This is a genomic window from Actinorugispora endophytica (assembly GCF_004363075.1).
GTDB classification, from domain to species: domain Bacteria; phylum Actinomycetota; class Actinomycetes; order Streptosporangiales; family Streptosporangiaceae; genus Actinorugispora; species Actinorugispora endophytica.
Map to the genome: position 1 here is coordinate 1 of NZ_SNYN01000031.1, position 52,373 is coordinate 52,373.

Annotated in this window: 47 protein-coding genes and 1 pseudogene; 26 read left to right on the plus strand and 22 right to left on the minus strand. The window is 72.9% G+C overall.

The features are described 5' to 3' along the window. The first annotated feature begins 77 nt into the window (after positions 1–77). The 4 genes from EV190_RS21760 to EV190_RS21775 all read left to right on the plus strand — a co-directional run bounded on the left by EV190_RS21760 (position 78) and on the right by EV190_RS21775 (position 3,969). Complete coding sequence (locus EV190_RS21760) at positions 78–1,028, plus strand: transcriptional regulator (protein WP_133743474.1); 951 nt, start codon at positions 78–80, stop codon at positions 1,026–1,028. Between the two features lie 273 nt (positions 1,029–1,301). Continuing rightward, on the plus strand, positions 1,302–2,138 hold the full coding sequence (locus tag EV190_RS21765) for a CPBP family intramembrane glutamic endopeptidase (RefSeq protein WP_133743475.1): 837 nt from the start codon (positions 1,302–1,304) through the stop codon (positions 2,136–2,138). Continuing rightward, a complete protein-coding gene (locus EV190_RS21770) occupies positions 2,135–3,313 on the plus strand; it encodes a sensor histidine kinase (RefSeq protein ID WP_133743476.1) in 1,179 nt (392 codons plus the stop codon). The genes EV190_RS21765 and EV190_RS21770 overlap by 4 nt, the downstream gene beginning before the upstream one ends. Further along, positions 3,310–3,969: a response regulator gene (locus EV190_RS21775; RefSeq protein ID WP_133743477.1), complete on the plus strand. Its 660-nt coding sequence runs from the start codon at positions 3,310–3,312 to the stop codon at positions 3,967–3,969. The genes EV190_RS21770 and EV190_RS21775 overlap by 4 nt, the downstream gene beginning before the upstream one ends. Positions 3,970–3,994: 25 nt before the next feature. On the opposite strand, the gene EV190_RS21780 is transcribed toward EV190_RS21775, so the two are convergent. The 4 genes and pseudogenes from EV190_RS21780 to EV190_RS21795 all read right to left on the minus strand — a co-directional run. Continuing rightward, the gene (locus EV190_RS21780; RefSeq protein WP_133743478.1) at positions 3,995–5,170 is read right to left on the minus strand and encodes a hypothetical protein; all 1,176 of its coding nucleotides are present in this window, start codon (positions 5,168–5,170) and stop codon (positions 3,995–3,997) included. Between the two features lie 279 nt (positions 5,171–5,449). Beyond that, positions 5,450–6,358 carry a hypothetical protein gene (locus EV190_RS21785; protein WP_243742720.1) on the minus strand — a complete coding sequence of 303 codons (909 nt, stop codon included), beginning with the start codon at positions 6,356–6,358 and terminating at the stop codon, positions 5,450–5,452. A gap of 286 nt (positions 6,359–6,644) precedes the next feature. Then, positions 6,645–7,700 carry a CU044_5270 family protein gene (locus EV190_RS21790; RefSeq protein WP_133743479.1) on the minus strand — a complete coding sequence of 352 codons (1,056 nt, stop codon included), beginning with the start codon at positions 7,698–7,700 and terminating at the stop codon, positions 6,645–6,647. A 127-nt stretch (positions 7,701–7,827) separates the two neighbouring features. Continuing rightward, positions 7,828–8,265 (minus strand): annotated as a pseudogene (locus tag EV190_RS21795) (RNA polymerase sigma factor); the annotation flags it as partial. Between the two features lie 441 nt (positions 8,266–8,706). Here EV190_RS21795 and EV190_RS21800 point away from each other — a divergent pair. From EV190_RS21800 to EV190_RS21825, 6 genes are all read left to right on the plus strand, one after another. Further along, positions 8,707–9,861, plus strand: a complete 1,155-nt coding sequence (locus EV190_RS21800; protein ID WP_133743480.1) for a Gfo/Idh/MocA family protein — start codon at positions 8,707–8,709, stop codon at positions 9,859–9,861. Next, on the plus strand, positions 9,858–11,024 hold the full coding sequence (locus EV190_RS21805; protein WP_133743481.1) for a dihydrodipicolinate synthase family protein: 1,167 nt from the start codon (positions 9,858–9,860) through the stop codon (positions 11,022–11,024). The genes EV190_RS21800 and EV190_RS21805 overlap by 4 nt, the downstream gene beginning before the upstream one ends. Next, positions 11,021–11,920, plus strand: coding sequence for a sugar phosphate isomerase/epimerase family protein (locus tag EV190_RS21810; protein WP_133743482.1), 900 nt, complete (start codon positions 11,021–11,023; stop codon positions 11,918–11,920). The genes EV190_RS21805 and EV190_RS21810 overlap by 4 nt, the downstream gene beginning before the upstream one ends. 85 nt (positions 11,921–12,005) lie before the next feature. Next, positions 12,006–12,911, plus strand: a complete 906-nt coding sequence (locus EV190_RS21815) for a 5-dehydro-4-deoxyglucarate dehydratase (protein ID WP_133743483.1) — start codon at positions 12,006–12,008, stop codon at positions 12,909–12,911. Positions 12,912–12,917: 6 nt separating this feature from the next. After that, complete coding sequence (locus EV190_RS21820; protein WP_133743484.1) at positions 12,918–14,009, plus strand: mandelate racemase/muconate lactonizing enzyme family protein; 1,092 nt, start codon at positions 12,918–12,920, stop codon at positions 14,007–14,009. 191 nt (positions 14,010–14,200) lie between these two features. Beyond that, positions 14,201–15,442 carry an erythromycin esterase family protein gene (locus EV190_RS21825; RefSeq protein WP_133743485.1) on the plus strand — a complete coding sequence of 414 codons (1,242 nt, stop codon included), beginning with the start codon at positions 14,201–14,203 and terminating at the stop codon, positions 15,440–15,442. Positions 15,443–15,924: 482 nt separating this feature from the next. Here EV190_RS21825 and EV190_RS21830 read toward each other — a convergent pair whose 3' ends face one another. The 5 genes from EV190_RS21830 to EV190_RS21850 form a co-directional block, all read right to left on the minus strand. Then, on the minus strand, positions 15,925–17,475 hold the full coding sequence (locus EV190_RS21830) for an FAD-dependent oxidoreductase (RefSeq protein ID WP_133743486.1): 1,551 nt from the start codon (positions 17,473–17,475) through the stop codon (positions 15,925–15,927). Between the two features lie 105 nt (positions 17,476–17,580). Next, on the minus strand, positions 17,581–18,627 hold the full coding sequence (locus EV190_RS21835) for a LacI family DNA-binding transcriptional regulator (protein ID WP_133743518.1): 1,047 nt from the start codon (positions 18,625–18,627) through the stop codon (positions 17,581–17,583). A gap of 72 nt (positions 18,628–18,699) precedes the next feature. Next, on the minus strand, positions 18,700–19,614 hold the full coding sequence (locus tag EV190_RS21840; RefSeq protein WP_133743487.1) for an NAD-dependent epimerase/dehydratase family protein: 915 nt from the start codon (positions 19,612–19,614) through the stop codon (positions 18,700–18,702). Positions 19,615–19,651: 37 nt separating this feature from the next. Continuing rightward, positions 19,652–20,515, minus strand: a complete 864-nt coding sequence (locus EV190_RS21845) for a DUF6807 domain-containing protein (protein WP_133743488.1) — start codon at positions 20,513–20,515, stop codon at positions 19,652–19,654. Beyond that, a complete protein-coding gene (locus EV190_RS21850) occupies positions 20,512–21,669 on the minus strand; it encodes a Gfo/Idh/MocA family protein (protein WP_243742721.1) in 1,158 nt (385 codons plus the stop codon). The genes EV190_RS21845 and EV190_RS21850 overlap by 4 nt, the downstream gene beginning before the upstream one ends. Before the next feature lie 98 nt (positions 21,670–21,767). On the opposite strand from EV190_RS21850, the gene EV190_RS21855 reads away from it, so the two are divergent. After that, positions 21,768–23,297, plus strand: a complete 1,530-nt coding sequence (locus EV190_RS21855) for an aldehyde dehydrogenase (NADP(+)) (RefSeq protein WP_133743490.1) — start codon at positions 21,768–21,770, stop codon at positions 23,295–23,297. Positions 23,298–23,356: 59 nt separating this feature from the next. Here EV190_RS21855 and EV190_RS21860 read toward each other — a convergent pair whose 3' ends face one another. Continuing rightward, complete coding sequence (locus EV190_RS21860) at positions 23,357–23,830, minus strand: general stress protein (protein ID WP_133743491.1); 474 nt, start codon at positions 23,828–23,830, stop codon at positions 23,357–23,359. Positions 23,831–24,021: 191 nt separating this feature from the next. After that, positions 24,022–25,365, minus strand: coding sequence for a Gfo/Idh/MocA family protein (locus EV190_RS21865; protein ID WP_279536632.1), 1,344 nt, complete (start codon positions 25,363–25,365; stop codon positions 24,022–24,024). Between the two features lie 509 nt (positions 25,366–25,874). Between EV190_RS21865 and EV190_RS21870 the strand changes: the two genes are divergently transcribed. From EV190_RS21870 to EV190_RS21880, 3 genes are read left to right on the plus strand one after another with little or no spacing between them, the layout of a single operon-like run. Then, entirely contained in the window at positions 25,875–26,846 is a 972-nt protein-coding gene (locus EV190_RS21870) for a carbohydrate ABC transporter permease (RefSeq protein ID WP_133743493.1), read from the plus strand. After that, positions 26,836–27,732, plus strand: a complete 897-nt coding sequence (locus tag EV190_RS21875) for a carbohydrate ABC transporter permease (protein ID WP_133743494.1) — start codon at positions 26,836–26,838, stop codon at positions 27,730–27,732. The genes EV190_RS21870 and EV190_RS21875 overlap by 11 nt, the downstream gene beginning before the upstream one ends. Before the next feature lie 17 nt (positions 27,733–27,749). Continuing rightward, positions 27,750–29,072 (plus strand): ABC transporter substrate-binding protein, encoded by a 1,323-nt coding sequence (locus EV190_RS21880; protein WP_133743495.1) that lies wholly within the window; start codon positions 27,750–27,752, stop codon positions 29,070–29,072. Positions 29,073–29,144: 72 nt separating this feature from the next. Here EV190_RS21880 and EV190_RS21885 read toward each other — a convergent pair whose 3' ends face one another. Then, positions 29,145–31,232, minus strand: coding sequence for an acyltransferase family protein (locus EV190_RS21885; RefSeq protein WP_279536633.1), 2,088 nt, complete (start codon positions 31,230–31,232; stop codon positions 29,145–29,147). A gap of 306 nt (positions 31,233–31,538) precedes the next feature. Between EV190_RS21885 and EV190_RS21890 the strand changes: the two genes are divergently transcribed. Both EV190_RS21890 and EV190_RS21895 read left to right on the plus strand, forming a co-directional pair. Beyond that, positions 31,539–32,018: an RrF2 family transcriptional regulator gene (locus tag EV190_RS21890; protein WP_243742722.1), complete on the plus strand. Its 480-nt coding sequence runs from the start codon at positions 31,539–31,541 to the stop codon at positions 32,016–32,018. A 135-nt stretch (positions 32,019–32,153) separates the two neighbouring features. Further along, complete coding sequence (locus EV190_RS21895) at positions 32,154–32,672, plus strand: cupin domain-containing protein (protein ID WP_133743497.1); 519 nt, start codon at positions 32,154–32,156, stop codon at positions 32,670–32,672. On the opposite strand, the gene EV190_RS21900 is transcribed toward EV190_RS21895, so the two are convergent. Then, a complete protein-coding gene (locus tag EV190_RS21900) occupies positions 32,653–34,548 on the minus strand; it encodes an ABC transporter ATP-binding protein (RefSeq protein WP_133743498.1) in 1,896 nt (631 codons plus the stop codon). The two genes, EV190_RS21895 and EV190_RS21900, sit on opposite strands and share 20 nt — an antisense overlap. Before the next feature lie 411 nt (positions 34,549–34,959). Between EV190_RS21900 and EV190_RS21905 the strand changes: the two genes are divergently transcribed. Next, entirely contained in the window at positions 34,960–35,943 is a 984-nt protein-coding gene (locus tag EV190_RS21905) for an ATP-binding cassette domain-containing protein (RefSeq protein WP_133743499.1), read from the plus strand. Further along, complete coding sequence (locus EV190_RS21910) at positions 35,940–36,779, plus strand: ABC transporter permease (RefSeq protein WP_133743500.1); 840 nt, start codon at positions 35,940–35,942, stop codon at positions 36,777–36,779. Before EV190_RS21905 ends, EV190_RS21910 begins: the two co-directional genes overlap by 4 nt. Before the next feature lie 26 nt (positions 36,780–36,805). Here the strand turns inward: EV190_RS21910 and EV190_RS21915 are convergent, their stop codons facing one another. Beyond that, entirely contained in the window at positions 36,806–38,080 is a 1,275-nt protein-coding gene (locus tag EV190_RS21915) for an aspartate aminotransferase family protein (protein ID WP_133743501.1), read from the minus strand. A gap of 128 nt (positions 38,081–38,208) precedes the next feature. Here EV190_RS21915 and EV190_RS21920 point away from each other — a divergent pair, with 128 nt between their 5' ends. Then, positions 38,209–39,678, plus strand: coding sequence for an NAD-dependent succinate-semialdehyde dehydrogenase (locus tag EV190_RS21920; RefSeq protein WP_133743502.1), 1,470 nt, complete (start codon positions 38,209–38,211; stop codon positions 39,676–39,678). Between the two features lie 99 nt (positions 39,679–39,777). Here EV190_RS21920 and EV190_RS21925 read toward each other — a convergent pair whose 3' ends face one another. The 6 genes from EV190_RS21925 to EV190_RS21950 form a co-directional block, all read right to left on the minus strand. Then, positions 39,778–39,975 carry a DUF397 domain-containing protein gene (locus EV190_RS21925; RefSeq protein WP_133743503.1) on the minus strand — a complete coding sequence of 66 codons (198 nt, stop codon included), beginning with the start codon at positions 39,973–39,975 and terminating at the stop codon, positions 39,778–39,780. A 10-nt stretch (positions 39,976–39,985) separates the two neighbouring features. Further along, the gene (locus EV190_RS21930; protein WP_243742723.1) at positions 39,986–40,249 is read right to left on the minus strand and encodes a Scr1 family TA system antitoxin-like transcriptional regulator; all 264 of its coding nucleotides are present in this window, start codon (positions 40,247–40,249) and stop codon (positions 39,986–39,988) included. A gap of 143 nt (positions 40,250–40,392) precedes the next feature. Beyond that, positions 40,393–41,064: a GntR family transcriptional regulator gene (locus tag EV190_RS21935; protein WP_133743505.1), complete on the minus strand. Its 672-nt coding sequence runs from the start codon at positions 41,062–41,064 to the stop codon at positions 40,393–40,395. Between the two features lie 100 nt (positions 41,065–41,164). Next, complete coding sequence (locus tag EV190_RS21940; RefSeq protein ID WP_133743506.1) at positions 41,165–41,899, minus strand: maleate cis-trans isomerase family protein; 735 nt, start codon at positions 41,897–41,899, stop codon at positions 41,165–41,167. An 82-nt stretch (positions 41,900–41,981) separates the two neighbouring features. After that, entirely contained in the window at positions 41,982–42,758 is a 777-nt protein-coding gene (locus EV190_RS21945) for a maleate cis-trans isomerase family protein (RefSeq protein ID WP_166655527.1), read from the minus strand. Positions 42,759–42,918: 160 nt separating this feature from the next. Then, positions 42,919–43,401, minus strand: coding sequence for a DUF3830 family protein (locus EV190_RS21950; RefSeq protein WP_208113286.1), 483 nt, complete (start codon positions 43,399–43,401; stop codon positions 42,919–42,921). 371 nt (positions 43,402–43,772) lie between these two features. Here EV190_RS21950 and EV190_RS21955 point away from each other — a divergent pair, with 371 nt between their 5' ends. After that, positions 43,773–44,768 (plus strand): D-2-hydroxyacid dehydrogenase, encoded by a 996-nt coding sequence (locus EV190_RS21955; RefSeq protein WP_243742724.1) that lies wholly within the window; start codon positions 43,773–43,775, stop codon positions 44,766–44,768. 40 nt (positions 44,769–44,808) lie between these two features. Then, positions 44,809–46,278, plus strand: a complete 1,470-nt coding sequence (locus EV190_RS21960; protein ID WP_279536634.1) for an amidase — start codon at positions 44,809–44,811, stop codon at positions 46,276–46,278. 67 nt (positions 46,279–46,345) lie between these two features. Here the strand turns inward: EV190_RS21960 and EV190_RS21965 are convergent, their stop codons facing one another. Next, the gene (locus tag EV190_RS21965) at positions 46,346–46,678 is read right to left on the minus strand and encodes a hypothetical protein (RefSeq protein WP_133743510.1); all 333 of its coding nucleotides are present in this window, start codon (positions 46,676–46,678) and stop codon (positions 46,346–46,348) included. A 226-nt stretch (positions 46,679–46,904) separates the two neighbouring features. Between EV190_RS21965 and EV190_RS21970 the strand changes: the two genes are divergently transcribed. From EV190_RS21970 to EV190_RS21985, 4 genes are all read left to right on the plus strand, one after another. Further along, positions 46,905–47,411: an ATP-binding protein gene (locus EV190_RS21970; protein ID WP_133743511.1), complete on the plus strand. Its 507-nt coding sequence runs from the start codon at positions 46,905–46,907 to the stop codon at positions 47,409–47,411. A 10-nt stretch (positions 47,412–47,421) separates the two neighbouring features. Further along, positions 47,422–47,910, plus strand: coding sequence for a ribonuclease HI (gene rnhA / locus EV190_RS21975; protein WP_133743512.1), 489 nt, complete (start codon positions 47,422–47,424; stop codon positions 47,908–47,910). 208 nt (positions 47,911–48,118) lie between these two features. Further along, positions 48,119–48,568, plus strand: a complete 450-nt coding sequence (locus tag EV190_RS21980; RefSeq protein ID WP_133743513.1) for an RrF2 family transcriptional regulator — start codon at positions 48,119–48,121, stop codon at positions 48,566–48,568. 101 nt (positions 48,569–48,669) lie between these two features. Beyond that, complete coding sequence (locus tag EV190_RS21985; protein WP_133743514.1) at positions 48,670–49,857, plus strand: globin domain-containing protein; 1,188 nt, start codon at positions 48,670–48,672, stop codon at positions 49,855–49,857. 40 nt (positions 49,858–49,897) lie between these two features. On the opposite strand, the gene EV190_RS21990 is transcribed toward EV190_RS21985, so the two are convergent. Further along, positions 49,898–50,893 carry a helix-turn-helix transcriptional regulator gene (locus EV190_RS21990; RefSeq protein WP_133743515.1) on the minus strand — a complete coding sequence of 332 codons (996 nt, stop codon included), beginning with the start codon at positions 50,891–50,893 and terminating at the stop codon, positions 49,898–49,900. 80 nt (positions 50,894–50,973) lie between these two features. Between EV190_RS21990 and EV190_RS21995 the strand changes: the two genes are divergently transcribed. Continuing rightward, the gene (locus EV190_RS21995; RefSeq protein ID WP_133743516.1) at positions 50,974–51,798 is read left to right on the plus strand and encodes an NAD(P)H-binding protein; all 825 of its coding nucleotides are present in this window, start codon (positions 50,974–50,976) and stop codon (positions 51,796–51,798) included. The last annotated feature ends 575 nt before the right edge of the window (positions 51,799–52,373 follow it).

The following is a 52,373-nucleotide window of genomic DNA, read 5'->3' on the forward strand; positions in this document are numbered from 1 at the left end:
GCCGGACGAACTCCCACTCGGCATCCGACAGTTCATGACGACGTATCACGACACCATGATCCACCAGCGGCGATCATTTGAAAACACTACCTAGGACGCTGGAAGCGGAGCCCCCGCCGTCGGAACCCTCCTCTGCTGACGGGCCGAGGCTGATCACGCGCATCGACGACCGGCTCGACCACCTGCGTCGCCTGGACGACGAGCTGGGCAGCGGCGATGTGCTGGCGCTGGCCCGCGGAGAGTTAGGGCTCATCGTCAACCTGCTCCGCTCAGGGCGCCTGCGCGGCGGTGCGCAGAACCGCCTGTACGCGCTGGCCGCCGAAGCCTCCCGGCAGGTGGCGTGGGCGGCGTTCGATCAGGGCCGCACCGGTACGGCCGCCCGATACTTCGACGGGGCGTTTCGTGCCTCTGCCGAGGCGGGCGATCCGATCAGCGGCGCCTACGCCGCGAGCTTCGCCGCGATCCAGTGCTATTCCACCGGGCATGGCGACCGTGCCCTGAACCTGCTGGAGACGGCCAGCGGCCAGGTGCGGTGGAAGGCCACGCCGCGCATGCAGGCGATGCTCGCAGCCCGCACCGCCCGGGCCTTGTCCACCACCGGCGATCGGCGCGCCTGTGCCCGCCAGTTGCATCTGGCCCGCACCGCCCTGGACAAGGGGGCGTCCGAGGACGATCCGGCGTGCCTGTACTGGGTGACCGAGGGCGAGATCGAGATGATCGCGGGCTCATCGGCCTTGCGCCTGGGAGACCCCGCCGAAGCCCTGCGCCGGTTCGGGGCGGCCATGGAGGCGTCCTACCCCGGTGATGAGGAGTACCCGCGCACCCACGCCATCTACCTGGCCCGCGCCGCCGAGGCACATCTGGCCCTGCACGATCTGGACGCCGCTGTGGAGGCCGGGCGGCACGCGAGCCGGTGTCTGGGAGGCGTGGACTCGGCCCGGTCATCCTCCGAGCTTCAGGGGCTGCGGACGAAGCTCCGTGCGCACCACTCCCACCCCGGGGTACGCGATTTCCTCCAGGCCGGCTAGCCTCGCTCCTTCGCTGAGATCAGCTTGGTGGAGCACTGTGCCAGGACGGGTCTGCGATACGGATGTGCATGCCCAGGGCAGCGCCGAGCCGTTCGGTTTGACGGGTGTCCACCGGCGTCCCGGGGAGGGGCGGCGCCGGGCCGTCAGTGGGGTTTGTCCCCCATGCGAGCTACGTGCAGGTGTCCACCGAGTGGTGACGACTCCAGGCTGCCGGATCCGTAGTGTTCAACGCTGTCGCGGTGCTTCGGCCGCGAATCCGGTAAAGGAGTTTTCGTGAGATTCGTTTGGCAGTTCGCGGCCGTCGCGGCGGTCGCCCTCATCGGCAGCCAGGCTTCCTACGCGCTGCAAGAGAACCCGTGGTTCACGCTCGTCCTGGGCCTCTTGACGGCCGTGCTTACGTTGCTCGTCTACAGGTGGGTGGTGCGGCGGACCGAGCGCCGCCCGGTTACTGAGGTGGCCCGGGAGGGCGCGGGGGCCGCGATCGGCCGGGGGACGCTGATCGGCGTCGCGCTGTTCGTGGCCGTCATCGTGAGCATCGCCTTTCTCGGAGGCTACGAGATCAGCGGCCTGGGCTCGGTGACGGGCGCGTTGGGGCTGTTCGGCTTCATGGCCGCCGCCGCCGTGACGGAGGAGGTGATATTCCGCGGCGTCCTGTTCCGGATCATCGAGGAACGCACCGGCACGTGGATCGCGCTGGTGCTGACCAGCGTGCCGTTCGGCCTGCTGCACCTGGTCAACCCGCACGCCAACCTGTGGGGCGCCATCGTCGTCGGGATCGAGGGCGGCGCTATGCTCACCGCCGCGTACATCGCCACCCGTAACCTGTGGGTGCCGATCGGCCTGCACTTCGGTTGGAACTTCGCCGCGGGCGGCATCTTCAGCACCGAGGTCTCGGGCAACGACACCCAGCAGGGGCTGCTGGACGCCGCGACGTCGGGCCCGATGCTCATCACCGGCGGAGACTTCGGCCCGGAGGGAAGCCTGTTCGCGGTGCTGTTCTGTGTGCTGGTGATGATCGCGTTCGTGTGGCTGGCCCACCGGCGCGGCCACCTGGTGCCCCGCCGTCGGCGTGCCGACCGGGCCGGCGCCGGCACTACACTTCCTCAGTGATCAATCGTCGGCGGGTTCTTGAGTCGTGGCGCCGGTTCGGCGCCACGGTCTGGTACCTCCCGTTCGGGCTGCTGCTCTTCGCCGGGTCGTTCCTGCCGGCACTCCACAGCCAGGGGACCCAGCTCGGCGGCCTGCCGCCCCGTCCCTTCGACGTGCTGGCCGTCGTGGCGATCGCCCTCGAATGCCTTCCGCTTGCCGTGCGCAAGCGGTGGCCGGTCGTCTGCCTCGCCCTGGTGTCTCTCGGCTTCGCCGTCGACCAGCTCCGCGGCTACCACTCGCTCGCGGGCGTCGCGCTGCCCATCGCGCTGGTGAGCGTGGGGTCCCTTCTGGAACGGTACCGGCGCACCACCGCACTCCTGTTCTCCATGGCGTACGTGCCGCTGGCGGTCGCGCTTTTCTGGCTCGGCTCGGAGGAGTCGCCGGGCGGGCCTCCGGGCGAGACGCCGAGCGGGTTCGTGACGTTCTACCTGGCGCTGGCCTTCGCGTGGGGGATCGGGACGTGGCTGCGCTCCACCCGGGCCGCGGAAGCCGAACGCCGTCGTCGCGTCGCCGAGGACACCCGCGCCGCCGAGCGCGCCCGCATCGCCCGCGAGCTCCACGACGTCGTGACCCACCACGTGACGGCGATGGTCGTGCAGGCCGAGGCGGCGCGGTACCTGACCGCCGTGCCCGACCGCCTCGACCAGACCCTGACCGCCGTCACCGACACCGGTCGGCGGGCCATCACCGACCTGCGGCACCTGCTCGACCTGCTCAACCCCGACCACGGCACCGGGGCCAGGACGCCGCCTGTCGGCAGGCTCGTCACACTCGTGGAACAGACGCGCCAGGCCGGGCAGCCGGTGGAGTTCACCGAGGAGGGCGCGCCGGCGGAGTCGAGCGGCAGCGCCTACCTCGTGGCCCACCGGGTCGTGCAGGAGGCCCTGACGAACGCGCTCAAGCACGCGCACGGCAGCCGCACCTCGGTCCGGGTGCGCCACAGCGAAAGGGAGATCACCGTGGAGGTCGACACGGACGGCTCCGGTTCGAAGGGCGGAGCCCCCGGCGGGAGCGGGCGGGGGCTCGCGGGTCTCCGCGAACGGGTCGACGTGCTGGGCGGCGACTTCAGCGCGGACCGGCAGCCGGGCGGCGGCTTCGCCGTGCGGGCGCGCATACCCGCGGGGGGCCTGTCGTGACCGCGCCGATCCGGGTCCTGGTCTGCGACGACCAGGTGCTGATCCGCACCGGGCTGACCACGATCATCGACGCCCAGCCCGACCTCGAGGTGGTGGGCGAGTGCGGGGACGGGCAGGCCGCCGTCGACCTCGGTGGTCGGCTGCGGCCGGACGTCGTGGTGATGGACGTGCGCATGCCGGTGCTCGACGGCATCGAGGCCACCCGCCTGCTGGCCGGCGCCGGGGTGTCGCATCCCGTCAAGGTGCTCGTGGTGACGACGTTCAACCTGGACGAGTACGTCTACGAGGCGTTGCGCGCGGGGGCGAGCGGGTTCCTGCTCAAGGACGCTCCGCCGGCCCAGCTGCTGCACGGCATCCGGACCGTGGCCGCGGGCGCGGCCCTGCTGGACCCCGAGGTGACACGCCAGCTCGTGGGCAGGTACGCGGCCCGGATCAGGCCCGCCGAGGACACGACGCATGACAGCCCGCTGACCCCCCGCGAACTGGAGGTCCTCCGCCTCATCGCGGACGGCCTCTCCAACAGGGAGATCGCCGCGACCCTCGTGTTGAGCCAGGAGACCGTCAAGACCTTCGTGTCGCGCATCCTCGCCAAACTCGCGCTCCGCGACCGCGTCCAAGCGGTCGTCTACGCCTACCGCCACGGCCTGGTGACCTGACGCGCCGCGCGGGCGCCGGAGCGGGTCACACGCCGAGGACGTTTCCCGGGTGATCGGTCCACAGGCGGTGGTCGCCGGTCGTGGTGACGGTCAGTCCGAGCCGGTCCCGGCCGGGGCTGCCCGCGGCTTCCCAGGCCGTGTGGGCCGCCTCGATCTCGGCCCACAGGTCCCGGGGGCCGTACCGGTGCGCCTCGTAGTCGTTCCGGCCGGGCACGAACTCCCCGACGGCCCAGGAGCCCGCCCGGTCGTAGACGTAGACGGTGGCCTCGCCGCTGCCCTCGGGGCCGTCGTAGCGGCCGTAGGCCAGGCCGGGGACCAGCAGGCCGACGACCAGGTCGCGTCCCGGGTCGCGGTCGGACAGCAGGGCGGGGGAGAACCCGATCCGCTCGTCGGCCACGCCGGGAGCGTCCTCGTCCACGAAGTCCCACAGGCCGCCGGTGACGCGCTCCTGGCGCAGCCCCATGAACCCCGCGTCGCCCAGAATCGGGCCGCTCGCGGTCCCGTCGTCGCCGACGGTGAGGCGTACCAGGACGCCCGAGGTGTAACCGGTGGTCCACGGCGTCACGATCAACCCGCCGGGGCGGGTCTGGGTGATCCAGGCCGCGGGGACGCGCCGCGCGGCGACCGTGGCCAGGACCCGGTCGAAGGGCGCGCGTTCGGGCACTCCCAGCGCGCCGTCGCCGACCACCAGGCGTGGTGCGTGCCCGGTGGCGTTCAGGTTCGCCGCGGCCTGCTCTCCCAGGACCGGGTCGATCTCGACCGAGGTGACGTTCCGAGAGCTGAACCGCTCGCACAGCAGCGCGCAGTTGTACCCGGTGGCCGTGCCGATCTCCAGGACCGTCTCGTCCCCGCGGGCCCCGAGGGCGTCCAGCATCCCCGCGACCAGGGACGGCTGGGAGGCCGCGCTGGTGGGGAGCAGGCCCCGGCCGTCGGGCCCGGCGGGTTTCCCGTCGTCGACCTGGGTGACCACCGCCGCGTCCACGTAGGCGTTGTCCCACCAGTACGGATCGGAGCGGGGCACCGGGACCCACTGGTCCTCGTCCAGGGCGTCGGGGGCCCAGATCGGGTCGGGGAGGAAGCGGTGGCGGGGGACGCGCTCGAACACCGTGTGCCAGGCCGGATCGGAGAGGTGCCCGGAGGCGGCCAGTTCTCGTGTCAGTGCGGCGGGCCGGCCGTCGGGGGCGGAGGGGGTGGAGGTCACTTCGGACCGGTCTTCTCTCCGCCACCGCCGTGCGGGGTCGGTTTCTGGCCGTCCTGCTCGGGCTTGGGGGTGGATCCGCTGTCGACCGGCTTGTCCTGGTTGCCGTGGCTGCCCATCGTGTCCTCCTCGGGGAGAGAGCGCCGGGACGACGCTGACCGTGCGGTGGCGGTGGTCCGTTCCAGGGGTGGCCGCTTCGGAGCGGAAAAGCCGGAACGGACCACCGCCACGGGTGTGTTTCCGCCGGTCCGCGGAGGACGGCGTCCTCCGCGGACCGGCGGCTCAGGCGAACAGGTCCTCGGCGGTCTCGGCGGTGGCGGACCGGCGTACCCAGGTGATGAGCTGCTCGGCGTCGGCGCAGGAGGAGACCCGCTCACGTACGGAGTCGGAGACCTCGATCCCGCGTGCCTCCAGGACCAGCAGCACGTCCTCGGCCCGCCCCTCGGCCCGCCCCTCGGCTTTTCCTTCGGCCTTTCCTTCGGCTTTTCCCTCGCGGAAGGGACGGCCGATGAACTCGGTCTTGAACTCGTAGGCGCCCAGGTTCACGGTTTCCTCCAGATATTTCCTGGCCGCGGCGGGCAGCGCCGCGAGCACGTAGTCAGAATACAAAGTGGTCCTCGACCGGTCGAGGACGTCGAATGCGGGCAGCAGCGCGTCCAGGACCGCTCGGTCGCTGGAATGGTGCATCGCGGCGGCCAGGATCGCCAGTTCCGGGTTCGCCCTGGCTTCCTCGGCATCGGTGACCGGTTTCAGGTCGGACGTTCCCAGGACGAGCGGCGTTTGCGTCATGTGGCCGAGACCCAGGTCGATCGGCGTCGCGCACCAGCGGGCCACCGTCTCGGACGGTGTCAGGACGAGCAGCGCCACCGGGCAGCCCAGCCTGGCCCGGATGTTGGCCACGTACACGGGCCAGCTGAAGCGTTTCCGGGCGTCACGTCGGGACTGGTACTCGATGACGATCGCCAGGGCCGGTTCCGCCCTGTCCCCGCCGGAGTCCGGGCTGTTCTCGAGGACGACGACGGAGTCGGCCCGAAGCTCCGGAGGGGCGGTGGTGGTGGCGTCGCCCGACTCGCACCGGGCCCGGGTGAATTTCGGGAGGGCGCTCCCGCAGACGTGGTCGAGAAGGCTGGCTGCCAGGTCCGGGGAGTGCCGGATGAGATCGAGGGGGAATTCGTGGTCGAGAGACGGCATGGGAAGACGATAAGCCGAATTGGGGGAGTGTTTCCAGTCGGAGAATGAAATGCACGAATATATTCGTTGTTTCACTTCTGAAAAGTGGAAAACTGTCGAATATTTGTATTGAGGCGTGCTTGTCCGTGCAGAATCGTTGCTTGCCGTGACTGCCCGCGCGTTCTTTCGCTCTCTCCTTTCGGAGACCCAGCGGCTCGGGCCGGCGGGCCTCCTCCGGGGGCGCGGCGCGGACGGCCGCCCCGCTCCTCGCGGGGCGGCCGTCCGCGCCGTCGTCGGGTGTCGGGGGTCAGGGGATCTGCTTGACCTCGGCGACCCAGGCGCTGGCGACCAGGACGGTGTAGTTGTTCACCTGCGGCAGCTCGCCCGGGGTGGGCGCGTCGCTCTCCATCAGGACGGTCTCGTGGTAGAGCGGCATCCCGGTGTCGGGGGCGAACATGACGCGCCGCTGCAGGAGGCCGCCCTCGACGCTCTCGGTGTCCTCGGTCAGGAAGAGCAGCCCCGAGCGGCCCTCGCGGTCGGTGGCCTCTCCGGCGAACCGGACGTCGTCGCGCCCGGCGAGCATCCGCAGGACGGCGCCCTGCTCGGCGGGGGTGACCGGCCGCTCGCCGTAGAGCTCCTGGAGCGCGGAGAACAGGGTCGCGGTGCTGGTGCTGTCGGTGTCCCAGATCTCCGGGAGCTGGGCCTCCAGCGCCCCGGGGTCGGTGGCCAGCTCGCCCGGCTCCCAGGTCATCGCCAGCCCCTCGTCCATGCCGTCGCTCTCCGACGGGCCCTGCTCGAACAGCGACAGGACGGGGTCGGCGTCCCCGGACAGGTGCTCGGCGGGCTGGGGGGCCTCGACGGAGTAGCCCGCGTCCTGCGAGGCCGAGCGCCAGACCTGGTGGTCGACCGGCGCGATGCCCCAGCCGAACTCGTCGGTGTCGGCGTCCTGCACCCAGGTCAGGGTCCACTGCGCGGTGCGCACGTAGGCGACGTCGCCGGCGGGCGCGGGCTCGGGCCGGGCCTCGGCCGTCTCCGCCAGGGCCAGCAGCTCCTCCCGGGCGCCCTCCAGGTTCGCGGGGGTCACCGACAGGGGGGCCGGCGGCGGACCGGCGTAGGCGCTGTCCGCGGGGTTCACGGCGAGTACCCCGATCATGGCCAGCGCCGCCGCGCACGCGGCGGCGCCGAGGGCGGCGAGGCGCCACCGGGCCTTGGACGCCCCGATGCGCGCCCCCGGGGTGCGGGCGCCGCCCATCGCCAGGGCGTCGACGCGGGCCCGGGCGCGCTGGTCGGCGTCGACCCGGACGGCCGCGGCGGGGTCGAGGGGGGCGAGCAGGTCGCGCACGGCGCGCTCGTCGGTGTTCATCGCTTCTCCTCCACGGGAACGAGCAGGGCGGTCTCGGGTCGGGGGCGGGGGCCGGGGGCGGGTCGGCCAGGAGCCGTTCGATGCGTTTGCGCGCCCGGTGCAGGCGCACCCGGGCGGTGGTGACCGTGCAGCCCAGGGTCCGCGCGGCGGCGGGCACGTCCAGGCCCTCCCAGGCCAGGAGCATCACCAGCTCGCGGTCGCCGGGCTTGAGCCGGTCCAGCACCGAAAGGGCGGTCTGGCGGTCCAGGACCAGGTCGGCGCTGTCGGCCTCGGTGAGCGCGGTGGACCACTGGCCCTCGAACGCGCCGAACACCTCGCCGCGCCTGCGCGTCTGGCGGAACCGGGCCAGGACGACGTTGCGGGCGACGCCGTACAGCCACGGCAGGGGCTCGTTCCGGGGGACCTTGTCGAAGCGGGCCCAGACCAGGCCGAAGGTCTCGGCCGCCACGTCGTCGGCGTGGTCGGGGCCCATCCGACGCCACGCGTAGCGGTAGACGCCGTCGTAGTACCGCTCGAAGAAGAGGGTGAACGTCCCTCTGTCGGACGCGTCGTCGTCTCGTGTCATCGCTTTCCTTCCGTGCGACTGCGCACTCTTATGTCGCGGGGAAGGGGTTCGTTACAGCGCCGCCGCGGATTCTTCGGATCGGGCGCCCGGGGACCGTCCGCGCGGCCGGGAGCCGGGACCGCCCGGAAACACGGGCGGGCGCTTTCCCGGCCGGGGAAAGCGCCCGCACCGGGCGTCGGCCGGGGCCACGCGGGCGGCCACGGTCCCTGCTGGTGGGGCGGCCGGGGCGCGGGACGGGGCCGGACGAATATAGCGCCGATCGCCGACAGGGCCGTCGACCGCGCCCGCCCCGGCCCCGGGGGACGTGTCCGGGTCCCGTCGGAGCGGGTTCGTACCGCTCACACGGTGTGGGGAAGGGGGAGGAGAGAAAACGGCACTGGCGTTCCGAGGCGGTTTGCCGTACCTTGGAAAGCGCTTTCACAAGGAAGGGTGGGACGACATATGGGTGATCACGTGCTGGGTATCGCCATGAACGGCGTCACTGGACGCATGGGATACCGCCAACACCTGACGAGGTCGGTTCTGGCGATCCGGGACGCCGGCGGAGTGGTGCTCCCGGACGGCTCCCGGGTGATCCCCGAACCGGTACTGGTCGGGCGCTCCGAGCAGAAGCTGCGCGAGATCGCCGAGCGGCACGGGATCGAGCGGTGGACCACCGACCTGGACTCGGTGCTCTCCGACGACTCGATCGAGGTCTACTTCGACGCCCAGATCACGCACGCCCGCGAGGCCGCGGTGCGCGCGGCCATCGCCGCGGGCAAGCACATCTACGTCGAGAAGCCGACCGCGAGCACACTGGGCGCGGCCCTGGAGCTGGCCAAGCTGGCCCGCGATGCGGGCGTCAAGAACGGCGTCGTGCAGGACAAGCTGTTCCTGCCCGGCCTGCTCAAGCTGCGCCGCCTCGTGGACAGCGGCTTCTTCGGCCGGATCCTGTCGATCCGCGGCGAGTTCGGCTACTGGGTGTTCGAGGGCGACTGGCAGCCCGGCCAGCGCCCCAGCTGGAACTACCGCTCCGAAGAGGGCGGCGGCATCGTGCTGGACATGTTCCCGCACTGGCACTACGTCCTGGAGCACATCTTCGGCCCGGTCCGCTCGGTCACCGCGCACACCGCCACGCACGTTCCCGAGCGGTGGGACGAGAAGGGGCAGCGCTACACGGCCACCGCGGACGACGCCGCGTACGGGTTCTTCCAGCTGGAGGGCGGGATCGTCGCGCAGATCAACTCCTCCTGGGCGGTGCGCGTGGACCGCGACGAGCTCGTGGAGTTCCAGGTGGACGGCACGCACGGCAGCGCCGTGGCGGGGCTGCTCGAGTGCCGCGTCCAGCACCGCTCGGTCACCCCCAAGGCCGTGTGGAACCCGGACGCCGCCGACCCCGGGCGCTACCGCGAGCAGTGGGAGCGGGTGCCCGACAACGAGGACTTCCCCAACGGCTTCCGCGCCCAGTGGGAACTGTTCCTCAAGCACGTGCGGACCGACGCGCCCTTCCCGCACGACCTGCTCTCGGGCGCGCGCGGGCTCCAGCTCGCCGAGGCCGGTCTGAGCTCGGCGGAGACCGGCCGCACGGTGGAACTGGAAGAGGTCGTGCTGCCATGAGCTCCCTGACCCTGCGGCTCCCCGGCGCCGAGGGCGTCCTGGAGCCGTACACGGCGGGCAGAGCGCCCATCGTGCCCACGGTGAAGGGGGCCCCGCGCTCGCGGACCGCCTACGCCGCCGCGCACGTCGTCGCCGACCCCCTGGCCGCCAACGCGCCCGGGAAGCCCGCCCGGCTCGACTGGGAGGCGACCCTGGCGTTCCGGCACCACCTGTGGGACCTGGGCCTGGGCGTGGCCGACGCGATGGACACCGCCCAGCGCGGGATGGGGCTGGACTGGCCGGCCACCGCCGAGCTGATCCGCAGGTCGGGCGCCGAGGCCGCGGGGCGGGACGCGGCCCTGGTCTGCGGGGTCGGCACGGACCAGCTCGGGCCTGGGCACGCCTCCTTGGAAAGCGTTATCACGGCGTACGCGGAGCAGTTGGAGGTCGTCGAGGGGGCCGGGGCCACGCCCGTGCTCATGGCCAGCCGCGCGCTCGCGGCCGCCGCGCAGGGGCCCGACGACTACGCCAAGGTGTACGGCCGACTGCTGTCCCAGGTCAGCGGGCCCGTCATCCTGCACTGGCTCGGCACCGCCTTCGACCCGGCGCTGGCCGGGTACTGGGGCTACGACGACCCGGCCGAGGCGATCGAACCGGTCGCCGCGCTCATCGCCGAGCACGCCGGGGCGGTGGACGGGATCAAGGTGTCGCTGCTGGACGCCTCCCTCGAGGTGCGCCTGCGCAACCTGCTCCCCGAGGGCGTCCGGATGTACACCGGCGACGACTTCAACTACCCCCAGCTGATCCTGGGTGACGCCGACGGCTACTCGCACGCGCTCCTGGGCGTGTTCGCGGCCATCGCGCCCGCGGCGGCCGAGGCGCTGGCCGCCCTCGACGCCGGCGACACCGACCGCTACACCGCCCTGCTGGAGCCGACCGTTCCGCTGGCGCGGCACCTGTTCGCCGAGCCGACGTACTACTACAAGACCGGGATCACCTTCCTGGCCTGGCTCAACGGGCACCAGAGCGGCTTCACCATGGTCGGCGGCCTGCACAGCGCCCGCGACCTGCCGCACCTGGCCGCGGCGTTCCGACTGGCCGACGCCGCCGGGGTCCTGACCGACCCCGAGACGGCGGTGGCGCGCATGCGCGCGCTGCTGGACGTGGCGGGGGTGGAGCGGTGACCGCGGTCCAGGACACCCCCGTGCTCGACGTTCCCTCGGGCGCGCCCGCGGCCGTGGCCACGCCGCTGCCGGGAGACCCGCGCCTGGCGCGGCTGTCGCTCAACCAGGCCACCGTCAAGTACTGGAGCCTGGCCGAGGCCGTGCAGGGGTGCCTGCGCGCGGGGCTGCCCGCGATCGGCCTGTGGCGCGAGCCGGTGGCCGAGGCGGGGCTGGCCGCCTCGGCCAAGCTGGTGCGCGAGTCGGGGCTGCGCGTCTCCTCCTACTGCCGGGGCGGCTTCCTCACCGGGGCCGACCGGGCGGGCGCGCTGGACGAGAACCGGCGCGCCATCGACGAGGCCGCCGAACTCGGAGCGCCGTGCCTGGTGATGGTGGCGGGCGGGCTCCCCGAGGGCGACCGCGACCTGCCGGGCGCGCGCGCCCGCGTCGTCGACGCCATCGGCGAACTCGCGCCGTACGCCGCGGAACGGGGCGTACGGCTGGGACTGGAGCCGCTGCACCCGATCTTCTGCGCGGACCGCGCGGTGCTGTCCACGCTGGGACAGGCGCTGGACATCGCCGAGCGGTTCGAGCCCGAGGCGGTCGGCGTGGTCGTGGACGCCTACCACGTGTGGTGGGACCCGCAGGTCTACGACCAGATCGCCCGCGCGGGCGCGGGCGGGCGCATCGTCTCCTACCAGGCGTGCGACTGGGTGCTCCCGCTTCCCGAGGACGCCCTGCTGGGCCGCGGGATGGTCGGCGACGGACACGCCGACGTGGGCGGGCTGCGCCGGGCCGTGGACGCGGCGGGCTACACCGGCGACATCGAGGTCGAGATCTTCAACGGCGACATCTGGGCGGCCGACGGGGACGAGGTCATCGCGACCCTGGCCCGCAGGCACGTGCAGTACGTCGTCTGACGTAAGGAAACCGCAAGGCGCGACAAGGCGCGGCAGCAGTCCGGGGGCGTGAGGACGCCCCCGGACCCGTATGTGAGGAGTTCCCATGGATTTCGACGGAATCCTGTTCTTCCCGCTCACCCCCTTCGACGAGCGGGGAGCGGTCAACGAGGCCGAGCTGGAGCGACACATCGGCTCGGGTCTGGAGCACGGGGCCGGCGGCGTGTTCGCGGCGTGCGGAACGGGTGAGATCCACGCGCTCTCGGCCGACGAGCACGCCCGCGTCGTGGCCCGCGCGGTCGGCGTCACCGGGAAGCGGGTGCCGGTGGTCGCCGGAGCGGGCGGCAGCGTCGGCACCGCCATCGAGCAGGCCGCCGCGGCCCGCGACCTGGGCGCCGACGGCATCCTGCTGCTCCCGCCGTACCTGGTGGGTGCGCCCCAGCGCGGCCTGGTGGAGTACGTCAGGACCGTCGCGGAGGCGGTGGACATCCCCGTGATCGTCTACCAGCGCGGCACCATGGTGTTCACTCCCGACAGCGCCGCGGCGCTCGCCGGGATCCCCTCCGTGGTGGGCTTCAAGGACGGCGCGGGCGACCTGGGGCTGATGCGCCAGATCGTGCTGGCCGTGCGCGAGCGGCGCGGGCCGGACTTCACGTTCTTCAACGGCCTGCCCACGGCCGAGCTCACCTTCGACGCCTACCGGGGCGTGGGGGTGCCGCTGTACTCCTCGGCGGCGTTCGCGTTCGCGCCCGAGGTCGCGAGCGCCTTCTACACCGCCGCGCACGCGGGCGACCCGCTGGCCGAGACCCTCGTGAAGGTGTTCTACGACCCGCTGGTCAAGCTGCGCGACCGCTCCGCCGGGTACGCGGTCTCGCTGGTCAAGGCGGGCGCCCGGCTGCGCGGGGCCGACATGGGCGGGGTGCGCGCGCCGTTCGTGGAGCCGACCGAGGCCGAGGTCGCCGAGCTGGGCGCGATCATCGACGCCGGTCTGGCCGCGATCAAGGAGGGCTGAGCCCCGATGCTCATCAGCGAGATCACCGCCGAGGCGTACCGGCTGCCGCTGCACCGGGCCTGGGACGGCGGGGTGGACCACAACGATGTGGTGGTCACCCGGGTGGTCACCGACACCGGGGAGACCGGCACCGGGTTCGCCTGGACGCCGCTCATCGGGGCCCGGGCGGTGCTCGCGCTGCTGCGCGACGACTGCCCGGCCGCGCTGCTGGGCCGGGCCGCCGTCCCCGGCCCCCGCTGGGACGACCTGCGCTGGCACCTGCGCGAGGCGGGCACCAGCGGGCTGACCACGATGGCCGCCGCCGCCGTGGACATCGCGCTGTGGGACCTGTCCGCGAAGGCGGCGGGCCGCGGCCTGGTGGACCACATCGGGCGGCGTCGGGACACCGTGGGGACCTACGGCAGCGGCGTGAACCTGGACTACGACCTGGACGCCCTGCTGGAGCAGGTCCGCGGCTGGCTGGCGGCGGGGCACCGGGCGGTCAAGATGAAGGTGGGCTCGCCGGAGCTGGAGCGCGACGTCGAGCGGGTGGCGGCGGTGCGGGAGCTGATCGGCCCGGACCGGCTGCTCATGCTGGACGCCAACCAGCGCTGGGACCTGCCTACGGCCGTGCGGGCGCTGGCCGCGTTCGAGCGGTTCGACCCGTACTTCATCGAGGAGCCGCTGCCCGCCGACGACCTCGACGCGCACGTCCGGCTGCGCTCGCGCACCCGGATCCCGTTCGCGATCGGGGAGAACCTGCGCACCGCCGCGGAGTTCGACGCGGCGATCGACGCCGGGGTGTGTGACTTCGCCCAGCCCAACGCGGTGCGCGTCGGCGGGATCACCCCGTTCCTGCGCATCGCGGGGTCGGCGGCGCGCCGCGGCGTGCCGGTGGCCCCCCACCTGCTGCCGGAGCTCTCCACGCAGCTGGGGCTGTGCGTGCCGAGGGTGGCGATGGTCGAGGACATCGACCGCGCGTCCTTCGCCGCGCTGGGCGCGCTGGCCGGGCCCAGCGGGGTGGAGTTCGCGGCGGGCGCCGCCCGCGCCGAGACCGCCCCGGGCCACGGCCTGTCCTTCGCCACCACCCTCACCCCGGTCCCGGGGACGGCCCCCTAGCCGAACACGTCCCCGACCGGTCGAGCCCGGCGCCCCGCCTCCGTATTGGCCACGGAGACGGGGCGCCGGGTCGTTTCCCGGTGTCCCGGGCCGACCGATCTGAGGCACCCGCCGTTTGAAGGTTTCGCCCCGAGGCTCCGCTGGAATCGCGGAAAAGCCTCAATCGAAGGTTCAAAGATACCGTTGAAGGCATGGCTACTGGAACCAAGGACAGCGCCCATGCCGTCGAGGCCGCCGCCGTCATGAGGCTGCTCCCGGCCCGGCCGCGGCTGCTCGCCCTGGGCGAGCCCACCCACGGCGAGGACACCCTGCTCGACCTGCGCAACGAGCTCTTCCGGCAGCTCGTCGAGCAGGAGGGCTACCGGACGATCGCGATCGAGAGCGACTGCGTGGCGGGCCTGGTCGTGGACGACTACGTCACCTCGGGCACGGGCACCCTCGACGAGGCCGTGGAGCGCGGGTTCAGCCACGGCTGGGGCGCCTCCGCGGCCAACCGCGAGCTCGTGCGCTGGATGCGCGCCTACAACGACGGCCGTCCCGCGTCCGAGCGGCTCCGCTTCGCCGGTTTCGACGGCCCGCTGGAGATCACCGGCGCCGCGAGCCCCCGGCAGGCCCTCACCGCGCTCCACGGCTACCTCGCGGCCCGGGTGGACGCGGACCTGCTCCCCTGCACCGCGGAGGCACTCGACCGCCTGCTCGGCGCCGACGACCGGTGGACCGAGCCCGCCGCGATGACGGACCCGTCCCGGTCCGCGGGGCGGTCGGCCGAGGCCGGGGAGCTGCGGCTGCTCGCCGACGACCTGGTGGCGCTGCTCGACGAGCAGACGCCGCACCTGATCGCGGCGACGTCGCGGGAGGAGTGGGACCGGGCGCGCCTGTACGGGCGCACCGCGACCGGCCTGCTGCGCTACCACCGCTGGATGGCCGACGCCTCACCGGCCCGCATGACCCGGCTGGTGGGAGTGCGGGACCAGATGATGGCCGACAACCTCCTCGCCGTCGCCGAACGGGGCCCGGCACTCGTCCACGCCCACAACTCCCACCTCCAGCGGGGGAAGAGCGCGATGCGGATGGGCGGGGCGCCGCTGGAGTGGTGGGGTGCCGGCGCGATCGTGAGCGCCCGGCTCGGCGAGGAGTACGCCTTCGTGGCCACGGCCCTCGGCACGATCCGGCACCAGGGAGTGGACACGCCGCCGCCGGACACCGTCGAGGGGCTCCTGTACGCGCTCCCGCAGGACCGCTGCGTCGTGGACGCCCGCCGACTGGCCGCCGTCCTCGCCGACGCGCCGCCCGCCGCCCGGGTGTCCCCCTGGTTCGGCTACGCCCCGCTCGACCCGGCCCACGTGGCCGACCTGGACGGCATCGTGTTCGTCAAGGACGTCCCGCAGGTGGAGAACGCGGAGCCGTGGTCTGATGGGGTTGGTGAGGTCTGACCCGGAGTATTTTCCCTGGTCAGCAAGAAAACCCGGTATCGATGGGCGCCGCTGAGGGACGATTGGGCCTGGTCGGTGTGCTTGCTTTGTGCCTGCCGATGACTGGTCGGGACCGAGTCCCGGGCTCGCCGCCACCACGCCCGGAGTCACCATTCTCTGCTGTCAACGATGTGTGTTTCTTGGGGCTTCTGAAACCGCTCGCGCTTGCCGGTCACGAGCCGTCTGCTTCTCGCTTCTCCTTGGGGCGATGAGGACCCCCGCCACCGGCAGCTGGGGGCCGTGGTCCACGTTGCTACCCCTCACCGGGGCGATGAGGACCTCAGCTGGGTGTTGGTGGCGCGGTAGAACCGGATCGTCCTCATCGCCCCGGTGAGGGGTAGCAACGTCATGACCAGGCCGGGGCGGCGCAGTGTGCTCACCCGACCGAAGGCAGCCGACGGGCGTCCGGGCCGCACGCGGGGCACGGACGGCCCGTCCGCGCCCTACTGCCCGCCGTCCCCGTCGGACGGGGGCAGGTCCAGGCGTTCCAGCGGGCGGGTGGCGGGGCCCTCCAGGACCGACCCGTCCACGGCGAAGCGCGAGCCGTGGCACGGGCACTCCCAGGCCCGCTCCCCGGCGTTGAACCCCACGAGGCAGCCCAGGTGGGTGCAGCGCGCGGACAGCGCGTGCGCCGTGCCGTCCTCGTCGCGGTAGACGGCGCGGCGCCGCCCGCCCAGGCGCACGACGGCGCCGGTCCCCGGCGGGATGTCGGCGACCGAGTCGACGTGGGTGGTGGTGAGCCGGTCCCCGACGAAGTGCCTGGCCACCGAGGCCTGGAGCGCGAGCAGCGCGGGCGCCTCGCGCAGCGGCTTGAGGCGGCGCGGGTCGTACAGGTCCGCCCACGGCGGCCTCTCCCCGCCGGTGATGAGCGCGGCCAGCAGCCGCCCGGACATGACGCCCCCGCTCATCCCCCAGGCGCCGTAGCCGGTGGCGACCCACGTGTGCCTCGCGCCGGGGTGGAAGGGCCCGACGTAGGGCACGTGGTCGGTGGTGTGGTTGTCCTGTGCGGCCCAGCGGTGGGTGATCTCGGGGACGCCGAAGCGCTCGCGGGTCCAGGCGGCCAGCCGCACGTAGAGGTCCTCCACGTCCCCCGTGCCGGGTTTGAACGACTCGCCCGTGACGATGAGTAGCCGCCGCCCCGGGCCGTAGGGCGCGGTGCGCACCGAGCGGGTGTTCTGCTCCGGGGTGATGTAGACGCCGAGCGGGGCGCGGTCGGCGGCGATCGGCGCGGCCACGACCAGCTCGCGGCGCGGCTCCAGCCGGGAGAACAGCAGCGCGCGGTCGAACACCGGGTAGTGCGTGGCCACGACGACGTCGCGCGCGGTGACCGTCGCCCCGTTCTCGGTGGTGAGGCGGCACGGCTCGCCCTCGTCCAGCCCCGTCACGCGGGTGCGCTCGTAGACGCGCCCGCCCCGGCCGGCCAGGTCGGCGGCCAGCGCCAGCAGGTACTTGCGCGGGTGGAACTGGGCCTGGTCCGCCACGCGGACCGCGCCCGCCACCGGGAACGGCAGGCCCGTGTCGGTCGTGAACGCCGCCGCGAGCCCGGCCTCGCCCGCGGCGTCGACCTCGGCGCGCACCTTCTCGACCTGGTCGTCGGACTCGGCGTAGCCGTAGGCCGGGACGCGTTCCAGATCACAGTCGATCCCCAGTTCGGCGGACACGCGGGCGACGTGCTCGACGGCGTCCTGCTGGGACCGCGCGTACAGCCGCGCCCCCTCCGCGCCGTGCGACCCGCGCAGCGTCGCGTAGAGCAGGCCGTGCAGCGCGGACAGCTTCGCCGTCGTGTAGCCGGTGGCGCCCGCCGCGATCCGGTCGGCCTCCAGGACCGCGACGGATCGGCCCGCGCGGGTGAGCTCCCACGCCGTGCACAGGCCCGCGACGCCGCCGCCGACCACGGCGACGTCGACCTCGGTGTCGCCGTCCAGGGCCGCGTAGGGCGCGGGGGGAACGGATTCCATCCAGTACGACTCGTATGTTCCGGGCAGGGTCGTCATGCGCCCCCCACTGCCCCGGACACCCGGGAACGAACACGCGGCGGTTCCGCTGATCTTGACCTTTTCGGGGTCACAGCCGCCTCCGAGACCCCGGAAAGGTCAAGATCAGCGGGAAGAGGAGGCGCGCGCGGGCGGGGCGGTGCTGTCCCGGGCGACGACCTCGCCGTTGACCGAGATCACGCGGGGCTCGTCGGCGGGCTCCTCGCGCAGGGCCAGGCGGGCGGCCTCCTCGCCCATCCACTCCAGGGGCAGGCGCACGGTCGTCAGCGCCGGGGTGAGGTCGCGCAGGGTGGGGATGTCGTCGAAACCGGCCACGGACAGGTCCTCGGGAACGCGCAGGCCCGCGTCGCGAAGGGCGGCCATCGCGCCGGTCGCCATGACGTCGTTGACGACGAACAGGCAGGTGGCGTCGGTTCCGGCGGCCAGCAGGCGGCGGGTGGACTCGTAGCCGCCGTCGCGGGTGAACGCGCCGTGCACCACGTTGTGGTGCGCCAGTTCGATGCCCGCGCCCGACAGCGCCGCGTGGAACCCGTCCAGGCGGTCGCGCGCGGTGCGCAGGTCGGTGGGCCCGGCCAGGATCGCGAACCTGCGGTGCCCCTGGGAGATGAGGTACCGGGCCAGCGCGGCGGCGCCGTTGTGGTTGTCGGGCACCACCGTGTCGGCGGGCAGCCCCTCCTGGGACACGCACGTGACGCGGCCGCCCTGCTTGGCGAACATGCCGATCTCCGCGGCGAGGCGCCGGTTGCTCTCCTCGTCGATGGACCGGCTGCCGACCAGGACCACGGCGCGGGCGCGGTGCGCGCGCAGCGTCGACAGCAGGTGGGTCTCGCGCTGGGGCGCGCGCCCGGTGGTGCCCAGGACCACGACCAGCCCCTCCTCCTCGGCGCGGTTGGTCACGCCCGCGGCGATGCTGGAGAAGTAGGGGTCGGAGATGTCGTGCACGATGAGCCCCACCAGGGAGCTGGTGTTGCGCGCCAGGGTCTGCGCCGAGGCGTTGGCGAGGTAGCCGAGTTCACGGGCGCTGGCGGTGACGCGTTCGCGCAGCTTCTCGCCGACCTGTCGGGTACTGCCGTTGATCACGCGCGACGCGGTCGCCAGCGAGACCCCGGCATGCCTGGCGACCTGCTCCAATGTCACGTATCCGGACTCCACGTCCTTGCCCTTCCCGCCGCGCGCCACCAGGAAAACTCTTTCCTATTCGAATCGTAGGGCAGCGGAGACCGTTCAGGCGTCCATGTCGGAGGCGGATGTGGCCGGAAGGGGGGCGAGTTCGGTGCGCCAGTGCCGTCGGGGACGCCAGCCCAGGGCCCGCTCGGCCGCGCCGGAGCTGAACGCGGCCCTGCCGTCGGCGAGCGCGTCGGCCAGGCCCTCGGTGCCCGGGTGGAAGCGGGGCAGCAGCTCGTTCAGGGGCCGCGTCGACAACGGGTCGTCGGCGACGGCGTTGAACATCTGTCCGTTGCGCACCCGGCCCGGGTTCTCCACGACCAGCGCGAACAGCTCGGCGGCGTCGCGGGCGTCGATGTAGTTGAACAGCGACCCGGCCGCCAGCTCGGGGTCGGCCAGGCGTTCGGCGAGCGTGTGCCCCAGCTGGGTGGGGGCGCCCGCCCACTCCTCGGGGGCGATCACGTACCCGGGGCGCACGGCCGAGAGCACGCAGTCGCCGCTGGTGCGGGCCAGGGTGCGCACGGTCTCCTCGATGATGGCCTTGCTCAGGCCGTAGGAGTGCCACGGCGCGACCGGGTGGGCCTCGTCGATGGGCAGGTAGCGGGGCTTCCAGCCGGGGGTGTTGTACCCGAACACGGTGGGGCTGGAGGCGGCCGTGGCCGCACGCGCGCCGCAGCCCACCGCGGCCGAGAGCACGGCCCAGGCCAGGCGGGTGTTGACGTCCAGGATCTCCAGGTCGGGGCGGCCGAAGGGGACCGCGATCCCCGCCAGGTGGATCACCCCCTCGGGGCGGGCCGCCGCGAACACCTCCTCGCGGGCGGCCTCGTCGAGCAGGTCCGCGACCACGTTCTCGACCCCGGGCAGGTCCGGGCCCGGGGCCAGGTCCACGGAGGTGACGTCGTGGCCGCGCTCGGACAGGGCCGTGACGACGCTGCGGCCGAGCCGGCCCGAACCGCCGGTGACGAGGACGCGCATGGGGTCCGCCTTCTTCCTTCGCTGGTGCTGGGGTGGGTCAGAGGAGTTCGCGGGCCGCGGCGACCAGGGACGCGACGTCGCTGGGGTGGCCGTCGGCGACCAGGGTGACGGTGCGGCGGGCGATCAGCCCGCCCGCGGGCAGGGGCAGCCGGGCGTCCCAGGCCAGGGAGGCGCCCACGCCCGGGTAGTCCCCGGCGCGCAGGAACCACGGGTCGCGCTCGGGGCCGTCCTGCAGGAACACGAGCGTCCAGGGGGCGTCGCCGGCGTACCCGGCCAGGGCCAGCCAGTCGGCGCGCGAGCCGTGCAGCGCCTCCTCGCCCTCCAGGCCGGGGCCGAAGCAGCGCGGCGGGTGGGCCGCGACGGGCGCGCGCCAGAAGAACCCGCCGTACCCCGCGCCGGGGCGGCCGTTGGTGGCGGGGCTGCCGATGCTCAGGTCGCGCCCGCTGGTGTTGCGCAGCCGCGTGGTCAGGTCCAGGGCCCAGGTACGCGCGTCCACGGAGAGCGCGGCCAGGACGCGCTCCTCGGACAGCATCTCGGCGCCCGAGGTGTCGGTCCAGGACAGCAGTTCGGTGCGCGCGGAGTCGGCCTCGGCGAGCCACTCGACGTGCTGCTGGCGGCCGTGGTTGTCCAGCAGCACCGACCCGCGGTCGGGGGTGAAGGTGCGCCCGCCCCAGAAGCTCGTCCCGGACACGTCCGGCACGGCGACGCTCACGCCCAGATGGTGCAGGTGGTCCTCGGGCAGCGTCTCGGTGACGACCGTTCCCGCCAGGGTGCGCACCGGGTGCAGGTAAGGGCGGGGCGAGAGCACCGGGTCGACGGTCGCTCCGCTGTCGTAGTCCGCGACGGCGGAGCCGTCCAGGAGCAGCCGCGCGAGCGGGGCGGGGGCGGGGGAGGAGGTCATGGGGTCACCTTCGCTGCGGGCGCCCACGGGACGCCGATCTCGGAGAACAGGGCCATGTGCTCGGCGCTGCGGTGGACGAGGTCCTCGACGCCCCGGATCACGCGGTGCACCCCGTCGTCCTGGGTGGAGACGTCCTGGGCCCACTCGGGGACGGGAGCGGGGTCGGGGGCGCGGCGTACCGCGTCGAGCACGGTCATGAAGCCGCGCGTCCGCGCCGGGGGGACCAGCAGCGGCTCGCCCCCGCGCAGGTGCGCGACGAGGTTCTCCAGCAGGTCGGTGCGCGGGTGCGTGGTGGTGACGGGCTCGCGGCCGGGCCGCTCCAGGGTGACGCGGTCCAGGGTGTACTCCAGGACGATCCGCCCGGCGCTGCCGTGCACGGTCAGGCGGGGGGCCCGGTGCTCGGCGGCGCACAGGGTCACGGCCACCGTGATCGGGGTGCCGTCCGGGGCGTGCAGCCGCACGCAGGAGGTGTCGTCGCTCTCGATGTCGTGGGCGTGGAACAGCTCCAGCTCGATGTCGCCGGACACCGACCGGTCCGCCCCGGCCACGGCCAGGGCAGTGGCCACGGCGTGCGCGAAGGGGTTGGTCAGCGCGCCGTCCACCACGTCGCGGCCGTCCATGCGGCGGCGCCCCGCCCAGGCGGCGCGCTCGTAGTAGGACGAGGTGCGGATCCAGGTGCCCGCCCCGCCGATGCCGCGCACCTCGCCGATCGCGCCGTCGGCGACGAGGCCGCGCACCGCGTCCACGGCCGTCGATCCCAGGCTCTGGAAGCCCACCTGGCAGGCCAGGCCGGAGGCGTCGACGGCCGCGGTGAGCTCGTCGAACTCGGCCATGGTGGAGGTGGTGGGCTTCTCCAGCAGCAGGTGCGAGCCGTGCGCGAGGGCGGTCCTGGCCAACGGCAGGTGCGTGTGGATGGGGGTGACCAGGATGGTGATCGAGGCGCCGGTGCGGGCGAGCAGGTCGCCCAGTTCGGTGGAGCGCTGCACCTGGCCCAGGCCCTCGAGCGCGGAGTCGGGGACGGGGAGCCGGTCGCACACGCCCACCAGGCGCACCAGGCCGTCGTCGGACAGTCGCCGCAGGTTGTCCAGGTGCGACCGGCCGTGGCCGTGCACGCCTGCCAGTACCACCGGGACGGGTTCGGCTGCGAGGTTCACGACATCGACTCCTTCGGCTGATATCGTCATGGAAAGCGCTTGCCCAATTTAGGCGGCTTCGGAACGCAATGTCAACGAGAGGACGTGCGACCCACCCCATGGCAGACACAGCAGACGTCGTCAGCATCGATCCGCGCACCGGGACACCGGCGGAGACCGTCGCCGCGAAGACCACCGCCGAGCAGGTGGACGCGCTGTGCCGGGCCGCCGCCCAGGCCGCGCCGCTCCTCGCCGCGACCCCCCGCCTGGAGCGGGCCCGGATCCTGCGCGCCGTGGCCGCGGCCCTGGAGGCCGAGCGCGCCGCCATCGTCGCGCTGGCCGACCGCGAGACCGCGCTGGGCGAGACCCGCCTCAACGGGGAGCTCACCCGGACCTGCTACCAGTTCGAGCAGTTCGCCGTGATGCTGGAGGACGGCTCCTACCTGGAGGCCGTCATCGACCACGCGGGCGACACCCCCATGGGCCCCCGCCCCGACCTGCGGCGCATGCTCGTCCCGCTGGGCCCCGTCGCGGTCTTCGGTTCCAGCAACTTCCCGCTCGCCTTCTCCGTGCCCGGCGGCGACACCGCCGCGGCCCTGGCCGCGGGGTGCCCGGTCGTGGTCAAGGCGCACTCCTCGCACCCCGCCACCTCCAAGGCCTGCCACGACGCCATGACCGGGGCCCTGAGCGCCGCGGGAGCCCCCGAGGGCACCCTCGGGATCGTGTACGGCCAGAAGGCCGGCGCCGAACTGGTGCGCCACCCCGCGATCCAGGCGGTCGGCTTCACCGGGTCGCTCGGCGGCGGGCGGGCGCTGTTCGACATCGCCTCCTCGCGCCCCGACCCCATCCCCTTCTACGGGGAGCTCGGCAGCGTCAACCCGCTCGTGGTCACCCCCGGCGCGGCCGACGCCCGCGCCGAGGAGATCGCCAACGGGATCGTGGGCTCCTTCACCATGGGCGCGGGCCAGTTCTGCACCAAGCCGGGGCTGGTCTTCCTGCCCGAGGGCGGGGCGGGACGACGCCTGGGCGACGCCATCGCCGCCGCGGTGGCCGAGCGCGGCCCCGCCGTGCTGTTGAACGCCAACATCCAGCGCGACTACCAGGACCGCTGGGCGCGCGCCGCCGAGGACCCGTCGGTGGAGCGCCGCGCCGAGGGAGCGGCGGCCGACGAGCAGGGCTGGGGCGTGCCGGTGCGGCTGCTGGCCACCAGCGCCGCGGAGTTCACCGCGGAGACCGCCGAGGAGTGCTTCGGCCCGATCGCGGTCCTGGTGACCTACCGCGACTCCGACGAGGTCGCCCAGGCCCTGGCCAAGGTGCCCAACTCCCTGGCGGCCACGCTCATCGCCGAGGACGACGAGAAGTTCGCCGACGAGGTCGCGCCGGTGCTGCGGGGCCTGGCGGGGCGCCTGGTCTACAACGGCTACCCCACGGGCGTGGCCGTGGCCTGGGGGATGACGCACGGCGGCGCCTGGCCCTCGACCACCAACGCGCTGCACACCTCGGTGGGCATGACCTCGGCGCGCCGCTTCCTGCGTCCGCTGACCTGGCAGGACACGCCTCAGCGACTGCTTCCCGACGAGCTGCGCGACACCCCCGGAACCCCGCTGCCCCGCCGCGTGGACGGCCGCCTGGAGACGGCTGCCGGCTGAGGCGCGGAGCCCCCGGAGCGGACGGTCCCGCCGCGCGCGTCGCGCGGCGGGACCGGGGCTCACCGGAAGCGGGCCGCCTGCTCCTCGTGGGAGGCGTCGACGTACACGTCGTAGCGCTGGGCCTGCAGGGTCTGGACGCTGGAGAAGTCCCGCTGCCCTCCCGACGCCCAGTGCGCGGCGAATCCGAAGACCGCCCCCCACAGCGCGCCGATGACCAGGCTGAAGAGCAGCGTCCACAGCCACGCCGGCCCGACGGTGAACAGGCCGATCAGCAGGCCGACCAGCAGGCCGAACCAGGCCCCGGTGCCGGCGCCGGCCAGCGCGGCCCTGGCCTTGGTCATCCGCCCCGTGACCTGCTCCACCGTGCGGACGCCGTCGCCGATGATGCGTACGTGCTCCACGGGGAAGCCCGCGTCGGACATCCGGTCCACCAGCCGCTGGGCCTGGAGGTAGTCGGGGAAACTCGCGAGAAGCCGCTGCCCCTGCGGGGAGTGCGCGCCGTCGGCCAGGGGACCGAAACCGGGATCGGCCATCATCGCCTCCAAGGGTCGTCGCCGGCGCGCGAGGGCGTCGGCGGTGTACGGGGACGGGTCGGTAGTACCGTCTGCCCGCGCACCGGCAGGCCCAACCGCGCGGCCGCCGTGAGGCGCTGTCCCCCGCACCGGAAGGGCCCGGCCCCGACGACTCCGCCGGGGCCGGGCCGTGTTCCCGGAGGCCGTTCGGGTCAGCCCTTGAGCAGCTCCTCCACGACCACCGGCGCGCCCGAGGCGATCGAGGCGTTGGCGGCCAGGCCCGTCAGCAGCGCGTGCGCGCCGTCGGCGTGGTCCGGGCGGATGCCGTCGTCGCCGCCGCCGAACAGGGAGTCGAGCATCCGCGTGTCGCCGCCGCCGTGCGTGCCCTCGCCCACCGCGACGGGGATGTCCTCGGGCGGCGCCCAGTGGCGGCGCAGCCGCAGCCGCGCCGTCGTGCTCTCCTTGGGCGCGGGCATGCCGCGCACCGGGGTCGTCTCGTCCTTGTCGGGCGAGGTGTACGGGAACTCGGTCACGTCGAGCTCGAGGCGGCCCTTGCTGCCGGTGATGGCGATCCGGTAGCCCTCCCACGGCGCGTAGGCCGTGAGGTGGTAGCTGAGCTTGGCGCCCGAGGCGTAGCGCACCAGCACCGACATGTCGTCCTCGATGGTGATGCCGGGGCTGAAGACGTTCAGGTCGCGGCGGTAGCCGTCCTCGTGCTCGGCGTCCAGGTACAGCCTGGTCAGGTCCGGGCTGTCGCTCAGGTGCAGCGCGAACGGGTCGGCCTCGGCCGCGTCGCTTCCGTGGCCCCGCTCGTAGTCGGCGGCGAGGCCGTGGCGGCGGCCGTTCTCGTCGCCGTAGAAGAACAGGTCGCCCCAGGCGAACACCTCCCGGGGGCGCGAGTCGATCCACCAGTTGACGAGGTCGAAGTGGTGGCTGGCCTTGTGCACCAGGAGCCCGCCGGAGTTGGCCTTGTCGCGGTGCCAGCGGCGGAAGTAGTCCGCTCCGTGGCGCAGGTCCAGCAGCCACTCGAAGTGGACCGAGCCCACCTCGCCGATGACGCCCGAGCGCACGAGGTCGCGGAGCTGGCCGTGGACGGGGTTGTAGCGGTAGTTGAAGCCGACGGTGACCCGGCCGCCGGTGCGCTCCTGCGCGGCGTAGATGCGTCGGCAGCCCTCCAGGTCCGCGGTCATCGGCTTCTCGGTGATCACGTCGCGTCCGGCGTCGAGGGCGGCCACGATGTAGTCGGCGTGTGTGCGGTCGACGGTGCACACGATGACCTCGTCGACGGACTCGGCGTCGAGCATCCGGCTGAAGTCATCGGGGGAGTAGGTCGGGACGGGGTCGTGCCCGGCGTCCGTGACGATTCCGTTGTGCACGCCCATCCGGGTGGTGTTGGAGTCGCACAAGGCGACCAGCCGCCCCCGGTCCGCATGCGTGGTGACCAGCGCCTTCGTGTACATCCGAGCCCGTGATCCGGTGCCGACGATCGCGAACCTGCGGAGGGCGGGGCGGCCGGCGGCGGTGTCCTGTGCGGTGGGTGGAGTGATGTCGTTCACAGGGATCATGGTAAACGCTTTCCGATGATCTGTGCAGGGGTGATCCGGAAAATGATCGGGTCGCCGCCGGCTCCGGGGCCCCTGCCGGTGATGTGTCGACCCAGCGATCGCCCTGGTCAGGGGTGTCGTTTACGCTCTCACGAAAGAACCGGGCCGGATGCGTCGAGCGACTTCCGGGAGAGTCCGGGGGAGCCCGGTCCGGAGGGTCCTCCGCTCCGGGGCTTCTCTGTGCTGATCAGCGTTTTCTGAGGTAACGATATGGGGTGCAGGTCACATTTTCCGGCCTGTGAGTCGTTGACACCCCTGTGACGCGGTGCTAGAAACTGAACATCCTATTCTCTGGATAGCGCTTACCAAAGCTTCTGACGCACGTTCCGAGAGTGGCCTTCTGCACTTTTTCCGCGAAGCCGCTCCAGCCAGCGAGATTGGCGGTCGCAAGTCATGAATTCAGGCCCGGTCACCGGACCGGCCACCACGCTGGTGGCAGGTCCCCGAGGCGGTGAGACGCCATGAGCGCGCTGCTGCAACGACGCAAGCCCGCCGCCCCGGACACCGCCTCCGCGGCGCCCTCGGCCGCCGCTCCGGACCGAGGACGAGCCCCCAACCGCAAACGCCGGGAGACGCTCGCCGCCTACGGCTTCCTCGCCCCCTGGTTCGTCGGTCTGGCCTTCATCACCATCGGTCCGATGGCGGCCTCGCTGTACTTCTCCTTCACCGACTACAGCCTCATCGGCGACCCCAGGTGGGTCGGCCTGGAGAACTACGAGCGGATGCTCACCGACGAGCGTCTGCACAACTCGCTCCAGGTCACGTTCACCTACGTGTTCGTCTCGGTGCCGCTCCAGCTGGGGATGGCGCTGGCCCTGGCGATGGTCCTGGACAGGGGGGTGCGCGGGCTGCCGATCTACCGCTCGGTGTACTACCTGCCCTCCCTGCTCGGCGGCAGCGTCGCCATCGCGATCCTGTGGCGCCAGATCTTCGGCGCCGACGGCCTGATCAACCAGGTTCTGGGCTTCTTCGGGATCCAGGGCGAGGGCTGGGTCTCGCACCCCGACTACGCTCTCGGCACGCTCATCGTGCTGAACGTGTGGACGTTCGGCGCGCCCATGGTGATCTTCCTGGCCGGTCTGCGCCAGATCCCGGCGATGTACTACGAGGCGGCCTCCGTGGACGGCGCCGGCCCCGCGCGCCGGTTCCTCATGATCACGGTCCCGCTGCTCACCCCGATCATCTTCTTCAACCTCGTGCTGCAGATGATCAACGCCTTCCAGACCTTCACACAGGCGTTCATCGTCAGCGGCGGAACCGGCGGGCCGACCGACTCCACCCTCTTCTACACGCTCTACCTGTACCAGCGGGGCTTCGGCGCCTTCGACATGGGGTACGCCTCTGCGATGGCCTGGCTGCTCCTGATGATCATCGGGGGATTCACCGCGGTGAACTTCCTCGCCTCGAAGTACTGGGTCTTCTATGGTGACTAAGACTTCCGCTCCCGCGGCCGCCAACGCCTCCAGGAGCAAGAGCGACAAGACACGGGCGGAGCGCGTCCGGCGCCTCGTCACCCACGTCGGGTTGATCGCCTTCGGGCTGGTCATGCTCTACCCGCTGCTGTGGATGCTCTCCAGCTCGTTCAAACCGACCGAGGAGATCTTCCGTGACCCCAGCCTGCTGCCCGGCGCCAACTTCATGCCGGGCAACTACACCGAGGGCTGGACGGCGCTGCAGCACCCGTTCCACCACTACATGCTCAACTCCGCGGTCGTGGTGGCGGGCTCCATCATCGGCAACCTCGTCGGGTGCTCGATGGCCGCCTACGCGTTCGCCCGGCTGGAGTTCCGCGGCAAGAAGCTGTTCTTCGCCATCATGATGATGACGATCATGCTGCCCATCCACGTCGTGATCGTGCCGCAGTACATCCTGTTCGCCAACATCGGCTGGATCAACACCTTCCTCCCGCTGATCGTCCCCAAGCTGCTGGCCACCGACGGGTTCTTCATCTTCCTGATGGTGCAGTTCATCCGCGGCCTGCCCAAGGACCTGGACGAGGCGGCCCGGATCGACGGCTGCGGCCACGTCCGGATCTTCCTGCGGATCATCCTGCCGCTGTCGGCGCCCGCGCTGGCCACCACGTCGATCTTCACCTTCATCTGGACCTGGAACGACTTCTTCAGCCAGCTGATCTTCCTCACCGACCCGAACATGTACACCGTCCCGGTGGCGCTGCGCACGTTCGTGGACTCAAGCAGCCAGACCTCCTGGGGTCCGCTGTTCGCGATGTCGGTCGTCGCGCTCGGCCCGGTCTTCGGGTTCTTCCTCGCCGGTCAGCGATACCTGGTCAAGGGCATCGCCACCACCGGAATCAAATAGTCGAAGGGAACGGAAACATGAGAGCAGACTCCGGCAGCGGGCGTCCCCCGACCCGCCGCCGCACCAGGGCCCTCTCGCTGACCGCCGGCCTGGCCGCGGTGGTCATGGCAGCCACCGCGTGCGGGGCGGCCGAGGAGGACGGCCCGGTGGAACTGCGGTTCTCCTGGTGGGGCGCCGACGACCGCCACTCCACGACCCAGCAGGTCATCGACCGTTTCGAGGCGCAGCACCCCGACATCACCATCGTCGGCGACTACACCGACTGGGCCTCCTACTGGGACAAGCTGGCCACCAGCACCGCCGCGGGCGACGCGCCCGACATCATCACCCAGGAGGAGCGCTACCTGCGCGAGTACGCCGACCGCGGCGCGCTGGTGGACCTCAAGGAGTACGGCGAGCAGCTGGACCTGTCGGGCGTCGACCCGCTGGTCGCGGAGAGCGGCAACCTCGACGACGCCACCTACGGCATCGCCACCGGCGTGAACGCCTACGCGATCCTGGCCGACCCGCAGGCGTTCGAGGAGGCGGGAGTGGAGATGCCCGACGACTCGACCTGGACGTGGGACGACTACGTCGACATCGCCGCGGAGATCTCCGAGAAGAGCGGCGGCGACATCGTCGGCACCCAGAGCATGGGCTACAACGAGTCCGGCTTCGCGATCTTCGCCCGCCAGCGCGGGGAGTCCCTCTACAACGACGACGGCTCCCTCGGCTTCACCAAGGAGACCCTCCAGGAGTGGTTCGAGTACTCGCTGGAGCTGAGCGAGACCGGCGGCTCCCCGAGCGCGGCCGAGAGCGTGGAGATCGAGGCCGGCGGCCCCGACCAGTCGGTCATCTCCACCAACAGCGGCGCCATGGCGCACTTCTGGACCAACCAGCTCGGCGCGATCAGCGCCACCTCGGGCCGCGACGTGCGGCTCCTGCGCTACCCCGGTGAGAGCGAGCACGACCGCACCGGCATGTACTTCAAGCCGGCCATGTTCTACTCCATCTCCGCCGACAGCGAGCACCCGGAGGAGGCGGCGATGTTCGTCGACTTCCTGCTCAACGACCCCGAGGCGGCCGAGCTGATCCTCGCCGACAGGGGACTGCCCGCCAACGTCAACGTCCGGTCCTCCATCCTGGACGCGCTGCCCGAGGCCGACGCGCGCAGCGCGGTCTTCCTGGCCGACATCGAGGGCACCATCGTCGACGGCAACCCGCCGCCGCCCATCGGCGCCGGCCAGGTCGTGGAGATCATCAAGCGCGTCAACGACGACGTCATGTTCGGCAACATCACCCCGGCCGAGGCCGCCGACCGCTTCATCAGCGAGGTCGAGGAGGCCACCGGCTCCGTCTGACCGAGCCTTCCCCGAGGAACCGGGCCCGCCGCGCATCCCCCCGCGCGGCGGGCCCGCCCCGTGTCCCGGCACTCACAGCGCGGCGTCGATGCGGGAACCCAGGTCGTCGCCGAGCAGGCGCGAGTAGGTGGCCGTGAGGTGGTGGCTGTCGCGGTACACGATGACGTTGCCGACCACGGCCGGGCACACGTCCTCGGCGCAGAAGCGGTCGCTGAGGTCGATGACGAGGGCGTCGTTGCCGGGCCGGGACGCCGCCAGGACCTGCGGGTCCGCCGCCTCGAGCGCGTTGTCGCGGTCCTGGGCGCACGGGTCCAGGGCCCTCGCGTGCAGGTCGATGCACTCCACGACCCGGGCCCGGGTCTTCGGGGTGTCGCGCAGGGCCACGACCCTGATGCCCGACTCCTCCAGCCGGGTCCACAGCCGGACCATGCCCTCGGCCATCCGCTCGCGGCCGGTCACGGCGTCGTCCACGCCGTGCGGAAGCGCCAGGGCCCGGGAGCTGGTGAACACGATCGAGGGTCCGAGCTCCCGGAGCTCGGCGACCACGTTCTCGTTCCACTCCTGGCACTGGGGGTAGGCGTCGCCGTTCGGCCGGGTGAGCAGTTCGGTGGTGAAGGCGCACGAGGACTTGGTGAAGGTGTACAGCCGCCAGCCCCGGTCCTCGGCGACCTCCTGGAGCGCGGGGGACCAGTGCGCGGCGTGGGAGTCCCCCACGATCGCCACGGTGGTGCCGGCGTCCTCGGAGCCGTAGACGCACGGGCTGGGGGCGGTCTCGGCCTCCGTGGACTGGCAGCCGTCGGAGTACAGGTCGGGCAGGTCGTCCTCCGCGCCGACGACGGACGGGTACAGGGGGTCGACGACCTCGGTCTGCGTGGGTTCGCCGCTGGCCAGGGCCTCCGGGCCCACGTGCACCGACGGGTCGAACGGGGTGGTCAGCGCCTGCTGGGCCCGTACGTGGAGGGCGCCGCCGGCGCCGGCCACGACGAGGACGCCCACCAGCGCGAACACCGCGGCGGAGCGGCCGGTGTCAAGCAGCCCCCGCTCCCGGACCGGGTCCTCGACCGCGATCCTGGTCCCCCACGCCAGCAGGAACGAGGCCGCCAGCACCAGGGCCCCGGAGAGCGGAACGGGGTCGAACCCGGTCTCGTTGAGCATCCCGAGCGTGATGACCATGAGCGGCCAGTGCCACAGGTACAGGGCGTAGGAGATGTCGCCGACGAAGCGGGCCGGGCCGGTGCCCAGCAGCCGCCCGGCGCTCAGGCGGCCCGGCCCCCGCCCGGCGGCGATCACCGCGGCGGCGCCCAGGACCGGCAGCGCGGCGGCCGTTCCGGGGAAAGCGGTCCCCGCCCCGTAGGAGAACGCGGCCGCGCCGATGGCCGCCAGGCCGGTCCACCCCAGGGGCGCGCGCAGGACCCGGGGGACCTCCCAGCGGGTGAGCGCGGCGGCCAGCGCGCCGCCCGCGGCCAGTTCCCACACCCGTGTGTGCGGCAGGAAGTAGGCGGCGGTGGGCTCCGACGCCGTCAGCAGCACCGAGCAGGCGAAGGAGGCCGCCAGGACGGCGCCCACCGCGCAGGCCAGGACGGCGCCCGTGCGCCTGGTGCGGCCGGCGCGGGCGCGCAGCGCGGCCCAGCCCACGAACAGCAGCGGCCACAGCAGGTAGAACTGCTCCTCCACCGCCAGCGACCAGAAGTGCTGCACGGGGCTGGGAGCCTCCTCGGCCGCCAGGTAGTCCACGGTCTGCCCGGCCAGCACCAGGTTCTCCGCGTACGCGGCGCTGGCGGCCAGTTCGACGGCGGTCTGCTCCCACCGCGTCGCGGGCAGCAGGACCGCGGTGGCGACGGCGGTCGCGACGAGCACCAGCGTCGCGGCGGGCAGGATGCGGCGCACGCGCCGGACGTAGAACCGGCCGAGCGAGACCGCTCCCCGGGAGCGGACCTCGCGGATCAGGAGCGACGTGATGAGGAAGCCGGAGATCACGAAGAAGACGTCGACCCCGACGTAGCCGCCGGGCAGCAGCTTCTCGTCCAGGTGGTAGACGACCACCAGCAGGACGGCCACGGCGCGCAGCCCCTGCACCTCGGGCCGGAAGCGCGGGGGGTCGGATCGTCTCGGGGGAGGAGTCGTGGGGGCTTCGGCCGGTGCGGGGGCGTCCAGGGACACGGGTATCGCTCCAAGCGGCATTCTGTGGCAAGGGCAGGACCATGGTGGCCTCTGTCCGCCACCACGACGCGCACCGGAGCCACGGCGTCTCTCAGGATTCACTCAGAAAACTCTCATGATTCACCGGGAAAAGCACGCCGGAGTGTGACGGGTCGGGTTCGGAAAGCGATGCGCCGGCGCCCCCGTGCCGCAGTGCGAGGGGCGCGGCGGTCAACGGCGCGAAGGCCGCGGCCGCGGGCGCCGCCGCCGGGGGCGGGGTCCGGGTTGCGAAACAGATTCTGGACCTTTAATATCCAGAATATGCGGATGAGCGAAGGCGTGGAATGGGCACTGCACAGCTGCCTGAACCTGACCTGGGTGGAGTCGGGGGAGGCGGTCACGGCCACCAGGCTGGCGGCCTTCTACGGACTGCCGGCGGCCTACCTGAACAAGCAGCTGCAGGCGCTGGCCCGGGCGGGGATCCTGTCGTCGACGTCCGGGCCCAAGGGCGGGTTCCGGCTGGCGCGCGAGCCGGAGCGGATCACGCTGCTGGACGTGGTGACCGCGATCGAGGGCCCCGAGGAGGCGTTCCGCTGCGACGAGATCCTGCGTCGGGGGCCGGGGGGGAAGGAGGGCGTCGACTACCGCACGACCTGCCTGATCTCGCGGGCCATGGGCGCTGCGGAGCTCGCGTGGCGACAGGAGCTCGCCGCGCGGACCATCGCGGACCTCAAGGCCGACGTGGAGCGCGGGTTCCCGCACACGCCCCAGGCCACCCGGAACCGGTTCGCCAACGCGCGGTCCTGACCGTTTCGGCCCCTCTGAGGAGGGGTCTCTCGCGAGGGTGATTCTGGATAGAAAACATCCTGGATATGCCTCACGGCCGCGTCCACCCGCCGGAGCGGAAAGCCCCGGCACCACCAAGAGGAATGAGAGACGACCATGTCATCGACCAACACGTCCACCCGGAGCCCGCTCCTGGTCCGGGCGGACGACGCCGAGGTCCTGGAGGACGGCCCCACCAGCCTCATCACGCTGCTGGCCGACGCCGACGCCACCGGCGGCGCGGTGACCGCCAACCGGGCCACGCTCCGGAAGGGCTCCCCCGGCGCGCCGCCGCACCGCCACACGCGCGCCGCCGAACTGTTCTTCGTCCTCGACGGGACACTGCAGGTCCTGGCGGGGGAGGAGATCCTCACCCTGGGAGCCGGCGACTTCCTGGTCGTCCCCCCGAACCTGCCGCACGCCTTCGCCCCGGCCCCGGGGGAGGAGGCCGAGGTGCTGGTGGCCTTCACCCCCGGGACGGAGCGGTTCGACTACTACCGGCTGCTGGAGCGGGTGTACCGGGGCGAGGCGGAGGCGCGGGAGATCGGCGAGTCCTCCGAGCGCTTCGACAACCACTACGTCGACAGCCCCGTCTGGAGCCGGAGGGCGGAGCGGCCTACCGGGGAAGACCGGTGACCTCCTTCGCGGCCGGGGCCTGGTCGAACTGGGTCCGGTGCAGCTCCGCGTAGCGGCCGCCCGCTGCGAGCAGGTCGGTGTGCGTGCCGCGCTCCACGATCCGGCCCTCCTCGACCACCAGGATGAGGTCGGCGGCCCGGATCGTGGAGAGCCGGTGCGCGATCACCACGGCGGTCCGGCCCTCCAGCGCCTCGCCCAGCGCCGCCTGCACCGCGGCCTCCGACGTGGAGTCCAGGTGGGCGGTGGCCTCGTCCAGGATCACCACCCGGGGGCGGGCCAGCAGCAGCCGCGCGATCGTCAGCCGCTGGCGCTCACCACCGGAGAAGCGGTAGCCGCGCTCGCCGACCACGGTGTCCAGCCCGTCGGCCAGTCCCTCGACGAGGTCGGCGAGCCGGGCGCGGCGCAGCACCTCCCACAGCTCCTCCTCGGACGCCTCGGGGCGCGCCATCAGCAGGTTCGCGCGGAGCGACTCGTGGAACAGGTGCCCGTCCTGGGTCACCATCCCCAGCGTCGCGCGGATCGACTCGGCGGACAGGTCCCGCACGTCCACCCCGGACAGCCGGACGGCGCCGCCGTCCACGTCGTAGAGCCGGGGCACCAGCTGCGCGATCGTCGACTTGCCCGCGCCGGAGGAGCCCACCAGCGCCACCATCTGGCCGGGTTCGGCGCGGAACGACACGTCGTGCAGGACCTCGACGCCGCCGCGGGTGTCCAGGTGCGCGACCTCCTCGAGCGAGGCGAGCGAGACCTTGTCCGCCGACGGGTAGGCGAAGCTCACCCCGTCCAGCTCCACCGACACCGGGCCGTCGGGCACCCGCAGGGCGTCGGGCCGCTCGGTGATCAGGGGCCGGAGGTCCAGGATCTCGAACACCCGCTCGAAGCTCACCAGCGCGCTCATCACCTCGACCCGGGCGCTGGCCAGGGCGGTGAGCGGCGCGTAGAGGCGGGTCAGCAGCAGCGCCAGCGCGACGACCGAGCCCGGGTCGAGCTGCCCGCGCAGCGCGTAGAACCCGCCGAGCCCGTAGACCAGTGCCAGGGCCAGTGCCGAGACCAGCACCAGCGCGGTGATGAACGCGTACTGCACCATCGCCGTGCGCACCCCGATGTCGCGGACCCGGCCGGCCCGTTCGGCGAACTCGGCCGACTCCCGCTCGGGGCGGCCGAAGAGCTTCACCAGCGTCGCCCCGGGCGCGGAGAAGCGCTCGGTCATCTGCGTGCCCATCGCCGCGTTGTGGTCGGCCGCCTCGCGCTCCAGCCCGGCCAGCCGGGTGCCCATCCGCCGGGCGGGCAGCACGAACACCGGTAGCAGGAGCAACGCGAGAAGGGTGATCTGCCAGGAGATCCCGACCATCACCACGAGCGTCAGTGTGAGCGTCACGAGGTTGCCGACCACGCCGGAGAGGATGTCGCTGAACGCCCGCTGCGCGCCGATCACGTCGTTGTTCAACCGGCTGACCAGCGCCCCGGTGCGGGTGCGGGTGAAGAAGGCGACCGGCATGCGCTGCACGTGGTCGAACACCGCGGTGCGCAGGTCCAGGATCAGGCCCTCGCCGATGCGCGCGGACAGCCACCGCGTCACCAGGCCGAGCCCGGCCTCGACCACGGCGATCACGGCGATGAGCGCGGAGAGGCCGCTGACGAGGGACAGCGCCGCGCCGTCGACGATCCCGTCGACGACCCGGCCCGCGAGCACCGGGGTGGCCACGGCCAGCGCCGCCGAAACGACGCTGAGCAGCAGGAACCAGGTCAGCTGCCGGCGGTGCCGACGCGCGAAGCCGCCGATGCGCCGCAGCGTCTCCCCGGAGAACGGCCGCTGGTCCTGTTGGGCGTGCATCGTTCCGTAGAGCGAGTTCCACGCGGCGACTTCCATACTCATTCGGATTCACCGGATTCTCGGTAGGTGGACGGCGATGGGGTCCGGCGCCCGCCGGACGCCCGACAGGACCGGAGACTAGGACCTCGTCCAAGGTTGAGGTCAAGCGCGCCGGAACCGGGGGCGTCCGACCGGGGGAGGATCCTCCCGTGCAAGTCGATCGAACATGAGTACGATATCGGTGGCGGTCCGTTGAGGGCCACTCGTGGAGCGGGCCGATGGGGCTTTGCCGAGACTTCACCCGGAGCCCCCGGGCAAGGCCGCGATCCGGCCGGGAACTGTCACCGCCGGTCAATAGGTTGGTCGCAACCCCCCGTCCTCCGAGGCGGAAGTGGAGCCCGAAATGGAAGAGCAGGGCAGAACCCCGAAGACCCGCGAACCCCGTGCCGGGAACGGCCGCGCCGAGGGTCGATCATGAACCGCCATTCCGATCTCGCCATCGAGGCCGAGGGCCTCGTCAAGGTCTTCGGGCGGACGCGGGCGGTCGACGGCGTCGACCTGGCCGTGCGCACCGGAGGGGTCTTCGGCTTCCTCGGGCCCAACGGGGCGGGAAAGACCACGACCATCCGCATGCTGGCGACCCTGCTGCGCCCCGACGGGGGACGCGCGCGCGTGCTCGGGCACGACGTCGTGCGCGAGGCGGACGCCGTCCGCGGCAGGGTGAGCCTGACCGGGCAGTTCGCCTCGGTCGACGAGGACCTCACCGGCCTGGAGAACCTCGTCCTGCTGGCCCGGCTGTTCGGGTACCGCAGAGCCGGGGCCAGGGCGCGGGCGGGCGAGCTGCTCGACGCGTTCGGGCTGGTCGAGGCGGCCGGGCGGCAGGTCAGGACGTACTCCGGCGGTATGCGGCGGCGCATCGACATCGCCGCCGGCATCGTGGTCACGCCCGACCTGATGTTCCTGGACGAGCCCACCGCCGGCCTCGACCCGCGCAGCCGCAACCAGGTCTGGGACATCGTGCGCGCCCTCGTCGACCAGGGGACCTCGGTGCTGCTCACGACCCAGTACCTCGACGAGGCCGACCAGCTCGCGGACCGCGTCGCCGTGATCGACCACGGCAGGGTCATCGCCGAGGGGACCCCCGGGGAGCTCAAGGCCTCGGTGGGCTCGGGCGCGCTGCACGTGCGTCTGCGTGATCCCGGGCGCAGGACCGAGGCCGAGCGGCTGCTCGCCGGAGCGCTCGGCGTGCCCGTGCGCCGCGGGCCCGACCCGGCGGCGCTGTCCGCCCGGACCTTCGACAGCGCCCGTGCGGCCCGCGCCCTGTCCGAACTGTCCGACGCCGGGATCGCCGTCGACCAGTTCGCGCTGGGCCGGCCCAGCCTCGACGAGGTGTTCCTGGCCCTCACCGGCCGCCCGGCCGAGGCCGGCGAGGCCGTCCGCGAGGAGGAGGCGGCATGACCACGACATCGCCACGCCCCGTGGCCGGGACCGACGAGAGGCTGCGCGCCGCGCTGGCGCCGCGCACCCGGCCCGAGCGCCCCGGACCGCTGGCGGCCTCGCTGGTCTTCGGCTGGCGGGCGCTGCTGAAGATCAAGCACGTGCCCGAGCAGCTGTTCGACGTCACCGCGTTCCCGGTGATCTTCCTGCTGATGTTCACCTACCTGTTCGGCGGCGCGCTGTCGGGCTCCACCAGCGAGTACCTGCAGTACGTGCTGCCGGGCATCCTGGTCATGACGGTCACCATGATCACCATGTACACCGGAATGACCCTCAACGCGGACGTGTCCAGGGGTGTCTTCGACCGCTTCCGCTCACTGCCGGTCTGGCGGCCGGCCGTGCTCGCGGGCGCGCTGCTGGGCGACGCGGTCCGGTACACGCTGGCCTCGATGATCGTCGTCGTGCTGGGGGTGCTCCTGGGATTCCGCCCCGAGGGCGGCGTGGTCGGGGTGCTGCTGGCCGTGGCGCTGCTGGTGGTCTTCTCCTACAGCCTGTCCTGGATCTGGACCACGCTCGGCCTGTCCCTGCGCACCCCGAACTCGGTCGTGAACGTGAGCATGATGATCATGTTCCCCGCGACCTTCCTGACCAACATCTTCGTGGACCCCGAGACCATGCCGTGGTGGCTGAACGCGTTCGTCAGCGTCAATCCCGTCACCCACCTGGTGACGGCGGTGCGCGGCCTGATGCACGGCACTGTCACCGCCGCCCAGGTCGGCTGGGTGTTCCTGGCCTGCGGGGTGCTGGTCGCGGTGTTCGCGCCGCTCGCCATGTACCTGTACGGCGGCAAGGAATGACCCGTCCCGCGCCTCCCGCCGGGCGGTCACCCCGCGGCCCGGGCCACCGCGTCGGTCCAGATCTCCACGGCGGCGTCCACCTGCTCGGCGGTCACGATGAGCGGCGGGATCATGCGGACCACGTTGCCGTACGGGCCGCAGGTGAGCAGGAGCAGGCCGGCGTCGGCGGCGGCGGCCTGCGCGCGCGTGGCGGTCCCGGTGTCGGGGACGCCGTCGGGGCCGGTGAACTCGCTGCCGACCATCAGGCCCAGGCCCCGGACGTCGCCGACCACGGGGTGGGCGTCGGCGACCCGGCGCAGCCCCTTCAGCAGGCGCTCGCCCATCTGCGCGGCGTTGTCGACGAGGTTCTCCTCCTCGATCACGTCGAGGGTGGCCAGCGCCGCCGCGCACGACACCGCGTTGCCGCCGTAGGTGCCGCCCTGGGAGCCGGGCCAGGCACGGTCCATCAGCTCCGCGGGGGCCGCGATCGCGGACAGCGGGAAACCGCTGGCCAGGCCCTTGGCGGTGATGACGATGTCGGGTCGCACGCCGGAGTGCCGGTGGCCCCAGAACCTCCCGGTGCGGCCGAAGCCCGTCTGGACCTCGTCCACGACCAGCAGGACGCCGTACCGGTCCGCGCGCTCCCGCAGCCCGGTGAGGAACTCCGCCGGGGCGGGCACGTACCCGCCCTCGCCGAGGACGGGTTCGACGAAGATCGCCGCAGTGTCCCGGGGCGAGGTGACCGTGGCGAACAGGTAGTCCAGTTCGCGCAGCGCGAACCGGACGGCCTCGGGCTCGGTCCAGCCGTACCGGTAGGCGTAGGGGAAGGGGGCCACGACGACTCCGGGCATGAGCGGGCCGATGCCCGCGCGGATCTTGGTGCCCGAGGTGGTGAGGGAGGCGGCGGCCATCGTGCGCCCGTGGAACGAGCCCTGGAAGACGACGGCGTTCTGCCGGCCCGTGGCGTGCCGCGCCAGCCGCAGCGCCGCCTCGACGGCCTCGCTGCCGGAGTTGACGTAGAAGAGCCGGTCGACGCCTTCGGGGAGGACCTCGCCGAGCCGCTCGGTGAGTCGCAGCAGCGGCCGGTGCAGCACCGTCGTGTACTGGCCGTGGACGAGCGTGGCGACCTGGCGCCGCGCGGCCTCCACGACCCTGGGGTGGCAGTGGCCGGTGCTCGTCACCCCGATGCCCGCGGTGAAGTCCAGGTAGCGGCGACCGGCCTCGTCGTAGACGTGGACGCCCTCGCCGCGGGCGGCGACCACCGATGTCGCCTGCGTGAGCACCGGGGACAACCGGGCGTCGGATCGCGCCGCCTCAACCATTCCGGACTCCCTTCCGTAGGATTGTTGACAATCGACGGGACTATGGAACCATCCCGGTTGACGCCGTGTCCAGGCGCCGCCGCGCCGGGCGCGCATTCCGGCCGTGTTTTCGGGGAAAGGGGTCCGACATGACCACAGCAGAACGCGAGACGAAGGTCGTCGATCGGGTCGCCAAGCGGCTGCTCATCGGCGGGGAGTGGTGCGACGCGCGGTCGGGGGAGGCCTTCAAGGTCGAGGACCCGTCGACGGGGGCGGTGCTCTGCGAGGTGGCGGACGCCTCCGCCGAGGACGCCCGCGCCGCGCTGGAGGCCGCGCACGGGGCGCAGGCCGGATGGGCGCGGTGGGCGCCCCGGGAGCGGGGGGAGGTGCTGCGGCGCGCGTTCGAGTCGCTGATGGCCCGGCAGGAGGACCTGGCGCTGCTGATGACGCTGGAGATGGGCAAGCCGCTGGCCGAGTCGCGGGCCGAGGTCGCCTACGCGGCGGAGTTCTTCCGCTGGTTCGCCGAGGAGGCGGTGCGGATCGGCGGCGGGTACGCGGTCGCTCCCGACGGGCGGTCCCGGTTCCTGGTGACGCGCCAGCCGGTGGGCCCGGCTCTGCTGATCACCCCGTGGAACTTCCCGATGGCGATGGGGACGCGCAAGATCGGCCCGGCGATCGCGGCGGGCTGCGCCATGGTGCTCAAACCCGCGCACCAGACGCCGCTGTCGGCGCTGGCCCTCGCGGAGATCCTGATGGACGCGGGCCTGCCCGAAGGCGTGCTCAACGTGCTCCCCACCACCGACCCCGGCGGGGTCACCGAGCCCCTGCTGGCCGACGGGCGGATCCGCAAGCTGTCCTTCACCGGGTCCACCGCGGTGGGCCGCGCCCTGCTGGCCCAGAGCGCCCCCCAGGTGCTGCGCACCTCCATGGAACTGGGCGGCAACGCGCCTTTCCTGGTCTTCGCCGACGCCGACCTGGACGCCGCCGTGGAGGGGGCGATGCTGGCCAAGATGCGCAACATCGGCGAGGCGTGCACCGCCGCCAACCGGTTCTACGTCCAGGCGGAGGTCGCCGAGGAGTTCGCCCGCCGGCTCGGCGAGCGGATGGGCGCCCTCACCCTGGGGCGGGGCAGCGCCACGGGGGTGGACGTGGGGCCGCTGATCGACGCGAAGGCCCGCGCCAAGGTCCAGGGGCTGGTGGACGACGCGGTGGGCCGGGGCGCGAAGGTGCTGGTGGGCGGCGGCCCGGCCGAGGGGCGCGGCTACTTCTACCGGCCCACCGTGCTGGCCGACGTGCCCGGGGACAGCGAGCTGTCGCGCACCGAGATCTTCGGCCCCGTCGCCCCGGTCATCGTGTTCGACACCGAGGACGAGGCGGTGGCCTCGGCCAACGACACCGAGTTCGGGCTGGTCGCCTACGTGTTCACCCGCGACATCGGCCGGGCGCTGCGGGTGAGCGAGGCGCTGGAGACCGGGATGGTGGGGTTGAACCAGGGGGTGGTGTCCAACCCGGCGGCCCCGTTCGGCGGGGTGAAGCAGTCGGGCCTGGGCCGCGAGGGCGGCAGCGTCGGCATCGACGAGTTCCTGGAGACCAAGTACGTGGCCATCGGCGGCCTCTGACCACGCCCCGACGCCGGAGTCGCGATGATCTTGGGCTTTCCGCCCTTTCAGGCCCCGGGACGGGCGGAAAGCCCAAGATCATCGCGGCTCACGGTCCGGTCAGAGGTGGTCGAGCCTCACAGCGGTGATGAAGGCGTCCCACTCGGCGGAGGCGAAGACGAGATGCCCGGCATCGGGATGCCGGGAATCTCGGACGGCGTGAACGGCGGGAGCGTGCGCCGCCTCCACGCAGTTGTTGTCGCCGCCGCTGTGGCTGGACTTGAACCAGGACGCCTTGTTGAGATCGATGGAGGGCATGGCCGTCTCCTTAGTGTTCGGTTCGCATGTCACGTGCGGCAGCCCGGATCAGCTCTCTGCTCTGCTTCGGGTTCAGGGCATCGGCGCGGAGCCTGTCAAGAATCTTTCGGTAGTTTTCGAGGTCTTCCGGGCGATCCTGGAAGAGGTTACTCGCGGTCCCCTCGGTGTAAGCGACCGTGATGTCGTCCAGGTGCAGTAGCACGAAGGACCCTCGTTCCAAAGCGGCGTGGCCACCTGCGGTAAAGGGGATAACGAGTACATCGACCCCCGCCACGCTGTTCGGTGCGGCGGTCGGCTGCCCGGCACCCTGGGAAGAGTGTCCGGTTCGTGGTGGTTTCTTCGGTGATCGTGACCTTTTCGGGGTCTCGGAGGCGGTTGAGACCCCGAAAAGGTCACGATCAGCGGGGGAGGGGCGGCTCAGGCGGGGGGCTCGGAGGCGTTGACGCGCTCCACCGTGTCCATCATGTGCGACCCGATGAGCCGCAGCAGCAGCTCCTCGTCGCCGTCGGCGATGGCGTCGAGGAGCTTCTGGTGCTCCTCCACCAGCTCGGACGGCTCGGGGTAGACCTGCTGCATCACGGTCAGGCACATACGCGTCTCCACCAGCAGGGTCTGCGCCATGCGCTCCAGCCGGGGGCTGCCCGAGGCCCGCACCAGCGTCTGGTGGAACGCCTGGTCGGCGTCGCTCATGGCGGTGCGGTCGCCCGTCCCGGCGGCCTCCCGGAGCCGGTCCAGCGCCCGGGTCAGGTGGGCGACCGCACCGCCCCGGTCGCCGCGCACGACCAGCTCGCAGGCGGCGCGCTCCACCGCGAGCCGGGCGGTGTAGACGTCCCGGACGTCGTCGGCGGTCAGCTCGACGACGAACAGCCCGCGGTGGCGCTCGCTGCGCAGCAGCCCCTCCTGCACCAGGCGCTGCGTCGCCTCGCGCAGCGGGCCCCGGCTCACCCCGAGGCGTCCCGCGAGGTCGGTCTCCCCGAGCTGGTCGCCGGGCGCGAGCGAACCGTGCATGATCGCGGACCGGAGCCGGTCGGCGATGATGGCCGCGGTGGATTCCCGGGAGATCGGTCCGATCTCACCTGGAGCGCTCATGGCGCACGCCCCTCTCTTGAGTTGGGAGCTGCCCGTTCCGGGAGGCTTGTCGGCTGATGTCGACCTTATCCACCACGGGGCCGGGGTGCGCGCGAACGGTTCACACCGGTACCGCCGTCTCCGTCCGGAACAGGGTCCCCAGGCCGTCGCGGGGGGCGGTGTCGCCCGCCAGGCGCAGCCCCGCCCACACGCTGACCTGGTTGGCGGTCAGCACGGGCTTGCCGACGCGGTCCTCCAGCCCGTCGAGGATCCGCGCGGTGTGCAGCGCGGTGTCCGGGACGAGGACGACCTCCGCGTCCGGGTGGTCGCCGGCCGCGACGAAGTCCAGGACGTCGTCCGGCGCCAGCGTGCCCACCTCGGCCGCGGTGACGATGCCGCGGCTGGCCGTCGACACCACCCGGGCCCCGCCGCGCTCCAGGAACCGCGCGAACCGGCCCGCGACGTCCTCGGGGTAGGTGGCGGCCACCGCGACCGTGCGCGCCCCCAGGTGGCGCAGCGCCTCGACGAAGGCGAAGGAGGTGCTCGTGGCCGGCGCCCCCGAGGCCCGCCGCACCCCCTCGACCTGCTCCAGGGCGCCCTCCCAGCCGAAGACGAAGCTGCCGCTGGTGCACGCCCACACCACGGCGTCGACGCCGCGCCCGCCCAGCAGGCGGGCCCCCTCCGCCAGCACCTCGGCCGATCCGACGTCCAGCAGCGCGTCGACCCGGTGCGCGTCCTCCCGCATGAGGGTGTGCGCCAGGGGCAGCCGGACACGGCCTCCCAGAAGCCCCTCGAACACCGGGTAGTCGTCCTCGGCGCTGTACCCCGGGTACAGGAATCCGACCGTGGTCCCCATCCGCTCCCCTCCTTCTTCTTCGTTGTGTTCGTGGTCTCGTGTCCGCGCGCGGGTCCCGCCCCCCGGCGGGGCCCGCGCCCCCTCAGGCGGCCGTCCGGTCGGTGGCCTCGACCAGCCACTGCCCGGTGCCCATGGGCTGTCGGCCCGTCGTCCGCAGCGCCCCCCACATGGTCACCTGGTTGGCGGTGAGCACGGGCTTGCCGAGCATGCGCTCCAGCGGCGCGATGATGTCGTAGGTCTGCACGTTGGTGCAGCTGATGTAGACGGCCTCGGCCTCGGGCCGGTCGACCTCCTGGATGGCCCGCACGACCTCGGAGTAGGTCACCTTCCAGATGTGGTTGAGCAGGCCCAGCCCCACGCTGGAGACGGTCTCGACCCCGGACTCGGCCAGGAAGGCGAGCAGGCGCTCGGTGACGTTGTCGACGTAGGGGGTGACGACGGCGATCCGTCGCGTGCCCAGCAGGTCGAGCGCGCTGACGAGCGCGCCGGAGGTGGTGGCCGCCGCGGGCGCCCCCGCGTCCAGGATGTCCTGCCGCAGCCGGGCCTCGCCCTGGACGCCGTGGATGAAGCTGCCCGACGCGCAGGCGTAGGCCACCGCGAGGGGCTCGACCGCGAGCAGGTCCCGGGTGGCGCGCCGGACGCTCCCGCCCTCGCTGAGGAAGGACGCCATCTCCACGGTCACCGGGATCGGGACGAAGGGCAGCCGGGTCATGTGCAGCGAGACGTCGTCCGGCGCCCACCGCCACAGCTCGCGGTCGAGCGCGAAGTCGAACGGCGCCACGACGCCCACGCCCGACTGCCCCAGGGGCTCGGCGTGCAGGCAGAAGTCGACGACGTTCTCGGCGGCCTGGTCGTCCATGACCCGCTCCCCCTGTTCGGTCACGCCTTCGGCTCGGCCCGTGGGCCGATCGGTCCGCACTGGTCACTCACCTCCCTCTCCTGTCCATCTGACCCGGTGCGGGGGTCAGCACCGCCGGCGGACGCTAATAGGCCGTAAATTCCCGGACGCGGGGGGCGGATCACGCCTCGTGACGCCGGTACACCAGCCGCTCGCCGACACCGCCCGAGCGCCAGACGTCGTTGCACGCCTCGGCCATGCGGCCCAGGCCCTCCACGACGGTGGCGTAGACGTTGCCGGGCACCCAGCCCACGTCGCCGTTGAGCAGCAGGTTGTTGCGCCCGTAGAAGAGGGCCAGGTCGATCACGCCGGGCAGCCGGTCGATGCCCTTCTCCTCCTTGAAGCGGCGGTCCAGCATGCCGCCGGGGAACGAGAAGTAGACGACGTCGCCGGGGATCGGGGTGACGGTCGGGTTCTCCTGCCCGACCTCCTCCTCGGCGAACTGGGGGACCATGGTGTACACCTCGTTGCGCGCGTACTTGGCGTGGTAGGTCTCCCCGCCCTTGGGCAGGGCCCGCCACACCGCCTCGCAGGTGCGGGGGGCGTCCTTGTCGAGGAGTTCGGCGACGCACTCGACGCCGCGCTTCTCCAGGCTGACGGTCATGTATCGGGGCATCGTGGAAGTGGCCTTTCGTTCGAGTGCCGGAATGGGGCGGATGCGGGCGACCACCGTCGCCGCGGGTCGCCGCCGTGCCCGAAGGGCCCGTGCGGACCCGGTCGGACGGCTCATCGGTACGGGGCGCGGGAAAAGGGATGAGCCGGTGGAGACAAGACGCTGTCCAGTTCGACCCTGCGAGCCAGAACCGCAGATTGTTGACAATCATACGATCGCTGCCTAGCGTGTCAATGGATTCGCGGCGCACGGCCGACACGGGTCGGAAGTTTTCCGCCGGGTCGCCGCCGGTCCCCACCGCGGGAGCCGGCGCAGGCGGAACCGGGAACGAGACCGTCCGCGAGAGATTGGGGCACGCCTCCGTGGCCACCGCACCGTCAGCGCGCCGCCCGCCGGACCTGGTGGTCCTGCACGCCGGGGAACCACCCCCCGGGATGGACGCCGTGGAGAAAGACCCCCGGGTCGGCTCCGTCCGCCACGCCACGGCCGCCGAACTGCCCCGGGCGCTGCCGGGCGCGGACGCACTGCTCGTCTGGGACCTGTTCTCCGACGCCCTCACCGCGAACTGGGCGTTCGCCGACCGCCTGCGCTGGGTCCACGCGGCCACGGCCGGGGTCGACCACCTCATGTTCGAGGGCCTCGTGGACAGCGGCGTCGTGGTCACCAACTCGCGCGGGGTCTTCGACCAGCCCATGGCCGAGTACGTCCTGGGCCTGGTGCTGTGCTTCGCCAAGGACTTCCCCGCGACCGTCGACCTGCGGCGCCGCCGCGTGTGGCGGCACCGGGAGACCGAGCGGATCGCCGGACGGCACGCCCTCGTCGTGGGCACGGGCGGCATCGGCCGGGCGGTCGCACGGCAGCTGCGCGCGGTCGGCATGACGGTCGAGGGGGTCGGACGCGTCGCCCGCGACGGCGACCCCGACCTCGGGCGGGTGACGGCCTCCCCGGACATCCACGACGCCCTGCCCCGCGCCGACTACGTCATCCTGGCGGCCCCGCTCACCGACGCCACCCGGGGCCTGATCGACGCCGCCGCCCTGGGGCGCATGCGGGCGACCGCGCGGCTCGTCAACGTCGGCCGGGGACCCCTGGTGGTCCAGGACGACCTCGTCGAGGCGCTGCGCCGGGGCGACCTGGCCGGAGCCGCGCTGGACGTGTTCGAGACCGAGCCGCTGCCCGAGACCTCCCCCCTGTGGGACGCGCCGGGCGTCATCGTCTCCCCGCACATGTCGGGCGACGCCGCGGGCTGGCGGGACGAGCTGTTCCGGCTGTTCGCGGACAACCTCGACCGGTTTCTCGACGGACGCGAACCGCGCAACGTCGTGGACAAGCGGCGCGGGTACGTCAGCGGCTCCTGAGGGGAGCCGCGCCGTGCCCGCTCGACAGGAAGGGCCGCCAGTGAGTACCGAGACCGAGAGCCGGGGGGCGCCGACCCGCCCGGCGGACCGCCCGCAGCGCTCCGGCACCGACCCGGCCGACCTCCCGGCGACCCGGCTGCTCGCCGCCTACGCGGCCGGGGAGCTGTCGCCGGTGGAGGCCACCCGGGCGGTGCTGGACCGCGTCGAACGCGCCGACCCCGCGGTCAACGCCTACTGCCTGGTCGGAGCCGAGGAGGCGCTGGCCGCGGCCGGGAAGTCCGAGGAGCGCTGGCGGCGCGGCGAGCCGCTGGGACTCCTGGACGGCGTGCCCGTCTCCGTCAAGGACGTCTTCCTGACCCGAGGCTGGCCCACCCTGCGCGGCTCGCGCACCGTCGACCCGGCCGGGCCCTGGGACGAGGACGCGCCCGCCGTGGCGCGGCTGCGCGAGCACGGCGCCGTCCTCGTCGGCAAGACGACGACGCCGGAGCTGGCGTGGAAGGGCGTGACCGACAGCCCGCTGACCGGAGTCACCCGCAACCCCTGGGACCCGGCGCGCACGGCGGGCGGCTCCAGCGGGGGAGCGGCGGCGGCCGTCGCCCTGGGCATGGCGCCGCTGGCCGTGGGGACCGACGGCGGCGGGTCCGTGCGCATCCCCGCCGGGTTCTGCGGGGTCTTCGCTCTCAAACCCACCTACGGCAGGGTGCCGCACCACCCGGCCAGCCCGTACGGCACCCTCGCGCACGCCGGGCCGATGACGCGCACCGTCGCCGACGCGGCGCTCATGCTCGACGTGATGGCGGGCCCCGACAGCAGGGACTGGTCGGCGCTGGCGCCGTACCCGGGCCGCTTCACCGAGGAGTCGCGGCGCCCGGTCGCGGGACTGCGGATCGCGTTCAGCCCCGCCCTGGGCCGCGCCGGGGTGGACCCCGAGGTGCTGGAGCTCGTGACCGGGGCGGTGGAGGTCTTCACCGAACTGGGCGCGCACGTGGAGCGGGCCGACCCCGGCTTCGCCGACCCGGTGGAGGACTTCCACGTCCTGTGGTTCTCGGGCGCGGCCAAGTCCGCCGAGCACCTGGACGGGGCCCGGCGCGAACTGCTGGACCCGGGCCTGCGCGCGATCATCGACCAGGGCCTGGGCTACACCGCCCAGGACTACCTCGGGGCGACGGCCGCCCGGATGGCGATGGGCACGGCGATGGGCGCCTTCCACCGGACCTACGACCTGCTCCTGACCCCCACGCTGCCGATCCCGGCCTTCGGGGCGGGGCTGGAGGTGCCCGAGGGGTCGCCGGAGCCGCGCTGGACGAGCTGGGCGGTGTTCAGCTACCCCTTCAACATGACCCAGCAGCCCGCCGCGAGCGTGCCCTGCGGGTTCACGTCCCAGGGGCTGCCCGTGGGCCTGCAGGTCGTGGGCCCGCGCCACGCCGACGCCACGGTCCTGGCCGCCTGCCGGGCCTTCGAGGAGGCCCGCCCGTGGGCGGACCGGTGGCCGGCCCCGCCCACGCCGTGACGCGGTCCTCCCCGGCCGCCGGGGAGGACCGCGGGAGCGCGGGGAGGCGGCCCCTCCACCGGCCGCCTCAGGACACGGTGGCCGCGCCGATCGGATCGGTGGCGAGGTCGGCGCGGCCACCGGGGGCCGGCCGCCCGTCCCCGGTCACGGGGAGCGGGTCGGACAGCGGGTCGTTCCCCGGCGACGCCCAGGTCTGCGCGGGGATCGTGAAGTACGACGGCCACCGCTCCTCGGTCCCGCTCCGGTCCCTGCGGACCACGTAGACGAACGTGCCGTCCGCCAGGGGCTCGGCGCGCAGGACGCTGGCGGAGCCGTTGATGAAGACGTAGGTGTCGCTCTCGGTCGCCTCGTGGACCCGGGTCCGCGGCTGGTACGGGTGGGAGGGAAACTGGTCGAGCATGCTGTGGACCTCTGTATTCGCACTTCAAGCTGTTCTACTGTGGACGGCGCCCCTCGCGCCGGTGTCCGGTGGTCGCCGAGGGGCGACGGAGCGCTTGCCCCTGGTCGACTACCACTGGCCAGACGGCAAGATCTAAATCATTCCAGGCGAACTTTTTCCCCGGCGGCGGTTTGGCCGAACAGGAGCGCCGTTCCACGACGCGAAAAGGACACGCGAGGACGAACCAGTGGACGGAAGAACCGAGGTCGCGATCCTGGTGGGCCTGCAGGCGTCGGGCAAGACCACGTTCTACCGCCGACGGCTCGCGGGCACGCACGAGCACGTGAGCAAGGACACCTTTCCCAACGCCCGGCGGCCGGGGGCACGCCAGGCGCGGATGATCACCGAGGCCCTGGCACGCGGCCGCGACGTGGCGGTGGACAACACCAACCCCTCGCCGTTGGAGTGGCGGCCGATCGTCGAGGCGGCCCGCGACCACGGTGCCCGGGTCGTCGGGTACTGGTTCCCGGCGGACCCGGCCGGATCGCTGGAGCGCAACGCGCGCCGCGAGGGGCGGGCCCGGGTGCCGGACGTCGGGGTGTACGCCACCCTGGGGCGCCTTTGCCGCCCCGGGCCCGAGGACGGCTTCGACGCCCTCTACACCGTCCGCTTCGACGGCGCCGGAGGGTTCGACGTCCGGCGGGACGCCCTCGGCGACGCCGCGGACCGACCGGTCCCGCCCCCGGGGCGGTAGATTGCCCCGCGTGCGAACAACCGATCAGGCCGAGCCCGCCGCCGACGTCGTGGAGATCCACACCGACGGCGCGTGCAAGGGAAACCCGGGACCGGGCGGGTGGGGTGTCGTGCTTCGCTACGGCGGGCACGAGAAGGAACTCCACGGCGGCGACGACGCCACCACCAACAACCGGATGGAGCTCATGGCGGCCATCATGGCGCTGGAGGCCCTGAAGAGGCCGGTCCCGGTGCGGCTGCACACCGACAGCACCTACGTGCGCGACGGGATCACCACGTGGATCCACGGCTGGAAGCGCAGGGGCTGGCTGACCGCCCAGCGCGAACCGGTGAAGAACGCCGACCTGTGGCGGCGCCTGGACGAGGCCGCCGCCCGCCACGAGGTCGACTGGCGGTGGGTCCGCGGCCACAACGGCGATCCCGGCAACGAGCGCGCCGACGCCCTGGCCTGCCGGGGCCGCGACGAGGCCGCCGCCGCACCGGCGCCGACCCGGGCCTGAGAACGCTGACGGGGGACACCCCGGTCCGGGTCTTCGCCGACCCCGTACGGACGGGTCAGAGGGGTCGGCCGGAACAGGGCGACCGCGGGGGCGGCGCGGTTCCGGAAACCGGGGGCCGATGGGCCCTTCGTCTCCGATTTCCGCTCCGAACGGCCGCCTCCGCAGGGAAACGGGCCTCTACCGAGACGGCGGCCCCTATGGTAAGGGCATGCGTCTGACTGCGTTCACCGACGTCTCGTTGCGCCTCGTCATGCGGCTGGCCGTCGCGGAGGACGAGGACCTCCTCACCACGCGGGCCGTCGCCCGGACGCTCGCGGTGCCCTACACCCACATGGCCAAGGCGGTCGCCCGCCTCGCGGACATGGGGCTGGTCGAGACGCGCCGCGGCCGGGGCGGCGGCCTGCGGCTCACCGGCGCCGGGCGCCGCGCCTCGGTGGGCGCCATCGTGCGCGAGCTGGAGGGCGGGGGCGACCTGGCGGGCTGCGAGGACGACCCGCCGTGCCCGCTGCGGGAGTCCTGCCGGCTGCGGCGGGCGCTGCGCGACGCGCGGGAGGCGTTCTTCGCCTCTCTGGACGCTGTCTCGGTCGAGGCCCTCACCGCGGCGCCCACGAGAGGGATCCTGGTGTCCCTGGGTGTCGTGGGCCACAGCGCGGAGTGACACCCCGGAAAAGGGGGGCCCGGCGCGGGACTTAATATGCATCGCGGATGCCAATTATCCGTCGTGGAGGGGCCGGAGCCCCTACCGCGCAAGGAGGTTTCATGCTGTCCGCAGAGTCCGCCGCCACGGTCCGCGCCACCCTTCCGGTCGTGGCGGAGTCGATGGACGACATCACCGGTCACTTCTACGGGACGATGTTCGCCGACCACCCCGAGCTCCTCGACGGGACGTTCAACCGCGCCAACCAGGCCAACGGCGAGCAGCGCAAGGCCCTGGCCGGGTCGATCGCCGCCTTCGCAGCCATGCTGCTGGACAACCCCGGTCGGCGCCCCGACGCGCTGCTGTCGCGCATCGCCCACAAGCACGTGTCCCTCGGCATCACCGACGACCAGTACGTGATCGTGCACAAGTACCTCTTCGGCGCGATCGCGCACGTCCTGGGGGAGGCCGCCACCCCCGACGTCGTCGCGGCCTGGGACGAGGTCTACTGGCTGATGGCGGGAACCCTCATCGCCCAGGAGGCGCGCCTGTACGCCCGCTCGGACGTCGACGAGGGCGACGTCTGGCGCGAGTGGGAGGTCGTCGGGCGGAACGAGGACACCGCCGACGTCGCCTCCTTCACCCTCCGGCCGGTCGGGGGCGGCCCGGTCCCCCCGGTGCGGCCCGGCCAGTTCGTCAGCGTCCGGACGAGCATGTCCGACGGAGTCCGCCAGGCCCGCCAGTACTCGGTGTCCGGCGGCGGGGACGGGCGGCTCCGCATCACCGTCAAGCGGGTCGACGAGGACGGCGCGCCCGCCGGCGAGATGTCGACGCTGCTGCACACCGCCGTCGCCCCGGGCGACACCCTTGCCCTCTCGCTCCCCGCCGGAGACGTCACGCTGGCCGACGGAGACCACCCGGTCGTGCTCGTGTCCGCCGGGATCGGCTGCACCCCGATGGTGGCCATGCTCCACCACCTCGCCGAGACCGCCCCGGACCGGGAGGTGCTGGTCCTGCACGCCGACCGCAGCCCCGGCGCCCACGCGCTGCGGGACGAGACGGCGTCGCTGGTCGACGGGCTCGGCAACGCGGGCAGCGTCCTCTGGTACGAGGAGGACGCCGACGGGGCGGGCAGGCCGGGGCGCATGAACCTGGCCGGTGTGGAGGTCCCCGCCGGCGCCGAGGTCTACCTGTGCGGCCCGCTGCCGTTCATGCGGGCCGTCCGCGCCCAGCTCGCCGCGCGCGGGGTCCCCGGGGACCGGATCCACTACGAGGTGTTCGGCCCCGACCTGTGGCGGGGGGAGGAGTAGCCGGACCGGGGCCGAAGCGGGCCCTTTCGGCGGGGAGCGGTCACGGCCGCCTCCCGTCCTCCCGGGGGCCGGGAGAGCCCCCGCGCCGGACCGCCCGCTGCATGCGGGCGGTCAGCGTCCGGAGGTGCTCGACCAGTTCAGGGGGCTCCCGGACCTCGAACTCAAAGCCGAACGCGGCCACCCACACCGCGAGGTGGTCGAGGCTGTCCGAGCCGATGTACAGGACGCAGGTGTCGTCGTCGACGGGTTCCACCACGCCGAGGCTGGGCGGCACCTCCTCGACGACGTCCCGGGCCGGGCCGTACATGGTGAGCACCGCCCGGTGGCGGTACCGGCCCCAGGCAGCGCCGGCGGACAGGTAGTCGGCCGGGTCCTCGGCGGGAAGCCGCCTCGGGACGAAGCGGGGGCCGGTCGGGACACGCGGCGACAGCCGGTCGACCCGGAACCTGCGCCAGTCCTCCCTCCCGGTGTCCCAGGCGAAGAGGTACCACCGCCGCCCGTCGTGGACCAGCCGGTAGGGCTCCGCGTCCCGCACGGACTCCGCGCCGTCGCGCGCGACGTAGTCGAACCGCAGCCGCACGTGGTCGCGCACTGCCGAGGCGATCGCGGTCAGCGTCGAGGGAGCGACCGTGGGGCCGGGCACCGGAATGGTCACCAGCGCCGAGCCGAGCGCGGCGACCTGGCGGCGCAGCCGCGAGGGCAGCACCTGGTCCAGCTTGGCCAGCGCCCGGACGGAGGTCTCGGCGATGCCCGTGACCGCGCCCCCGGCCGCCGTGCGCAGCCCGACCGCCACCGCGACCGCCTCCTCGTCGTCGAGCAGCAGCGGAGGAAGCGAGGCGCCCGCCGCCAGCCGGTAGCCGCCGCCGACACCGCTGAACGCGTCGATCGGGTAGCCGAGGAGCCGCAGCTTGTCGACGTCGCGGCGCACCGTCCGGGGACTCACGCCGAGACGGTCGGCCAGCTCCGCCCCCGACCAGTCCCGATGGGTCTGCAGCAGGCCCAGCAGGCGGAGGAGCCGGGCCGATGTCTCCAACACGGGAGGAGTCTCGCACCGATCGCGGCCAGGACCTGACCGCGAACCCCCGTAGCGTCCGCGACGTGACGAAAGGAGATCCCATGAGGATCCTTGTGACCGGGGCCACCGGCAACGTGGGCCGCCCCCTGGTCGAGCAACTGCTGGCCGCCGGGCACCAGGTCCGCGCCCTCACCCGGAACCCGCAGAACGCCGCCCTCCCCGAGGGCGCGGAGGTCGCCGCGGGGAGCCTGACCGAGACGGCGACCCTGTCCGCGGCCTTCGAGGGCGTCGACGCCGTGCACCTGATCAGCTTCGGCGGGGACGACTACGCGCCGCTGGCCAACGGCGCGGAGATCGTCGGCCTCGCGGAGAAGGCCGGGGTGCGCCGGGTGACGGTGCTCAAGGGCGACCAGGGCAGGAGCCTCCTGGACGGGGCCGTCGAGGACAGCGGTCTGGAGTGGACCCGCCTGGCGCCGGTGGAGTTCATGGCCAACACCCTGGAATGGGCGGAGTCGGTCCGGACGGAGGGCGTCGTCCGCGAGGCGTTCGCCGACGCCAGGAGCGCGATGGTGCACGAGGCGGACATCGCCTCGGTCGCCGCGACCGCGCTGGCCGCCGACGGCCACGCCGGCCGGGAGTACTGGCTGACCGGGCCGCAGGCGCTGACCCCGCCGGAGAAGGTCCGCGTGATCGGCGAGGTCCTGGGCCGCGACGTGCGGTACGTCGAGCTCGACAGGAGCGAGGCCGTCGCGGACTGGCGGCGGGCGGGCTACTCGGACGAGGACGTCGAGTTCTTCCTCGCCATGCGGACCGACCCGCCCGAGGCGGGGTACACCGTGCTGCCCACCGTGGAGAGGGTCACCGGCCGCCCGGCCCGGACCTTCGCCCAGTGGATGCGGGAGAACGCCGCGGCCTTCGGAGCCTGACAGCGGGTCCGGCCGGCTGGTCGTCCCCGCCCGCCGGAGACGGACCCGGGTCACCGGTGCCCTCGTACGAGGGCACCGGTGACGAGGGAAGCCCCGGCGCGGGGGTGTTTCGCGCACCGGTGCTTCGGGGGGTCTTTCGGCCCCGCGCCACGCGGATCACGAGGTGACGGCGGGCGGCGACGGCGGGTGCGGGTCGGGGTCGCGCCCACGGTGTCCGTTTCACGCGATTTCCGTTGGTGATCTTGCTGTTTCCCCCTGAAATCAAGGTTTTCGGGGGGATAACAGCAAGATCACCGGACAGGTGGCCTGTGGGGTCCGCGCACCCCCGCCGGATGTCCGTGACGCGGCGGTTCGAGGGCCACTCCCGCGCTCACCCGGAATGATCATGGGCTTTCCGCCCTTCCCGGCCCCGAAACGGGCAGAAAGCCCACGACCGTCAACAAAACCACCGGTGCCCGAATTCACCCCCGCGCCGGAGCTTCCCTAGGGCGTGTCTTCAAACGTCATGCCCACATCAGGAGTGAGGCGAGGGTGACGGCTGCTCTGTAGGACTGAGAGGTCTTGTCGTACCGGGT

Bases quoted from the DNA above. Each gene is read 5' to 3' on its own strand.
- EV190_RS21800 (WP_133743480.1), top strand. From the start codon at position 8,707: ATGGGTGATCACGTGCTGGGTATCGCCATGAACGGCGTCACTGGACGC.
- EV190_RS21845 (WP_133743488.1), bottom strand. From the start codon at position 20,515: ATGACCTCCTCCCCCGCCCCCGCCCCGCTCGCGCGGCTGCTCCTGGAC.
- EV190_RS21890 (WP_243742722.1), top strand. From the start codon at position 31,539: ATGAGCGAAGGCGTGGAATGGGCACTGCACAGCTGCCTGAACCTGACC.
- EV190_RS21880 (WP_133743495.1), top strand. From the start codon at position 27,750: ATGAGAGCAGACTCCGGCAGCGGGCGTCCCCCGACCCGCCGCCGCACC.
- EV190_RS21965 (WP_133743510.1), bottom strand. From the start codon at position 46,678: ATGCTCGACCAGTTTCCCTCCCACCCGTACCAGCCGCGGACCCGGGTC.
- EV190_RS21935 (WP_133743505.1), bottom strand. From the start codon at position 41,064: ATGAGCGCTCCAGGTGAGATCGGACCGATCTCCCGGGAATCCACCGCG.
- EV190_RS21945 (WP_166655527.1), bottom strand. From the start codon at position 42,758: ATGGACGACCAGGCCGCCGAGAACGTCGTCGACTTCTGCCTGCACGCC.
- EV190_RS21910 (WP_133743500.1), top strand. From the start codon at position 35,940: ATGACCACGACATCGCCACGCCCCGTGGCCGGGACCGACGAGAGGCTG.
- EV190_RS21805 (WP_133743481.1), top strand. From the start codon at position 9,858: ATGAGCTCCCTGACCCTGCGGCTCCCCGGCGCCGAGGGCGTCCTGGAG.
- EV190_RS21940 (WP_133743506.1), bottom strand. From the start codon at position 41,899: ATGGGGACCACGGTCGGATTCCTGTACCCGGGGTACAGCGCCGAGGAC.
- EV190_RS21925 (WP_133743503.1), bottom strand. From the start codon at position 39,975: ATGCCCTCCATCGATCTCAACAAGGCGTCCTGGTTCAAGTCCAGCCAC.
- EV190_RS21920 (WP_133743502.1), top strand. From the start codon at position 38,209: ATGACCACAGCAGAACGCGAGACGAAGGTCGTCGATCGGGTCGCCAAG.
- EV190_RS21855 (WP_133743490.1), top strand. From the start codon at position 21,768: ATGGCAGACACAGCAGACGTCGTCAGCATCGATCCGCGCACCGGGACA.
- EV190_RS21860 (WP_133743491.1), bottom strand. From the start codon at position 23,830: ATGGCCGATCCCGGTTTCGGTCCCCTGGCCGACGGCGCGCACTCCCCG.
- EV190_RS21980 (WP_133743513.1), top strand. From the start codon at position 48,119: ATGCGTCTGACTGCGTTCACCGACGTCTCGTTGCGCCTCGTCATGCGG.
- EV190_RS21870 (WP_133743493.1), top strand. From the start codon at position 25,875: ATGAGCGCGCTGCTGCAACGACGCAAGCCCGCCGCCCCGGACACCGCC.
- EV190_RS21790 (WP_133743479.1), bottom strand. From the start codon at position 7,700: ATGAACACCGACGAGCGCGCCGTGCGCGACCTGCTCGCCCCCCTCGAC.
- EV190_RS21785 (WP_243742720.1), bottom strand. From the start codon at position 6,358: ATGCCGTCTCTCGACCACGAATTCCCCCTCGATCTCATCCGGCACTCC.
- EV190_RS21820 (WP_133743484.1), top strand. From the start codon at position 12,918: ATGCTCATCAGCGAGATCACCGCCGAGGCGTACCGGCTGCCGCTGCAC.
- EV190_RS21825 (WP_133743485.1), top strand. From the start codon at position 14,201: ATGGCTACTGGAACCAAGGACAGCGCCCATGCCGTCGAGGCCGCCGCC.
- EV190_RS21905 (WP_133743499.1), top strand. From the start codon at position 34,960: ATGAACCGCCATTCCGATCTCGCCATCGAGGCCGAGGGCCTCGTCAAG.
- EV190_RS21995 (WP_133743516.1), top strand. From the start codon at position 50,974: ATGAGGATCCTTGTGACCGGGGCCACCGGCAACGTGGGCCGCCCCCTG.
- EV190_RS21915 (WP_133743501.1), bottom strand. From the start codon at position 38,080: ATGGTTGAGGCGGCGCGATCCGACGCCCGGTTGTCCCCGGTGCTCACG.
- EV190_RS21985 (WP_133743514.1), top strand. From the start codon at position 48,670: ATGCTGTCCGCAGAGTCCGCCGCCACGGTCCGCGCCACCCTTCCGGTC.
- EV190_RS21895 (WP_133743497.1), top strand. From the start codon at position 32,154: ATGTCATCGACCAACACGTCCACCCGGAGCCCGCTCCTGGTCCGGGCG.
- EV190_RS21875 (WP_133743494.1), top strand. From the start codon at position 26,836: ATGGTGACTAAGACTTCCGCTCCCGCGGCCGCCAACGCCTCCAGGAGC.
- EV190_RS21840 (WP_133743487.1), bottom strand. From the start codon at position 19,614: ATGCGCGTCCTCGTCACCGGCGGTTCGGGCCGGCTCGGCCGCAGCGTC.
- EV190_RS21830 (WP_133743486.1), bottom strand. From the start codon at position 17,475: ATGACGACCCTGCCCGGAACATACGAGTCGTACTGGATGGAATCCGTT.
- EV190_RS21815 (WP_133743483.1), top strand. From the start codon at position 12,006: ATGGATTTCGACGGAATCCTGTTCTTCCCGCTCACCCCCTTCGACGAG.
- EV190_RS21950 (WP_208113286.1), bottom strand. From the start codon at position 43,401: ATGACCGTCAGCCTGGAGAAGCGCGGCGTCGAGTGCGTCGCCGAACTC.
- EV190_RS21900 (WP_133743498.1), bottom strand. From the start codon at position 34,548: ATGAGTATGGAAGTCGCCGCGTGGAACTCGCTCTACGGAACGATGCAC.